Genomic DNA, 57,671 nt, shown 5'->3' with positions numbered 1-57,671 from the left:
TTTACGGTAGCATCATTGGCTACAACAATACACTGTTTACCGGACACATAACCCATTTTAACAACAACGCCACCTGAAGGGCAGCCTCCGTGCTCTTCGTACATTCCTTCGCCGGCAAAAGCACCGATTTCAATGGAATTTGATTTATCATCTAACAGGAAATCTATACGCTCGCGGGCAGTCATTTTTCCTTTGGCGTGATGTTTTGCAATGCGTTTTTCACCACCACCAAGTTTTACACGTTTAAGTTTATGGTTTAATGAAGAGACCAAAAGTTTATTATGGTCTTCATTTTTATTGAATTTTATATTCATATATTATGATTTATTAAGTCCTGAAATTAGAAATATCACTTAAATAGGTAGAATTTTTATCGAAATTTCAGGAAATTTTAAATTTAAAGCTGTCTTTTGGCTAAAATACAAAATAGAGTGAATTCTACTTATGGTTTGGGAATGTAAAATACCCGATATTTGTTTAAAACTCTAAATATGGGAATGAATAAAAATACCATTTTTGCCTGGGCATCTTTTGCTTTGTTTATAATTGGCGCCGCTATTATTTTATTGGGTGTTCTTAAATATCGGGAATACGCCATTGGCTTTTCGGTAGTTGGAATTGGTTTTTTTGCAGTTTCCTGGGCATTCAATGCGCTTAAAGGGAGGCTTTAAAATGAAGTAGTATGTCAGATTCAAAACAAAAAGAACAATTAGTAAAACATTTAAAAGGTGGCGAGGCTTTTATGCCCTTAGAGGATTTTATAGATATAATTTCTTTTGAAAAATTAGGGGAACGGCCGCATAATCTGCCGTATTCCTTTTATGAACTTTTTTATCATATTGTTTATGCCCAAAAAGATATTTTAGAATTTTCTGCTTCCCAAGATTATAAAAGATCTAAATGGCCGGATGATTACTGGCCGAATGAGCAGGCTCCTAGAACAGTGGAAGCCTGGGAAAAATTGAAGAAGGATTATTTTCAAGATCGGGAGCGTTTAAAGGATTTCATTTTAGATGCTGAAAACGATTTAAATCAACAGGTTAAAAATTCTGAAAATCAAACTTTGCTCCGCGAAATTCTATTGGTAATAGAACATACTGCTTATCACACGGGGCAAATGATAATCATCTTGCGCTTACTTGGGCTTTATAAATAATTGGCTCTAATTCTGACTTTATTTTCAGATATTTGCAATCTTAAAAAAGCATAAAAATTCAATATATGGCAGACGATAAAAAAGTGATTTTTTCAATGTCTGGGGTGACCAAGACTTTTAAAAATGCGAATACCCCGGTTTTGAAAAATATATACCTTAGTTTTTTCTACGGTGCAAAAATCGGGATCCTCGGTTTAAATGGTTCAGGTAAATCTACTTTACTTAGAATTATTGCCGGCGAAGATAAAAACTACCAGGGAGATGTGGTTTTCTCCCCGGGTTATACCATTGGATACCTTGAACAGGAACCAAAGGTAGATGAAGATAAAACCGTTCTTGAAGTGGTAAAAGAAGGAGTTGCTGAAACAGTGGCTATTCTTGACGAATACAATAAAATAAACGACCAGTTTGGGTTGCCCGAAGTTTATGAAGATGCCGATAAGATGCAAAAGCTTATGGATAAGCAAGCTGCACTTCAGGATAAAATAGATGCCTCTAATGCCTGGGAACTTGATACCAAACTGGAAATCGCGATGGATGCTTTACGAACTCCTGATGCCGATAAAAAGATTTCGGTACTTTCAGGAGGGGAAAGAAGAAGAGTGGCGCTTTGTCGCTTGTTGCTTCAGGAACCGGATATTTTGCTTTTAGATGAGCCCACCAACCACCTTGATGCCGAATCGGTACATTGGTTAGAACATCATTTGGCGCAGTATAAAGGAACGGTGATCGCGGTAACGCACGACCGTTATTTCCTTGATAATGTTGCCGGCTGGATTTTAGAACTGGACAGGGGAGAAGGTATCCCGTGGAAAGGAAACTATTCTTCCTGGTTAGACCAGAAGTCTAAACGTATGGCACAGGAACAAAAACAAGCCAGTAAGAGACAAAAGACATTAGAACGAGAACTGGAATGGTCTAAAATGAATCCGAAAGGACGACAGGCCAAACAGAAAGCACGTTTAAATAATTATGATAAGTTGCTGAGCCAGGATCAAAAGAAGATGGACGAGCAACTGGAAATCTATATTCCAAACGGGCCAAGACTTGGTACCAATGTAATTGAAGCCAATGGTGTTAGTAAAGCTTTTGATGATAAACTGCTTTATGAAGACTTGAATTTTAAACTTCCGCAAGCAGGAATTGTTGGGGTTATTGGGCCAAACGGTGCAGGTAAAACCACCATCTTTAAAATGATTATGGGTGAAGAACAACCCGATAAAGGAAGTTTTGAGGTTGGGGAAACTGCAAAGATCGCTTATGTAGATCAGGCGCATTCTAATATTAATCCTGAAAAAACCATCTGGCAGAACTTTAGCGACGAGCAGGAATTGATTATGATGGGTGGTCGCCAGGTAAATTCAAGAGCTTATTTAAGCAGATTTAACTTTAGTGGAAGCGAGCAAAACAAGAAAGTGAATGTGCTTTCGGGTGGTGAAAGAAACCGACTTCATTTAGCGATGACCTTAAAGGAAGAAGGAAACGTGTTGCTGCTTGATGAGCCTACCAACGATTTGGATGTAAACACTCTTAGAGCGCTAGAAGAAGGTTTGGAAAATTTTGCAGGTTGTGCTGTAGTTATTTCCCACGACCGTTGGTTCCTGGATAGAATTTGTACACATATTCTTGCTTTTGAGGGAGATTCTCAAGTGTATTTCTTTGAAGGAAGTTTTTCAGATTATGAAGAAAATAAGAAAAAGCGTTTGGGTGGAGATATTATGCCGAAACGTATTAAGTATAAGAAGTTAGTGAGATAGTTTTATTAATCGTACATAAGGAAACGTCATTCTGAATTTATTTCAGAATCTAAGATGATTAATTTTCATTAAAGTTAGAACCTGAGACAAGTTCAGGTTGACCTAAATCAAAACCTCACGGATTAAATCTGTGAGGTTTTTGCTTTTTACTAATTAATCTTTCTGAGGTTTCTTTTCCTTCTTGGGTGGCATTGGGCCCCGAAGGTGAATTACGAGTCCGTTAAGGAAATTCCGAAGAAATTGATCCCCACATTCTACATATTTAGGGTGATCTTCTGCCCTGAAAATAGCACCAATTTCACTTTTGGTAACTTTAAAATCTACCAATGCGCAAATCTTTACAATATCGTCGTCCCGCAATTTGTGGGCGACCCTTAATTTTTTGAAAATATCGTTGTTTGTTAATCCCATAACGCAAATTTAGGTTTTTCCTGAGTTTTGCTTTTAACTTTTCAGTTTTAATTGTTTTTCAATAGCGTATATTTTTTGGATATCGGCTTCATTGGTTATCGCCGATTTAGCATCAGCAATGAGGTTTTTAGCTTCAATATCTAATACTTTATTATATTCTTCTTTAACCGATTTTTGAGATTTCAGGTAATGAAATAACATTCCCAGTTTCTGAACAATGATAATATCGTGCTTGCAGTAAGCGCGAATAGGAGCTAAAACCTGGTACAAAAGTTCTTCAAAATCTATACTTCGCATTTTAATTAGAACCTTATCATCAATTTTTAAAAATTGCTTGTCCTGCTTTTGCATTCTTAAAGCAAAGAGTTCGGTTAAATAATCGAGCGCATTTAAGGCGGTTCCGGGATCGTTAATTCCGGGAGACATTGCTTTTACAATAATTTCGGTAATTTGTTTAAAAGCCAATACATAGTTGGTGGCAACCAACTCACCGCGGTCAAGACTAAAATTGACAAGTACTTTTTTTACAGTTTCTTCGTCTAATTTTTCTTTTGATTTAAAAAGTGGAATTCCTTTTAAAATAAAAATTCCTTTTACCGGTAAGATTTCCATTTGGGTTTCTTTTTCTTTACAGATATCCAAAAGATTATCTGCTGATAAATTCTGAAAATAGCCGCTTTTATCTGAATGATATTCATGCCACTCTTTCGTATCGGGAAAATCCTGCTCTTCATTTTCCTCATTTTTCAATAGAAAGGTTAAACGTGCTTTTGACTCGCGGAAAATGCGATCCAAAATATTATTAATTTGAATGCTCTGAGAAATATTATGAATAAAATAAATGAAAGCTCCAATACAAATTACTGTGGAAATAATTCCTAGTAGGACTGAAAAACCTGGTGTCTGATAAGATTCGCCATCGGGCTGGATAGAAACCGCCACAAAAATGCAGTATATGATCGTTGCTAAATAAGTCCCCAATATAACCTGGTGATTTTTATCAGAAATAAGCCCGGGCAGCAATCTTGGGGAATAATTACTGGCAGCCTGATTTAGTAGAACCATCACCATAGAAAAACTAAAAACCATCATAGAGATTAGTCCGGTAATGCAAACAGTTAAGATGCTGAGGGCGGTATCACCATTGTTTACTACCAGCATAGGGATATGAGCTAAGAGATATCTGGAAACACCCTGATTTTCGATATAAATAAGTAAAAAAGCTATTAGAAAGCCGAAAAAGGCAAAAACACTAGGGTAAAAGGCAATCTTACTTTGCAGGTTGGATATGAGAATGTAAATACGATTGAAAAAGTACTTCATTTAATTTTATTGGAAAGTTACTCAAATCTGTTTAAAAATAAGCTTCTTAAAAATAATTGACAAAATGGCGGTATAAATATGAATAAAAATGCCAAAAAGGCATAAATTCCTAATTGGAATTTAAATTGATAATATCTTTTCAGAAAACAATAAAGTATAACCTTAAAAAATAAAAGTTATGAGTTTAATTAAAAGAAATGAGGCCAATTGGCTGCCTTCGGTTTTCGACGATATGTTTAAAACCGATTGGTTAGGAGGAACTACAAATGTAAATAGCATTGGAACCAGTATTCCAGCGGTAAATATTCAGGAAACTGAGGATGATTTTAGTGTAGAAGTTGCCGCTCCCGGAATGGCTAAAGAAATGTTTAATATCGAGCTGGATAATGATGTGCTAACCATTTCTTCTGAAGATAAAAAGGAAAAAGAAACTACAGAAAATAACGGAAGATTTACCAGGAAAGAATTTAGCTATAGCAATTTTAAAAGAGCTTTTAGTTTGCCTGATTCGGTAAATAGCGAAAAAATTTCTGCTTCTTATAAGGATGGTGTACTTGTTATAGACCTTCCAAAGCGGGAAGAGGCTAAAGTACAGGCCAAACGAATGATTGAAATCTCATAAGTGGAGTATTTAGTTTAATTAGTTGAAAGCGTCTCTAATAGGGACGCTTTTTTATTTGGAATCGCTGCAGAAAGGAAGTAAAATTATAATTCCGAAGCGTTTATATACGTAATTGGATTTTTATGCGTTAAAAAGAAACAGGGAACTCTATGATTATTTTAGATTATTGATATATTTACCCGCGAAGAACAGACCTACTAAATCTATTTTTATGAACAGATATTTTCTACTGATTTTTATAAGCATTTTCTGCGTGTCTTTCACTCAGGCCCAGGAATACAGTTTCGGAGTAAAAGGAGGAGCTAATTACGCCACAACAGCAGGTACAATTACGGGGGAAAGTTCAGGAGCCGGTTTCTTTGATGGAACTGTAGAGGCCGAATCTAAAATTGGTTTTCATGCCGGTGTATTTTTTGAGCTCCGTTTCGGGAAATTCTTTGTACGTCCAGAAGTAATGTATAATTCTATCGAAACAGAGTTTGCATTTCCATCGCAACCTTCAATTTATGCAGTAGAAAAATTGAGCATTCCATTACTTTTTGGATACAACGTTTGGGGACCTATAGATGTTTATGCCGGACCTGCTTACCAAAACATTCTTAATGCCAGTCTCGAGGGAACAGAACCGGAAACAAAGACCATCGTAGTTCAAAATACTCCTTTGGCTGCTCAGGCCGGGATAAAAGCGAGCTTAGGTAGATTTGAGCTGGGAATAAGATATGATCGCTCTCTAGCTTCTGAAGAAGCTGATTCTTCTTTGGATATTAACAATGGACAATACGGTATTAACAGAGCTCCTTACAATGATCTAAGACTTCACCAGGTTTTAGTCAGTCTTAGCTTCAAAATTGGTGATAGTGAATCTAATACCGGGCGTAGAAGGGGTGGCGGTTGTTATTTTTAATTGAAAACCTATAAAATTATAGAGAGCCTTAATTGTTAAATTTTCAATTAGGGCTTTTTTTATGAGTAATTTCATAATATAAACGACTTAAAATCATTAAATTGATAGGTATAATTGTTTGGTTAAATTTTTTGAAATGAAAGACCTTTATTCCATAAAGCCTAAAAAACGCAAACGTCTTATCTTATTACTGAGTGCTTTTTTTGTGCTATTATTAATTACAGAATTTATTGAGAAAAGAAGTTTAAAAAGTATAGATCAGGATTTTTCTTCTCTTTATCAGGATCGCCTACTGCCTGCTTCCCAAATGTATGAGCTCTCTGAGTTATTACACGAAAAAAGGATGTTGTTTGAAAATATTAAAGATAATGGTGAGTTAAATTCATCATTCAATTTAAAAGAAATTAAGGCCTATAATTCTCAGATTGATCAAATAATACAAGATTATGGTCAGACTTATTTAGTAGCACGGGAAGAGATTTATTTTATAGATTTTAAAAAGCATTATGAAGAGTACCTGGTTTTAGAAAACACTATTCTTGAGAATTTAAAAGAGAAAGATTTTAGTACTGCTATCTTCCTTATCAATAAAAATGCTAACGATTATTTTAAAATCTTAAATCTCGATTTGCACAACATTGCCAGTATCCAACCGGAAGTTGGAGAACAATTAATGGCACATTATAAATCCAGTTCAGGGATTACTTCTTTACTCTACTATTTCAAAATAGCGCTTACCATTTTAATAGGCATCTTTGTACTGCGCCTCCTTGGTTTAGAGCAGTTATTACGCCATCCGAAACAACAATTTGAACTGAATTAATCTGTTATTTTGATGTTTTTTTTATAAAAAATAAACCCCATAATTTGATGATTATGGGGTTGAATTAATTTTCCTTGGATAACATTTTGAAATTAAGCGATATCAAAACGATCCAGGTTCATTACTTTATCCCAGGCTTTTACAAAGTCTTTTACAAATTTTTCCTGAGAATCATCACAACCATAAACTTCTGCTAAAGCTCGAAGTTCTGAGTTCGATCCAAAAATAAGGTCTACTCGTGTTCCGGTCCATTTAACTTCATTTGTAGTGCGATCACTGCCCTCAAATTCGGTTTGAGAATCTGAAGTTGCTTTCCACGTGGTGCGCATATCCAGAATATTCTTGAAATAGTCATTGGTTAACTGTCCTGGACGATCTGTGAACACACCGTGTTTTGAACCGTCAAAGTTTGTGTTAAGTACACGCATACCTCCAACTAATACCGTCATTTCCGGTGGTGTTAAGCTTAATAACTGAGCTTTATCTACCAGCATTTCTTCGGCTGAAGCAGAAATCTTATCCCTGTTTCTAGCGTAATTGCGGAAACCATCAGCATTTGGTTCTAGCGGTTCAAATGCCTCTACGTCCGTTTGTTCAGCTGTGGCATCAGTACGACCCGGAGTAAATGGAACACCAATATCAAAACCTGCATCTGCAGCAGCTTTCTTAATAGCTACGCAACCTCCTAGAACGATAAGATCTGCAAGGGAAACTTTTTTATTTCCCGACTGTGCATTATGAAATTCATTCTGAATGCTTTCCAGTTTTGTTATTACTTGCTGCAATTGAGGCGGATTGTTAACCTCCCAGTGTCTTTGTGGTTCAAGTCGAATACGTGCGCCGTTAGCCCCACCACGTTTATCGGAATTTCTAAAAGTAGAAGCCGATCCCCATGCAGTCGATACCAACTGTGAAACTGTTAATCCTGAATCAAGGATTTTTTTCTTAAGTTCAGCCACGTCTTTATCGTTGACTAATTCGTGATCTACTTTTGGTATCGGATCTTGCCAAATAAGTTCTTCTGAGGGAACTTCAGGGCCCAAATAGCGGGAAAGTGGTCCCATATCACGGTGCGTTAATTTATACCAGGCTTTTGAGAAAGCCTCAGCAAACTCCTCTGGATTTTCGTGAAAATGTTTAGATACCTTCAAATACTCCGGATCTTCTTTTAAGGCAAGATCGGTAGTAAGCATAAAAGGAGCGTGTTTCTTATCAGGGTCGTGAGCGTCGGGAACAGTTCCTGCACCAGCTCCATCTTTAGGCTTCCATTGAAAAGCTCCTCCTGGACCTTTATGACATTCCCAGTCAAAACCGAATAAGTTGTCAAAAAAACTATTGCTCCACTTTGTAGGTGTTTGAGTCCAGGCTCCTTCAATTCCACTGGTTATTGTATTTTCTGCATTTCCTTTTCCTAAGCTGTTTTTCCAACCAAGTCCCATTTCTTCAATAGAACTGCCTGCAGGTTCTGCACCTACATATTGCTCGGCGTCTCCGGCACCGTGGGTTTTTCCAAAAGTATGGCCACCGGCGATAAGTGCAACCGTTTCATAATCGTTCATTGCCATTCGGCCAAAAGTTTCACGAATATCCTTGGCTGCTGCAACAGGATCTGGATTACCGTTGGGGCCTTCCGGGTTTACGTAAATAAGTCCCATATGGGATGCTCCTAACGGACTTTCCAATTCGTTATCTTCAGAATATCTTTCTTTGTTTCCCAGCCATTCGCCTTCAGATCCCCAGTAGATATCCTCTTCCGGTTCCCAGATGTCTTCACGGCCACCGCCAAATCCAAAGGTTTCTAATCCCATAGATTCCAGTGCGCAATTTCCGGTAAGGATCATGAGATCTGCCCAGGAAATTTTTCTGCCATATTTTTGTTTAATTGGCCAAAGTAAGAGTCTTGCCTTATCCAGGTTGGCGTTGTCTGGCCAACTGTTTAATGGTGCAAATCTTTGTGAACCTGAGCTGGCACCGCCACGCCCATCGCCAATACGATAGGTTCCTGCACTGTGCCAGGCCATACGTATAAAGAATGGCCCGTAATGCCCATAATCGGCCGGCCACCATTCTTGCGAATCTTCCATAAGCTCAAAAATATCTTTTTTTACAGCTTTGAGATCGAGGCTTTTAAATTCTTTGGCGTAATTAAAATCTTTATCCATAGGGGTGGACAAATTTGAGTGTTGCCTTAAAATGGATAAGTTTAATTGGTTAGGCCACCAGTCGCGGTTTGAGGTTCCGCTCCCGGCAGTTTTATCAAGTGCTCCACCCATAAAAGGACAGCGGCTAGATTCGTTTACGTCCCATACCTTGTGGTTATCTGGGTTGTTTGATTGATTGTTTTTTTCCATTGTAGGAGAGTTTTAGAGATTAATACAATAAATTTACTATAATTATTTCTTATGAAAATTTATTCTCCATATTAAATAACTATAGTGGTTAGGTAGAAACTATAATATAATAAAAATGTTGAACCTAAATACCTCTGGTAATTCTTATAATTTATGGGAAATAAGTCTGGAATAAAGATAAAATTATGATAGAAGACGGGAATTCATTTGTTTAGGTTTGAAAATTAAATAAGGAGACATAGTTCGTACTAGGAAATGGAAATTGGAAATCCGATGTCGACTCCTTGTTAATTACCCAAACTTCCTCTGAACTATTTGTCATGCAGAAGTTTTGAAACTACTAATTCTTTAAATTACAGAGATCGGAAAAAACATAATAAGCCTATTTTTTGAGAATTTTATTTTCACCGCTGCACATCTAGTTATACTTTATTCAACTTTTTGTGTTAAAAAGCTAATATTAAGCAAAATAACAGTCGGTTAACAATTTTTACTTAGTAGAAGAGCTAATTTCGTTAGAAACCAAAAAACATATAAAAATGAAATCACTGAATAACAATTTTTACAAACCATTATTTGTAATGGCTCTTTTGCTATTTGCAAGTTGTGGAAGTATGCAAAATACGGAAGAAGATCTTAGAAGAGATGCTACTGATGCCAGAAATGAAATTAGAGAAAATCATTCTAATGCAGCTGAATTGCTTGAGAGTTCTGCTGGTTACGCTATTTTTCCAAATGTAGGAAAAGGAGCTTACGTTATAGGTGGAGCTTCCGGTAATGGGGTTGTTTATCAAAATAACACTATTATAGGATATTCAGATTTAAAACAGGTAGATGTAGGTTTGCAGGCAGGAGGAAAAGCTTTCATAGAAGTGCTTTTCTTTGAAACCGATGCCGATCTGGAAAGATTTAAAGAAGGCGATTACGAGCTTTCTGCAAACGCATCTGCAGTAATATTGGATAAAGGAGCTTCTCAAAGTATTGATTTTCAGGACGGAGTAGCCGTAGTAACCATTCCTAAAGGTGGTGCAATGGCAGGAGTTTCTGTTGGAGGTCAACGTTTTACCTTTCAACCAAGATAGAAATTCAATATTAGAAAATCTCAAAGCGGCTTTAAAGGCCGCTTTTTTTATTTTATTCCTGTTTAGATTCACTATTATTTTTGATTTTACAGATTGCTTCTATCCAAAAGTTGAAATTAGTATATCTCACCCTGATTAAATTACCTTAAGAAATCCCCTTATCTTTGCTTAAAGAAACCCTTTAAGATGGCACCGGAAAGTATTTCTATTGAAGAAAAGCTGCAAGAACGCATTAAAGAATTGTCCTGTCTTTACCAGGTTTCATCGGCTATTAGAGAGTTTGACGGTTCTTATGAAGCTACTTTAGAATCTATTGTGCAAATTCTTAAAAATGCCTGGCGTTTTCCGGAGTTAGCCACTGTAGAAATAAAGTGTGAATCATATCATTTAAGTTCTAACCCAATTCCTTCAGAAGGATATTCGCAGAAAAGTATAATCAAAATTTCTGAAAAGGAAATAGGTTTTATTAAAGTGCATTATCCGGCTTCAGATTTATCTAAAGCGCATTTTCTGGTTGAAGAACAACGACTTCTAGACAAAATCGCCGATGAGATCGCCCTGTTTTTTGAACGTCAAAATATTAAAGTACAGGAAGAGCTTTTAAAACAAACGGCTGAAAGAAACGATCGTCTGTCTATTTTAGGAGAAATTACCGCTGGAATAGCCCACGAGCTAAACACTCCGCTTGGGAATATTCTGGGTTTTGCCGAATTTATTGAAGAAAAGACCAAGGAATCTCAAACAAAACGCGACGCTCAAAAAATCCTTAATTCAGCGATTTATTCCAGGGAAGTGGTGAAAAAACTGATGTTTTTCTCCTGTGATATGCCACAGGACATTAAAAAGATTGAAGTAAAACCGGTAATTACCCAGGCACTTTCGCTTTTAAAACCTAATTTTAAGAAAGCGAATATTCGGTTTAAATTTAATATTCAGGATCCTGCTTTAAAAGCCCAGGTAGATTCCATTCAATTAACTCAGGTTTTTTTTAACCTGGTAATTAATGCGATTTATTATTCGCCGCAAAATTCACAAATTGTAATTTCAATTTTTAATGATGACACTCATTATACTATTGAAATTGCCGATGAAGGAAAAGGAATTAATCCTGAAGTAAAAGAAAAAATATTTGAACCTTTCTATACCACTAAACCGCTGGGAGAAGGCTCTGGTCTCGGTTTGAGTGTTGTGCACGGCATTATTAAAAGCCATAAAGGAGAAATTAGCATTGCCGATAACTTTCCGAAAGGAACTATCTTTAAAATTAAATTACCACTGAATTTCTAATATGTCTATACGGAAAGAAAACTTACTGATTGTTGATGACGATTACGATATGCTCGAGGTATTGGACCGTCATCTAAAACAGGAGAATTACCATACTTACAAAGCGGGTTCGGTGATGGAAGCGATAGATATTTTAAAGCACAGTAGCATAGATTTATTGATCACAGATTTACAAATGCCGGGAATGAATGGAATGGAATTAGTGAAATATGTAGACGATCATTATCCCGAAATCCCCAAATTGGTAATTACCGGCTATCCTTCTATAGATAATGCGCTAACAGCAATAAAATCTGGTGCTTTAGATTATTTGCCCAAACCATTTACAAAATCCGAATTACTTACTTCAGTTAAAAAATCTTTAATAAACCGTAATTCCGTTCAAAAATCAAGCACGTCTAATGAGTTAAGAAACAATTACGCCGGGATGGTTGGTTCCTCAGCAAAGTTTGAAGAGCTGGTTGATATTATAGAAAGGGTGAAAAATAATCGGGCGACTATTTTAATAAGAGGGGAAAGCGGGACCGGGAAAGAACTTGTTGCCCGTGCTATTCATTATAAAGGTTCTTTTGCCCAAAACCCGTTTATCGCTGTGAATTGTGGCGCGATTCCAGAAAATTTACTCGAATCAGAACTATTTGGGGCTACTAAAGGTGCTTATACCGGTGCTTCAGAAACTCGCGAGGGATACTTCCAGGCGGCAAATGGAGGTACTATCTTTTTAGACGAAATTGGTACGGCCTCCCTGGCTGTTCAGGTTAGACTTTTACGTGTACTTCAGGAAAAAGAAGTGAGAAAACTGGGTGCTAGAAATTCAGAAAAAATCAAGGTTCGGGTTATTGCCGCTACAAACAGTGATTTACGCGAAATGGTAGAAAAAGGGACTTTTAGGGAGGACCTTTATTACCGTTTAAATGTGGTAGATATTCTAACTCCACCTTTGCGGGAAAGAAAGGAAGATATTCTACCGCTAGCAAAAACTTTTCTCGATAAATACCAGCGAGATTATGGCAAGAACAATTTAAAATTATCCGATAAAACTGTTGAAATTTTAAACCGTTACAATTGGCCGGGGAATATTCGGGAATTAGAAAATGTAATTCAACGGGCTATAATTATGTGTGAAGATGAAATTCTTCCGCAGGATTTACCTGCTTCAGTAAAATACCAGGTTCCAATTGTAGATGAAGAATTAGTGGCATTAAAAGAGGTAGAAAAAAAGCATATTCTAAAAGTTCTTGCAGCAGTAGAACAAAATAAAACCAAAGCTGCAGAAATACTTCAAATAGACCGTAAAACCTTGCGGGAAAAGATTAAATAAACTCCGGGTAATTATCTCCCATTCGGGTAATTTCTTTTCAGTAGAAAAAATAACAAGAATTATATTTATCCGTCATTATTACTGATAATCAATTAGTTCTAATTGTGATGCCCGTTTTTTAATCTTTTGGGCACAGCTTTAGCATTAATGCTTTCCAAAATACAGATTCTATGAATATAGCTGAAATGGAAAGGCCGGCAGTTTTGGAAGAAAGCGAAAAAGAGCTGCAGCGTGCAGGGAGCGAACTTTTTAAAACGCTTTGTTTTAATTGCGATTTAAGGCACCAGTGCACCTGGAAAGACAACAGAAAAATGTATTGTGAACATTTTGAATAAAAAGTAAAAACATGATAGCGACAAAGACTACGCCCAAGCAGAGTATGTATGATACGGTTATTAAACAGTTTAATAAAACAGCCGACATCATCGATTTAAATCCGAATATTAAGAAGATCCTTGAGATAACTAATAACGAGATAGTAGTACATTTTCCTGTGAAAATGGATAATGGAAAAGTAGAGATTTTTACCGGTTATCGGGTTCAGCATAATAATGCCCTTGGACCTTATAAAGGTGGATTGCGTTACCACCCAACCGTAGATGTAGATGCTGCCAAAGCACTTGCTATGTGGATGACCTGGAAAACTTCGTTAGCCGGTTTACCTTATGGTGGGGCAAAAGGAGGGATCCAAATAGATCCCAGGAATTATTCTGATGCCGAACTGGAACGAATCACTCGTAGGTTTACTTATGCCTTAGGTGAAAATATAGGTCCGGAACATGATATTCCCGCGCCAGATGTGAACACCAATGCACAAACTATGGCCTGGATTGCAGATACCTATATGTCTACAATTTCAACTTCAGAGCGCTCTCAAAACCAACACGTAGTAACTGGGAAGCCGGTTGGCTCAGGAGGTTTGGAAGGCCGCGACCGGGCTACCGGTTTTGGAGTGTATTTAACCACGAAAGAACTTGTGAAATCTCGTGGAGAATCTTTAAAAGATAAAACATTTATCGTGCAGGGATTTGGAAATGTTGGCTATTGGGCTTCAAAATTTTTGATAGCCGATGGTGCCAAAATGATTGCCGTACAGGATGCGCACGCTACTTTATTTAATGAAGATGGGATTTCTGTTGAAAGTTTATTTGAACATTCAAGTCCGAGGAAAGGGTCTATTCAGGGCTTTACTCAAGCAAACGAAATGAATCCTGAAGATTTCTTTGGCCTGGAATGCGATATTTTAATTCCGGCGGCCCTTGGTAACCAAATTACCGAAGATAATGCTTATAAAATAAAAGCATCAATAGTTGCTGAAGGTGCTAATGGACCTACAAATGAAGAAGGTGAAGCGATTCTTTTAGAAAAAGGAATCACTATTATTCCCGATATTTTGTGTAACTCCGGAGGAGTGATAGGTAGTTATTTTGAATGGCTACAGAACAGGAATGGTGAATTATGGGAACTTGATGAAGTGATGCAGAAATTGGAGAAAAAATTACTTCAGGTGTTTAAAAAGGTGGAAAAAGAAGTGGAAGAACGAAAAACCGACTGGCGTACGGCGGCTTATATTTTAGCTATTTCTAGAATTGAGACAGCCTATAACCAGCGAGGTATATTTCCTTAATTAATTGTTGTGAAGAAATGAAATATGATGTCATTATAATTGAAAAGGTAGAATATGAGCTTTTAAAACGAATAGTTTCAATGGCACAATATTATAAAGATAGTACCTATCGTGCGTCTATAGAAAAGCTAAAGAACGAACTTGATTTTGCTAAAATTGTGAGTGAAAAAAATATGCCCGAAGATGTAGTGCGATTTAATTCTAAAGTTGAAATCGCTACTCCTTTTGGTGTAAACAGAACATACCAGATTGTCACTCCAGATCATAGCAATATTAAAGAAAATAAGATTTCTATTCTTGCTCCAATGGGCCTGGCTTTATTTGGCTATGCACAGGGAGACAAGGTAGAATGGGAATTTCCTACCGGTAAAAATTCTATTAATATTATAAAAGTGGAACAAAAGGAAAGGGAAATGAAAATGCAAAAATAAAGTAAGATGATGGAAAAATTTCAGGAACATCATAATGATGAGGAAATACAAATTTTAAGTATCCAATCTGAATCAGAAGACTGGGAGGAGCACCTGATTTATATTAGTGAGGAAATTAATTTCTTCAGCAATATTTTAGGATCAGGCTTAAAAGAAACTATAAGTGTGGAGATAAATAAAGAAGATGCCTCTTACTTAAAAAAGCAACTTGAGTTATTAAACAAAGCCAATGAGTTTCATTTAAGTACCTTCTTTGATTACAAAAATAAACTTGAAGGATTAAAGGAATGTGACGATGTGCAGTGTGAAAATTTTTACTTGAAAGATCACCTGGTTTTTAAAAATACACTTCGAAAACATTTTAAAGACTTCAGACAGCTTAAAATTTTAATATTTAAATTCTTAAAAGTTAGTTTCAACTAGTTTTTAAATTTGACTGTGTTTGGTTGACTAATTTGGGGCGGTTTTTAACCGCCCTTTTTTTGTTTATAAAAACCAATGACCAGATATGCCCATCTTCAGAATAAGATTGATATAAATTATTTAGATTTTTCTTCAAAAATACATTAAAAATCTTCCTTTGGATTCCTTGTAAATATCGTTATATCAGATAATTAAGTGGATTTTTTTAATTAATAACCTTCCTTATGATTGGAGTCATAAAATAAGATTGACATGTAGGGTAATTTTACTCCTGAAATCAAAAACAATCAATATGAAATTAATTGTAAAAATAGGATTGGCTTTAGCCCTGGTTATTTCTTTCACGGCTTGTGGCAATTCAGAAAAGGACAAAGAAAAAGATCTTCGCTTAGATGATTATGGTTCGCAACCTAAAAAAGAAAAGGTTGAAACCGACAACACATCTCAGGATTCTGGTGATCCTTTAGCCAATAAAGGAATTGGACCTGTAAAATCTGTGGATTTACCCGAGAGTATTGATTCAGAAATGGCAAACCAAGGGGCGGTCATTTTTAAGAATATGTGCTCTGCCTGCCATAAGATGGATAAAAAATTTGTTGGTCCTCAATTAGCCGGCGTAACCGAAAGACGTTCTCCTGAATGGATTATGAACATGATACTTAATCCTGAACAAATGATCAAGGAAGATCCTATTGCTAAAAGACTCCTTATTGAGTCCAATATGGCAGTAATGGCTAACCAGGGAATTAAAGAAGATGAAGCTAGGGCGTTGGTAGAGTATTTTAGACAATATGATGAGCAAAACTGATGCTGCTCATATATTTACAAGCATTTCAATTATAAATTCGTAATTAATTAACTTTTTAATTGAATAAATATAATCAAACCGATAAATGATGAGATCAATTTCCTTTTTTATGATGACTTTTCTGCTAATAAGTTCTTCAGTACTTATTGGATGTAAGGATAACACCAATGAAAGCGAGACTCCTTCCGCACCTGCTGAAGCAGAAAACAATGCTAGTTCTAATAAAGGCCAGGCCTTTATTGATGACGACAGTGAAAATCCAAATGCCTTACGCTTAGCCATGGATTCTGAAGACCATACCACTCTGGTAGCTGCAGTTCAGGCAGCCGGGGTTGAAAACGCCCTGGTAAATGTAGGGCCACTTACCGTTTTTGCTCCTACAAATGCGGCATTCGATAAACTCCCTAATGGCACCGTTGAAGATCTTTTAAAACCTGAAAATAAGTCTAAACTGGCTTATATACTTAAAAATCATGTGGCGCCCAGCAATTATCCAATAGATATGCTTGAAAAAAATATCGAAAAAGGGCGTACCCTTTATATGGCTTCAGGAGAAAATGTTGAAGTAAGTAAAGAAGGAGAAGACATTGTTGTGGGAGGAGCTAAAATTATAGGTACCGTTAAAGTGAGTAATGGATGGGTACATGTGGTTGAAGATGTCATTTTACCAAAAGAATAATCAATCTAATTTCAAATAATAAATTAAAACCCGATCTAATGAAAAATATTTTTAAAATCGCGGTCCTGGGTGTTCTGGGACTATTTATCCAATCCTGCGGTAATGGTGGATCTTCTGATCAGAAATCTGGCGCCATTACAGGTAACGCTGCCGAACGTGTTTACGTTGCACCGGGAGAGCATGATGAATACTATGCATTCCTTTCTGGAGGATACAGTGGTAATCTTACTGTTTACGGCCTGCCTTCAGGAAGAATGCTTAAAGAGATCCCTGTTTTTTCACAATTCCCAACCAATGGTTATGGATATTCAGAGGAAACAGTACCAATGTTAAATACCTCCTTTGGATTCGTGCCATGGGGAGATGCTCACCATCCCGATATTTCTCAAACTAACGGAGAACTTGATGGACGTTGGGTTTTCATCAACGAGAACAATACTCCAAGGATTGCACGTATTAGCCTTGAGACCTTCGAGACGGAAGAGATTATCGAGATCCCTCACAGTGCAGGAAACCACTCTTCATCTTTTGTTACTGAAAATACAGAATATGTGGTAGCCGGAACCCGTTTTTCCGTACCTTATCCACAAAGGGATATGCCTATCGATGAAATGAAAGGCAACTTTAAGGGCCCTCTTACCTTTATCGCTGTTGGAGATGATGGAAGGATGAAAATCGATTTCCAGCTGAAAATGCCTGGATTTAACTACGATCTTTCACACCCTGGACGTGGAGATTCTCACGGATGGTTCTTTTTTACTACCTACAACACCGAAGAAGCTCATACTATGCAGGAAGTTAACGCTTCTCAGAATGATAAAGATTTCATTGCTGCTGTAAACTGGAAAAAGATCCAGGAATATGTACAAAATGGAGGCGGAGAAGAGATCGACGCTGAATATGCACATAATGTTTTTGATCACAGTACCCAGACTGCTACTTCGACAATGGAAAATAAGGTTCTTACTGTAGATCCAAGAGAAGTGGAAGGAGCTGTATTCTTTATGCCAACTCCAAAATCTCCTCACGGTTGCGATGTAGATCCTTCAGGAGAGTATATTGTGGGTAATGGTAAACTTTCTACCGACCTTACTATTCACTCTTTTTCAAAAATGATTACTGCTATTGAAAATGAAGATTATGAGGGTGATGCTTACGGAATTCCAATTCTTAACTTCGAGTCTACACTTGCAGGAACTGTTAAAGAAGGAGGTCTGGGACCATTGCATACTGAATTTGACGGAAAAGGAAATGCATATACTACATTCTTTATTTCGTCTGAAGTTGTTAAATGGAAATTAGGAACCTGGGAAGTACTGGACAGACAACCAAGTTATTATTCTGTGGGCCACAATATGATTCCAGGAGGTAACTCAAGAAAGCCTTTCGGGAAGTATATGATATCTATGAATAAGATCACTAAAGATCGTTACCTGCCAACAGGACCTGAGCTGGAACACTCAGCCCAGTTATATGATATTTCCGGAGAGAAAATGGAACTTCTTTTAGACTTCCCAACTCACGGAGAGCCTCACTATGCTGCCGGTATTCCTGCGGATAAGATCAAATCAAAGTCTCAAAAAATTTACAGATTGGATGAAAATGAGCACGAATATGCTGCGACTAGCGAATCTGAAACAAAAATGGTTCGTGATGGGAATGAAGTGCACGTATATATGACAACAGTGAGAAGTCACTTCTCACCAGATAACCTTGAAGGGATAAAAGTAGGAGATAAAGTATTCTTCCACGTTACTAACCTTGAGCAGGATTTTGATGTACCACACGGCTTTGCTATGATTGGTGCAAACACTTCTGAGCTCTTGATTATGCCCGGACAAACCAAAACAATTACCTGGGAACCCAAAAAAGAAGGGGTATGGCCATTCTATTGTACCGACTTCTGTTCAGCGCTTCACCAGGAAATGCAGGGATACGTGAGAGTATCCAGCCAGAATTCAAATGTACCATTGAAATGGACTTTGGATGATGAAGAGATTAATTAGTTTATTTAGTTGAAAACTAGTTCTTTTTAGATTGAGAAAGGCGGGTGGATGGAAAATTTACCCGCTTTCTTTTAAAAATCCCCTTAACAATGAAAAAATCAGGAATTTTAATGGTAATAGGTTCAGTCTTACTGCTCGGCCTGTTTATCTATCCACTCTGGAACATTCAACTGGAAGCGCCACAGTATCCAGATCCTCTGGGGATGAATATTTATATAAGTGGAATTCAGGGCGAAGAAGAATTTGATATACAGAACATAGATGGTATAAACCACTATATTGGGATGAAAAAGATCCCTAAGCCTGCAGAAATGTGGGAATTTAATGTCTTCCCTCTGGTAATAGGTGGGATGGCCGCTCTAGGCGTCCTTCTGGGAATCCTGGGCTTCTTTAAGGTTATAGGTCCAAACTGGTTCTTAGGTTGGCTCATACTAATGAGCGTTTTAGGCATTTTAGGAATGATGGATTTCAATAACTGGCTTACAGACTACGGAACTGATCTTGATCCTAAGGCGATTATGAAGTTAACCGACTCTGAAGGCGAGCCATTAAGCTACAAACCGCCCTTGCTGGGATCTCAGAAGATTCTGAATTTTACAGCACATTCTTATCCTAAAGCAGGTGCCTATTTAATGTTTACAGGAATGTTGCTAACTTTAGTTGCCTGGTGGATTGGGAAGAAAGCAAAAGCGACGGTGGCTAAATAAAAATTAAAGCTATGAAAAAGATAATTTACCTACTTATGCTCGTACTATTCATTGCTTGTAGTTATGAACCCCAACCAATAGATTACGGTAACGATAATTGTGATTTTTGCGAGATGACTATTGTGAGTAAAGCTTATGCTGCGCAGGCTGTAAGTGAAAAAGGAAAGCAATATAAATATGATGCTATAGAATGTATGGTCAGCGACCAGCTTCAGCATAATTACAATATATCAGTAAATTTGGTTGCCAATTTTGAGCAACCGGGCACTATGATAGATGTTAATAAGACCGGTTTTGTTATAAATGATAGTATTAAATCTCCTATGGGTGGTAACCTTGCTGCTTTTGAAAAAGGAAGTCCTGTGGTTATTGATGGATCTGAAGGAACATTTAGCTGGGAAGAATTAAAGGCCCATTTTCTTCAAAACGATTCAATAACTACAAGTTACCAATAACATGGGCAGATTTTATTTTCTTTTTTTATTTCTCGGTTTAACAACAAGCTTTCAGGCTCAGGAGATCGAGGTCTGTAAAAGTTGTGAGGTGAAGACCATTCAGGTTGCTGTTGACAGGGCTGAAAATGGTGATGTGATCAGGATAAAAAGCGGCGTTTATAAAGAACACGATATCACCATTATCGATAAATCCCTTACAATAATCGGGGAAGGCCTTCCGGTAATAGACGCCGAAATGGAAGGTACTGCAATAAGCATAAGAGCAGAAAAATTTTCTATAGAAGGGCTAAAGATTATCAATGTAGGGAGGAGCCATACCAATGACTTCGCGGGTATACTGATTTCAAACTCTAAAAATTTTGAGGTAAAGAACAACAGGCTGGACCAGGTTTTTTTTGGCATCCTGCTAGAAAATTCTTCTGATGGGATTATTTCCGGTAATAAAATCACCAGTAATGCTAAAAATCAGGCAACCTCGGGCAATGGTGTGCATTTATGGAAAGCGGAAAAAATAACCGTTAAGAATAATGAAATAATTGGTTTAAGGGATGGTATCTACCTGGAATTCGTGAATAACTCTGAAATCCTGAATAATTTATGCAAAGACAATCTAAGATATGGTCTGCATTTTATGTTTTCAGACCAAGATCTGTATAGAGGTAATATCTTTGAAAACAATGGAGCGGGAGTAGCCGTGATGTACTCTAAATTTATTGATATGCAGGATAACCAGTTCAGAAAAAATTGGGGCAGCGCCTCTTACGGACTTCTTCTAAAAGAGATAAACGACTCAGAGTTAAAAAATAATATTTTTGAGGATAATACTATAGCTATTAGTGCCGATAATACTAATCGTATAAATTATATCGAGAACGATTTTAAGAACAACGGCTATGCGATTAGGATTCGCGGTGCTGTTTACGACAATATTTTTGAGCGGAATAACTTCCTTTATAACTCTTTTGATGTAGCCTACACAGGAAGGCTTAACGAAAATAAATTCATCAATAATTACTGGAGTGGCTATTCTGGCTACGATCTGGACAAAGATGGGATAGGGGATGTGCCTTTCCGGCCGGTAACGCTTTTCTCTTACCTGGTAAACAAAACTCCGGAAGCAATCGTTCTGTTAAGAAGTATGTTTATAGATATGCTGGATTTTTCCGAGAAAGTTTCCCCTATTTTCACCCCGGCCGATCTTATCGATGAACAACCCCAAATGAAAAGAATCCAATGGTAAGTATTACAAATCTTCATAAAAAATTCGGTTCCCTGGTTGTCCTTAATGGACTGAACCTTCAAACTCCCGAAAGCGGGATTATAGCCGTATTAGGCCCAAACGGCTCGGGGAAAACGACGCTTATAAAAAGCATCCTGGGGATGGTAGTACCCCAGAAGGGTGAAATTGACGTGAATGGTCAAAAGGTAAAGAAACACTGGAATTACCGTAAAGATATAGATTATCTGCCGCAGATCGCTAATTTCCCCGGTAACCTAAGGGTTCAGGAACTTATTGATATGATAAAGGATCTGCGTGGAAAAGAAGCGCGGGACCGGGAACTTATTGATCTCTTTAAATTGGAACCTTTTCTGGATAAAAAGCTCAGTAACCTATCTGGTGGGAGCAAGCAGAAAGTGAATCTGGTATTATGTTTTATGTTTGATAGCCCACTAATTATTCTTGATGAACCCACATCTGGGCTGGATCCTGTTTCACTTATTCGCCTGCGAAAGCTTATTCAACAGGAAAAAGCAAAGGGAAAAACCATCCTCATCACCTCGCATATTATGAGTTTTGTTGAAGAAATATCAGATAGGATCGTATTTCTGCTAGAAGGCAAGATTTATTTTAACGGAACTGTGGAAGAACTAAAAACCTCTACAGGGGAGAAGGATTTTGAACACGCTATAGCCAACATTTTAACCGAGAACCATGCTTAAAATATTAAAATATAGTTTTTACGATCTTTCCCGTAGCCGCTGGAGCTATGTATACTTCTTTTTTTATCTGCTTTTAGGAGTGGTGCTGTTGTTTTTGAACAACGATCTCTCCAATGCGGTAATTACCTTAATGAATGTCATTATTATCCTGGTACCCCTTATCGGGACTATTTTTGGAGTGATGTACTTCTATAATTCGCGAGAATTCACAGAACTCCTCCTGGCTCAACCGGTAAGAAGAAGCTCAATATTTTTGGGGCAATATCTGGGTGTAGCGATATCTTTGTCTGCCAGCCTTATCCTCGGATTAGGTTTACCATTTATCATCTACGGCTTGTTCCAATCGGGCGCAATTTGGGATTTTGCCTCGCTTTTGATCTCCGGGGTTTTCCTCACCTTTATTTTTACCGCTATAGCCTTTAATATTGCTTTGTCTAATGAGAATAAGATAAAGGGTTTTGGTCTGGCAATCCTGGTTTGGCTTTTCCTGGCCGTGGTTTATGACGGCCTCTTTTTATTGTCCCTGGTATACTTCCAGGATTATCCACTGGATAAATTCTCGTTGGTGGCAAGTATGCTAAATCCTATTGATCTTTCCAGGATTCTAATCCTGTTAAAACTGGATATTTCGGCTTTGCTGGGTTATACCGGTGCAGTGTTCAAGCAGTTTTTCGGAACCGGTCTGGGTGCATTTACTTCTGTCTTCGTGCTTATTCTTTGGGTGGTATTTCCAGTTTGGAGAATAAAGAGGATCGCTTCAAAAAAAGATTTTTAGACTGAATTAACGATAAACTTTTCCGCTTTTAATTTTTAGTTCGCCTTTTTTCTCCAGGCCTTTCATAGCTCTAATCACGGTTTCTACACGTAATCCGGTTAGATCGGCTATTTGTTGACGGGTAAGGTTCACTTTAAATTTAAACTGCCCTTCAATTTGATGCACATAACGTTTCAGGTAATCCAGGATCCTGATGATTCTATGTTCAGGATCCTGACTCGAAATTTCAGAAACCATAATCGCTTTGTAGAAAAGGCGTTCGGCAAGGGTGCGGGTTAGTTTTAGATGTGTTTTAGGATGTTGGGTAAGTAATTCCAGGAAGTTTAGTTTTGGCAGTTTTAAAACTTCTGAAGTCTTTATAGCTTCAGCGTTGGCAGGATATTTTACATCGGCTAATAGCGGTGGTTCGCCAAAACTCTGTCCGTCTGTAAACATCCCCTGGATAAATTCCTTGCCATCAGCATTGTAATTATTCATCTTTATTTCCCCGGAAATAATCTGAAAGAAATTAAGGGCAATTTCCCCTTCCCTAAATAGCTGGTCACCTTTATGGTAGGTTTCTTTTGAAGCTCCAAATTCCAGTAAGATATTTTCCGAAATCATATTTTATATTTTAATCAAAACAAACTTATAAAAAACAAGGAGACCACATATGTGATCATAATGTCAAAGCTAAGTAATTCATCGCTTATCTCTTCAATAAATTGACTCCCAAGATCCATCCCACGGCAATTGGTATTAAGGCACTAGCTAAAACCAGTAACAGAAAATAATTTCCGAAAAATGGAAGTTCTAACCAAAGCACCAAACCTTTATAGAAAATAAGAGTTTCGGAAATTATAAATCCGCTGAGGTAAAGGTAAAAAGCCTTTTTCGGAATTCGTATCAAGTCTAACCAGTTAAGAAAAGCGAATAAAGCCAGGGAAACAAAACCCAGGAAAACCCAGTGCAAATAGCCAATTACAAAATCAAGGTTATTAAAAGCTAAATCTGCGAAATATGGTAAAGAACTTAGACTTTGCATTAAAATTTTACCGACTAACAATATCCCTGAAATCATTAAAATTCGATAATTAAACGAACTCAACCCCGATTTCAGAAGACTTTTATTCTGCATTATAAATGCGAAAAGTTGGTAGAAAGCCATCAAAAGTAGAATTACACCGAGTGCGCCCAGCAGGTATAAAACTACCGGCGGATTTGTCCAATAGGTAGAAAGAAAAAAGCTTAGAAGAACCCCTGAATTCAGCAGCAGAAAAAAACGCTTAAATTCCTTTGCGCCAAAGTCTAAATTTAATTTCTGAAAGAGATAAAATAATATTCCCAACAGTGCTACTAAAAACCAGGCATTATATTGAAAATGCAGATAAAAGTAAACAGAGAGTTTGTACCAAATTGAGGTATTGCCCAATGTGCTCATAATGCCTCCAAGCGCCCAGGGCCCAATGCTGGAAAACACCATATACCACAGCGCTGCTTTTATAAGTTTAAAGCTTTGGGTTTTACGGTACTCTTCGGGAGTATTTCTTAAAATAAAACCGGCAAAGAAATATGAGCAAAAAAGAAAAAGTGTGGAAAATATAATGGATATCACCGCGTAGCCTTGGAAAGGAAAGCTGAATAACATTCCCAATAGGCTAATGTTGGTAGCCAGGAAAATATAGAGGTACTTTTTAGAAAGTTTGGTTTTATGAAAAAACAAGCGGTAAATAATTCCGGTTAAAGCAAGATATACCCAACCCAATAAAGCAATGTGAGAGTGAGCGTGAAGAATGTATTTATAATTTGCGGAAACGGGAGTTACATAAAATAATCTCAGTAAAATTCCCAGCAGGGCTGCCAGGAAAAAATAGGCAATAGCAATCTTGTGATGAGCTTTTAAATCTAAACGCAGCATAGGTCGAAAGATACTAAAAAGAAAAGAAGTTAGTTTAAAAATTAAACCTTGAACGTCATTACGAACGAAGTGAATTAATCTGCATTGATTACCTAAAATCTACAGCTTGCTTCTCCCGATAAATATCGGGATCGCAATGACGATCTAGCGGTTTGATTATAAAACCACTATAAAATGTTAACCCCGTAACATTGCTGCTACGGGGTTCCTTGAACACAATTAAAAACATTTCTAAAATAAAAAACTAAATTTCACATAGGGGTTGGGGTTCCAAAGTAAAATTACCTTTAACTGTTTAAACTGCGTTCAAGCTCAATCGCCTTGGGGAAAAGTATGTTGTTTTCCAAATGTACGTGATGGTGCAAATCGGTTTCAAATTCTTCTAGTTTTGCATAAAACGCCCTGTAAGTATTGCAGGCCCATTCCGGATAAGTATAATTATCGCTTAATTCTGAAATTTCTTTAAAAATAGCCCCGGCATCATCGTGCTCGGTTTCCATCATTTTAATGGGATTATCAATTTTTCCGAATTGAGGTTGTGGTACCGGTGTTCCTTCTTCCTGGGCTCTCACCATTTTTTTTATAAACGGAAATAGAATAAGTTCTTCTTTCTTTAAATGGGCGCTTAGTTCCTGGGCTACCTCGGTAAATAATTGCTGAATTTTTATGAGTTCCGGTCTTTCGTGGGCGTGTACTTTGGCTACACGTGCTGCATACTGAATAAGTAACGGAATATTCTCTTCCACATAATGGTGATGAACATGTATTATATGGTCGGTTAAGAAATCCAGTTTCCAGTTTTTATAATCGTAACCCGGCGTGGTAACCGAAGCTGTAGCTTCTAATTCTTTTTCAAGTACCTCAAGGCTCACATTGGCTTTTGCCGCAGCCTGGGCTAAACTAACTCCACCACCGCAACAAAAATCGATCCCGTGTTTTTTAAACAGGTGCGCATTTTTAATATTTTCGGTAACATAGTCGGCTACGGTTTTCACAGTTCCTGTATTCATAATAATAGCTTTAAGTTGAACAATATTGCCTTACAAATATCTGCCTTGTCCTTCCGCTATTTTATGAGTCAGGTCATAATGGGAAAATTCGTAGATGTAACTTGAATTATTTTTAAAACAAAAACTATCAACGTCCTAAACGTTTTTCGCTATTTACAGCAGTCACCTATCATAAATGAGTAGCGAATTTTTTTTGATGTATATAAATCTCTTTTGTAAAGATCGTTTTTCTGGCCTATCAAAAATTTATCGTAAAATTTGAAGTGAAGATCCCGTAAAATTTTAGGCTGTTTGATCCCGATTTTTATCGGGAGAGTTCCTAAAATTTATGGATTGAACGATGAATTTAGATAAAGTTTTGTAAGCCTAGATTTTTTTGTTTCGTTTTTTCATCAATGGAAAAAATGAAAAATCAAATATTTAAAACGCTAATCACCCAAACCACTCTTCTGTTTCTCTTTCTTCCACTTCTTCAACCGGGTTAAGCTCCAATCTGGTCACATTCTTTTTAGTATTTAAATACTTATTTACAATCCTGTCGGCATAACTGGAATTTGTTTGCGGAACCAGGTAATCTTCAAATTGATCGGTATTAAAATCATCTGAATTTTCTACATAGCCGTAACCGGCATATCGGCCTTTTTTTAGGTAGATAAAAGCTTTTTCAGCCTTCGTTCTTCCTCTTTCAACCAGCAGGCAGGAATTTTCATATTGATTTATATAATCTACGGCTTTAGAAACCCGGTGGTTGTATTCGGCTTTATCAATTTCTCCTTTACACATCCCGCTGCAACTGGTAATTTTATAATGACTGCAATGCGAAACGCCGGTTTGTAAACCACAATACCTGGGGCATAACTCAAATTCCTGGCAAATATATTCCAGGAATTTAATGGCTTCTTCGCGGGTGTAAAACTTCATCCAGCTTACTGGAGAAACTTTATTTTTATGAATCACAAACTGCTCGATTCCTTTTTGATTGTGATAGGAGGTAAGGGTATAGGGCCTGCTCACCTTTTTCTGGGCTTTGTTAAATTCAGGAAAATATTTTAGGATTAGCGCCGACTCCCGTAAAAGTGCCAGCAATTCGCTCCCGGTAAGCTCGTAGTCTATGCTGTAAGTGGCTTGCATCAACTTATATTTCCGGTTTGATTTTTCCTGAAAATGAGATTTTATCCGGCTCTTAATATTTTTTGCCTTGCCAATATAAAGCGGAATTCCGTCTTTATCCTTAAAGAAATATACTCCGGTGGAAGTAGGCAATTTTTCGAAATCTGAATTTTTAAAATTGGGAGGAAGGTAAGAGGCCGCCGTTCTTTGATTCAGAAAAGCGGTGAAAACTTCATATTCGGGATCTAAATCCAGGCAACGCTGAAAAAGCGTAACCGTTGCTTCGCAATCACCACGAGCCCTGTGCCTGTCGGTATGTGGAATATTAATCGAGGTACAAATATTTCCCAGGCTGTAAGAAAAAAGTCCCGGAATAAGTTTCTTGGCCAATCTTACCGTACAAAGGCGTTTTCTTTGAAAGCTAAGATCCAGATTATTAAATTCTGCCTTAATAATGTTATAGTCGAAATTTACATTGTGAGCTACAAAGACACAATCTTTGGTGATGCGATCAATTTCAGAAGCTATTTCAGAGAATTTAGGCGCATCGGCCAGCATTTTATCATTGATGTTTGTAAGGGTTTCAATGTATAAAGGAATCTCGGTCCCGGGATTTACCAAAGAACTATATTCGTCTATAACTTCTCCATTTTGAACCACCAGCACGCAAACTTCGGTGATCTTATTTCCCTTGATCCCGCCGCCTGTAGTCTCAATATCGGTTATGGCAAATTTCACATCTTTCATACGGCCAAATTATAATTATTTCTGAAGTTTTAAAAGGAAAAAATACTAAATAATGGATATATTCCTATTCATCTTCCGTTAAGCTGAACTTGTTTCAGCTTCTAAGATGAAATAAACTAGACCTGATATGTCTGTTTCAGGTTTTTTTGAAGTCTTTATCCTGTCCCGAAGCTTCGGGATATTTCAGTTTTTTAAGTCGTCATCCTGAATTTATTTCAGGATCTAAGTTCTTCTATACACTTTATTTCAGTTAAAATAAATCTCAGCGAATTCCTACAAAATTTTAATCTTCTTCTTATATTGTTATAAAATTTAACAGCGATATATTTTATAAGATAATCTACTAAAACAGCCATCCCTAGAGGCTGTTTGTTGAATCGAAAATCTCATATTTCTAAATTTTTTTGGAATAAGCCTACTTATTCCGGAAGCTCTGAAGAGCAAATTTACTCAAGATACCTGGTAGTTGTTTTATGGAGAGAATTACTGTTAACGGAATAAGGGATTGATTATGTAAGAGGGGTGGTTGATGTGTTATACAAAGCCCTAATTAAAAAAGTATTGGTCCATTAATTAAAAAGAATTAAAATGAAATTAATTAAGAGAATTTTAGTTGCAACAGATTTGAGCAATGCTTCTGAAAATGTTGTGGAAAATGCCATAGATATGGCAAAAATTTTTGAATCTGAAATTGCCCTTGTGTATGTACTCCCAACTAACACAGGAAATAAAAAGACAGATGATTTATTGAAGAAATTTGCCGCAAAAGAATTGGGTGAAATGAATAAGCTCATAAAGGATAAAGGGATTACACCAATGGAGCCTTTTCTAGAGTATGGAGATTTTTCTGATAAAGTGATTGAAGTTTCAAAAAAAATAGAAGCGAACATAATATTTGCAGGAGCAGGTGAAAAATTAAAAGATAATGTTTTTCAGTTAGGTTCAAATGCAGGGAAAATTATCAAAAAAAGCAATAAGCCGGTTTTTATTGTAAAAAACCAGGAATCACTAAGCCTTAAAAGTATAGTATGTCCAATTGATTTTTCAGTTCAATCAAGACTTGCTTTAAAAAATGCAACTATGATGGCTCGTAGATTTGATGCCGAATTAGTAATTCTTAGTGTTTATGATGCATCTCACTTGTTTGCAATAAGGAATAAAATAAACATAGACGAACAAATTGAATCTTTAGATAAAGACTACCAGAGACAGTTTGATACCTTTTTAAAAGATTTCAATTTAAATGATCTAAAAATAACGAAGGAAATTAAGCAAGGAGAGCCAGCTAAAGAAATACTCAATACAATTAAACACTACGAGTCAGACCTACTCATAATGGGTACAACGGGCAAGTCTGGTATTAGTAAAATTTTAATGGGCAGTGTAACCGAAAAAGTAATACGAGAAGTACCTTGTTCCTTTATAACGCTTAAGAGTGAAGATGTAATTAAATTAGAATTAGAATCAAAGATCCGTGATATAGAGTTCCATTTTAATGTAGCTCAGCAACTGTTTAAAGATGGCTTGTATGAAGAAGCTATTGATGAGTACAATAAATGCCTTAGTATAAGTTTTATGCACGTGCCTTCATTAAAAAGTTTGGTTAAAGTTTATGAGAAGCTGGGAGACAGCACTAATGCAAAGAAGTACAAAACTATGATCACAGAAGTTCTGGATAAAATGTATAATGAAAAGATTGAATCAGAAGTGCGTAAGTTTAGAAATTAAGCCCTCCTAACAAAATAAACATTATACCTAAAACACCTATACGTAATGTGGGCAATGCATATTAAGTTTTTTAGCATTGATTAAAATTAGTGCTTGTAAATCAATAATTTTAAAATCCCACATTACGTATAGCTTAGCCAGAGCCTTAGCTGGATAATTTTTTTTGGTCTTATTGTGACGACTGCTAGAGACTTTTTTATGGCTAAATATTTTTCAGGGAATTCCTACAAAATTTTAACAGCGGTAGATTAATATGAAATAATCTACCACAACAGCCATCCCTACAGGCTGTTTGTTTTATCAAAATCTCATATTTCTGTATGTTTTCGTAACAGATACTTTATTCCAGAAGCTTTTTAAGAGGAAATTTCTGGGAGTTATCTAGCATTTGTTACTTCAGAAAAAAATAATTTCATACAAATAGAGGGTTAATATATAGGGCGTTATACACAATAATTTTTCACGTATCAAAAAAGATTAGAATTTTCGTCAATTTTGATTGAGGAAGAAAAGAAAGATGAAATTATTGCGCATCTTTCCGAAATTCAAAGAAAATTAAATTTAACAGAATTTAAATCATCCAGAATAAGAACAGAAAAATAAGCTTTAAGTTAAAAATAAATTGATAAGAAATCCGGAAATGAACAGAACTAACAAAATATTACATACTAATTTAAAAATCATATGGTGACTAAAAATTATCTAAGCCTTATTACCATTTTCTTTGCAATTAATCTGACATTTTCACAAAATTTAGACCTGAATAAAACACCAAAAGATGATCATTTAGACCAGGCCAAATCTATTGCTAAAAACTTTTTCGAAAATCTGGAAGAAGGAAAGCATAAAGAAAATGCCGAATATATAGTTAACAATGTTGGAGCCAGTTGGGATGAGTCAAAGAAAATCACCGAGAGAAATAGCTATCTAAGTAAATTTGAAATAATAAGTATGAAGCCGCCTAAGGGTTTATACGGAGATTTAAATGGTTATGATTTAATAGAAGAGGGGTTTCTAAAAGGTAGCGACAGGTATTTTAGGCATACCTATTTAGGCTATTTTGAAGATAGTTTTTTAATCTTCGAGTTTAGATTTTATGTAAAATCTGAGGAAAAAGTTTCCTTACACTATATTGGTTGGAGCGAAAATAATCCATTTGAGTATATGAGCACTGCAGATATGTTACTTCCAAGATATAACTAAGCAGAACCCAATGGTGCGGTAGTTAATCCTTCAGTCTATGTTAGAAATAAATATTTCCCCGAAATAACTTCTAAAATGAAGAACTATCTACAGGCACTAATTTTTCTAATTCCAATAATTAGCTTTTCTCAAGATGAATTGGAAGGAAGATACTATAAGCCCGATCTATCTGGCGATACCTATGAATATCTAGATTTTGATAAAGATGGAAACTTTGAATATGCCAAAGGTGGACACCTGGGGGAAGCCCAGCCGAGTAAAGGGAAGTACGAGCTTAGCGATCAATTACTAATTCTAAACTTTAATAATTCACAGTCAAAGAAGATAGGTTATCACCAGACCGAGATTTGGAGAAACAATAAAGATTCGATAAGTGTAAAAATTAAGGTGATGGATTATGATAAAAATCCCCTTGAACATGTTTTTATTTCGGGAATGAATAATAGCAAACGAAAGAGAACAAATAATAGGGGGGTTGCTGAATTAAAATTTTATAAAGAAAATAGCGCTCAAAACCTCATCATTACCTGGGTAGGTTTCGAACATTATGATCTGGAAATTGACAAAAATTACAATTATAATATCAAAGTCTATTTAACCCCCAATTTGCAACAAATTCCCATAAGAGATCAAATAGATACCCTTAGAATAAAGGAGTTTGAAAAGGTATATTTTAGAACAGAAAAGAATATTATCTGGGAAAAATGGGAATAAGAATATTAAGTTCGAAACAGGAGACAAATTAGGTTAAATGAATGGTTGTTTAAATTTGGAATTATTTGAAAGCTTAAGCTAACTAAATACTAACTAACACAGCTTATTTTCGTATAAATCAATCCAATCCTGAACGCTCATTTTTGAAACTAATTCTCCGATTAATTCGAAGGGAATTTTATCAGGATTTTTAAACCTGATACAGCTTTTTCCCATATCCAGTTTATTGATGGGTAATTTAGCGTACTCTTCTTTAAACCACTGTAGCAATTCAGCATAGGCATATAATCCCATATGATAAAGCGCGATAAAATTCTTTTGCGCTGCGATATTAATAAAAGGCAAAGGTAGTTTTGGGTTGGCATGGTATCCGCCGGGATAAATGCTGTGAGGAACTACATAGCCAATCATTCCGTAGTTTAAAGTTTCTGTAAAACCCTGCGGGATGTTTTTGCTAATTATTTCACGAACCCTGATGATGCCCGGTTTTTTATCTTCCGGCACATTCGCGATATAATCTTCAACAGAATCAGCTTTAAGGTTCATAAAAAGCTAAATTTATTCCAATTCCTTTAAAATCAATACAGGAACCTTTGGATTAAAATCAATTTCCTCTTTGAATCTTTGGGAGAAAAGTTTGCTGAAAAAGCCCTGCTTGCGTTTATAAAGTGCCAGGAAATTACTTTCCCTGCTTTCAATAAAAAGGTGAATTCCTGTAGTAACGGTAGTTTGGGTGAGTTTATGAAAACTGAAATCCACATCATAAAAATAAGTTTCCAGCATTTCTTTATTTTGTTCCTGTTCTTTAGTAAGCTGCCTTCCGTCGCTATCAATATATAAGATCCTGATGCTGGCTTTTAAATTCCCGGCCATATCTACTAATGCTGCCACCTCTTTATTTTTAAACGGAAATTTATAATTGGTAGGAAAAACAATTTCTCTCTTGGATGCCGGTAATTCCTGCATTTGTTCGGGAAGAATTAAAAAAGGACAGTCCTCAACTTTTTCGGTTACCTCAGAAATTTCATTCTCAAAAGCTGCATTTATGGAAACATTTTCGCCCCGGGAAACCATTAAAATTAAATCTATATTATGAGTATCTATTGCTTCCTGAATGGCTTCAACAAGATTCTCATTACGGGAAATTGTTTCAAACTTATGCTTCTGATTTTCCTTCCTGAAATTTAAACCCTGGAGAATCTTCTGCAGTCCTTTTTCAGATTCAGCCTTAGCCGCTTCCAGTTCTGCGCTGTGATTCCTTTTAAGTGAAATTCTCACAGGAACTTCATAGGCATTCAGAATATAAAAAGTACAGGGAATGTTTTTGTAAAGATTCAAAGCATACACCAGGGTATTCCAGGCGTGTTTGGTAAAGTTGGAAGGTATGAGTATTTTTTTCTCCATAGTTTAGAAAGCATTAGTAAGCTATCCCTGTAAATATACTAAATCTAATTCCCGGATATTTTGATTTTTTTCTGAAAGCAGTTTTAAAGAAAATGAGGTGGTTTGAAAAGTTCAGTTTCGTCAAGCTATCCTGAAAATAGACGTCATCCTGAATTTATTTCAGGATCTAACATGTTTTGATTCCTAAAAACCTAGATTCTGAATCAAGTTCAGAATGACGTGTGATTTCAAATCACCTCACTTGTACAATATTCATACAATGAATGAGCCGAGAAAGCAATTACTTCTGGCTCATCTCGGTGAAATATTTATAAAACCATGGGATGGTTTCTATGCCTTTTAAATAATTCCACACGCCAAAATGTTCGTTAGGGGAGTGGATGGCATCAGTATCAAAACCAAAGCCCATTAAAATGATCTTGCTTTTTAGTTCTTTTTCAAAAAGAGAAACTATGGGAATACTCCCACCACTACGCTGCGGAATTGGGGTTTTTCCAAAAGAAGCTTCATAAGCTTTACTCGCTGCCTGGTAGCCAATATTATCTATTGGAGTTACATAGCCCTGGCCGCCGTGATGAGGTTTTACTTCAACTTTAACCGCATCTGGAGCAATACTCTCAAAATGTTTTTTAAAGAGTTGGGTGATTTCTTTCCAATCCTGGTTGGGCACTAATCGCATTGAAATTTTAGCAAAAGCCTTTCCCGGAAGTACCGTTTTTGCACCTTCACCAATATACCCGCCCCAGATTCCGTTTACATCTAAAGTTGGGCGAATGGAAGCTCTTTCTAAAGTAGAATAACCTGCTTCCCCGTAAACATCTTTGATATCGAGTTTTTTCTTGTAGGCTTCTTCGCTATAAGGAGCTTCGGCCATTTTTGCCCGTTCTTCTTTGTTTAATTCTTCAACCTTATCGTAAAAGCCGGGAATAGTAATATAATTGTTTTCATCGGTTAGAGAAGCGATCATTTTACTTAAAATATTGATCGGGTTTGCCACTGCACCGCCATACAATCCAGAATGCAGGTCACGGTTTGGCCCGGTAACTTCAACTTCAATATAGGAGAGTCCGCGAAGACCCGTAGTGATAGACGGGGTGTCTTTGGCAATCATCCCGGTATCTGAAATTAAGATCACATCGTTGGCCAGTTTCTCTTTATTGTTTTCTATAAACCATCCCAAATGTTCACTTCCAACTTCTTCTTCACCTTCAATCATAAATTTCACGTTGCAGGGCAGCTGTTCGTTTTTGGTCATATATTCCAGCGCTTTTACGTGCATAAACATCTGGCCTTTATCGTCGCATGCGCCCCGGGCATAAATAGCGCCCTCGGGATGAATTTTGGTTTCCTTAATTACGGGTTCAAAAGGAGGGGAGTTCCAGAGGTCTAAAGGATCTGGGGGTTGCACATCGTAATGGCCATAAACCAAAACCGTAGGCAGGTTTTTATCTATTATTTTTTCTCCATAAACAACAGGATGACCCGGAGTTTCACAAATTTCGGCGGAATCACACCCGGCTTCCAATAAATTTTTTTTCACCGCTTCTGCGGTTTTTAGCATAGATTCTTTGTAATTAGAATCTGCACTTATGGATGGAATTTTCAGTAAATCAATAAGTTCGTTAAGGAATCTGTCTTTATGTTCCTCAACATATTTTTTAATATCTGTCATACTTGAAATTTTAACTCACTAAGTGAGATTAGAAATACTTCGATGCCTGTCCACAAACATTCAGGCGGGCTTTTGTCGAAGTGATTTTACTTTACTAATATCTTGTAGAATTGCTCTTCACTAATTTATTACGATAAAGGTAAAAAAAATATTTCCAGACTATTTGTGAATTGAAACATTTATGTATATTTGCATCCGCTTACAACAAGCAAACATATTGAAATGCGGGCGTGGTGGAATTGGTAGACACGCTAGACTTAGGATCTAGTGCCTTACGGTGTGAGAGTTCGAGTCTCTCCGCCCGCACAAAAAAAGCTTCTCAGAAATGAGGAGCTTTTTTTATTTATGAAAGTGCTGAAAAATATAGGGAGAGACGAGAAGTTTATCCCGATAAACATCGGGGAGTCTCTCCGACGACAGAAAAGCTCTTCAGGAATGAGGAGCTTTTTTTGTTCTAAGAGGGTAAATATTCCGAGGCTCGCCTCGATAGTAAATGTTGTAAAGTTTGAAAACGTGTTCTACTAAAATGTATCGTGGGCTTGCCCCGATGAAATTTACTTATAAAGATTAGAAAATAGTCAATTAGGAAAAAGTAAACTCTATCAGGACTTATGGGTAGGAGACAGTATTATTTAATGTTTCAGTTCGTCACTTGATTTTACTTCACAGGATCCCGATGCACAATTTCCCCCTGCACAGGCAAGTCCGAAAAGGCCCATAGCAGCCGGCCAGGCGCCAAGCGCAATACCAATCCATTCACCTTCCAAAGCACTTTGTACAATTACCCAGCTGCCTATTATGAAGTAGGCGGCCCGAATCCACGTCCAACCGGTAAAAATTCTTTCTTTCATAATTATTAGGAAATTCGGCTATTTAGCCTGGCCCAGCTTCCACCGTTATGAACGTTGGAGAACCCATTAGACTTTAATACACTTTTTCCTGAAGCACTTCGCATACCAGACGCACAACAGGTTATTATTGGCTTATCTTTATCTTTTAGTTTATTAAGATTTGCAGGTAGCGTTTGTAAAGGAATATTTTTAGATCCTTTAATGTGACCGCTTGAAAATTCTGCTTTAGTTCTCACATCTACGATAATTCCACCTTCTTTAAGGAGTTCTTTATAATTGGGAGCTGGTTTTATTCCTAAAAGCTCTTTAAGTTTTGCGATCATACTTATGCTGTTTCAGAGGTTAGATAATTAACTTCAAGCCAGGATCCGCCATTAAGACAATTTATGCCCTGCCCACTTAAAAAATTCTCTGCCTGCCCACTTCTGTTTCCAGAGGCGCAGCATAAGATCAATGGTGCTTTCATTTGTTTCAGTTCTTCTATTCGGTGCGGAACTTCATTAAGAGGAATATTAACTGCTCCGGAAACACTTCCGCTCATAAACTCGCTATGTGTACGTACATCTACTACTGTACCTTCGTTATTTCTAATTATTTCTTCTTTATTCATCTTTTAATTTTTTAATAAACTTATTTTAAAATCAGCGCAAATAACCTACTGATTTCCAGTCGCAAAAATAAATCTAAAGACTGCTACTCACAGTTACTTTTGTTACATAAACAATTAGAAAACAGGGTGAAACAAAATGGGATTCCGATAGTTTAAGCAAAAAATAAATCTTGTTGAGATTAAAAAAAATGGATAAGAGAGGAGGGGAAAAGAGCATATAAAAAAGTTCAGGATGACCTATTAGCCATCCTGAAATTAATATTTGAGAAGTTTCATATTAGAAATCTAAGAAAGCCTTTCGATCACAGTTTTTAGTTTAGAACGTACCTCTTGCGCAATGCCTCCAAGTTCTTCATTTTCTACTGTAGTCATAGAAGCTACAGGATCTACTGCAGCAACTTCAATTTTTCCATCTTCTGTTTCCTGTACAATTACGTTACAGGGCAACATTGTGCCAATCTTGCTTTCAGCAGAAATTGCCTGGTGGGCCATTTTCGGGTTACAGGCACCAAGAATTCTGTATTTTCTGAAATCTACGTCGAGTTTCTTTTTGAAGGTTTCTTTTACATCTATTTCAGTAAGAATACCAAAACCTTCTTCTTTCAATTCTTTAGTTACTTTATCTATTGCCTCCTCGAATGAATCATTGAGGACTTTTGAAAAATAATAGCTCATAATATAAGTTTTTTGATTACTCCTAAAGTTAATTGTTTTCTAGCGTGGTATGAAAAAGGAAATATTAATCTTATGTGAATTTTCGAACAATTTCTCTTCTCACTTATTTTAGAATATGGTCCTGAATCAGCCAGAAATCATCGTTAATTCTTATTTAAAAAATATGGGACTGATTCTTAGAATTTAGCTTTATATATTCCTAGCACTTCTGGCCGGGCCTTACCTCATCTGTCACTCCCAGTTTCTCTAGAATTTTATCCATTAGACACCAGTGAGTAAGGGATGATTGAAGTAGGTTTGCTCCCACAAAAGCGGTAAACCACAACCAGTTAATATTTACATAAACGGCTAAAAGAAGGCTTGCCAACACAAAAGTTCCTGCAATTCCGCGTACAACTCTGTTTTTCATTTTAAACTATTTTTTAGATTAGATATAATTTTCAATGTTCACCACTGCAACCCGTATCGGGTTATTGGTTTCCAGGTTTTTATTAAATTCTAAAACCAGTCCAAACAGTAAATCGATCTGTTCTTTTTCAGTGAAAGAGAAAAACATAAGAGATTCGTTTCCACCTTTTTCTCCCGGAAACCAGCTCATAGTGGCTATAACCGAATTCGAACTTTTATAGCCGTCTATTTCTGAACGACTAAAGGCTTCAATTTTTGCCTTTTTAAAGATGTTGAGAATTTCCTTCTGAAATTCGGCAACACTGGTAACAATTAGTAGTTTCATATTCTGAATTTTTTGAAGTCGGTAAAGAGCTAATGAGGTTTTATTCCTATTCAGCTCTTACCAACTTAATTTTATTTATGATTTTTATTTTCAATCATATAGTAAACCAATGGTACTACCAGTAGGGTTAGAATAGTAGAAACAATGGTTCCTCCCATCAGTGAGATTGCCAGTCCCTGGAAAATAGGGTCAAAGAGAATCACAAAAGCTCCTATTACAACTGTTCCTGCAGTCAACAAGATTGGAGTGGTACGTACAGCACCGGCTTCTATCACTGCTTGTTTCAACGGAATTCCGTCTTCCAGCCGTAGATTCACAAAATCGATAAGCAACACCGAATTTCTAACCATAATTCCTGCAAGGGCTATCATCCCGATAAAGGAAGTTGCGGTAAAGAAAGCTCCCATAATCCAGTGCCCCAGCACGATTCCTATTAGAGAAAGCGGGATAGCCACCATCATCACAATTGGTGCACGGTAATTCTGGAACCAGCCTACGATAAGAATGTAGATAATGAAAATTACTCCCAGAAAGGCTATTCCCAGGTCTCTAAAAACCTCGAGCGTTATCTGCCATTCTCCGTCCCATTTTACGGTATAATCATCTTCCAGTTCTGGTTGTTGCAGGTAAAGTTCATCAAGCTCATAACCGGGAGGAAGATCAATTTCTTTTAATTTCTCTTCCATTCCCAGAATGGCATAAACGGGGCTTTCCAGTTCTCCTGCCATATCGGCCAGCACATAAACCACGCGTTTCTGGTTCTTTCTGAAAATACTATTTTCTTTAACCTTTTCTTCGATTTGAACAAGATCGGCCACACTCACCATTTGTCCGGTTTGGGATACCATCTTGATCTGTGAAATATCTATTGGCGTAGATTTTTCCTTTTCCGCTAAAGCAAGAATGATTTCCACTCTTTGGGTAGCATTTTCATCATATAGGTGTGCAACTGCTCTTTCTCCCAGCGCAGCATTCATTGTATGTACAATTTGCTGCGGAGCAATTCCATAGCGCATTGCTTTTTCCTTGTCTATCTCGAAATGAAATTCAGTCTGATCTGCCTCTACCATCCAGTCTACATCCACCACATCGGGAGTTTCTTCCAGGATGCCCTGGACCTCATCTGCGATTTCTATTTGTTTGTCATAATTGGGTCCGTAAACTTCAGCTACAATGGTAGACATTACAGGAGGTCCCGGTGGCACTTCTACCATCTTGACATTGGCATTAAATTTTGCTGCGATTTTTTGAATATCTGGTCTCAGCAATTTTACAATTTCGTGGCTTTGCTCACTTCTTTCGCTCTTGTCTTTCAGGTTTACTTGAATATCTGCAGTGTTGCTTGCACCTCTCAGGTCGTAATGTCTTACGAGTCCGTTAAAGGTTATTGGAGCAGAAGTACCTACGTAGCTTTGGTAATTCACGACTTCCGGTCGTTGAGACAGGTACTGCCCAATTTCTCTCGAAACCGTTGCGGTTCTTTCCAATGTTGTGCCTTCCGGCATATCTATCACTACCTGAAACTCGTTCTTGTTGTCAAATGGTAACATTTTCACTGCAACCGATTTGGTAAAGAACAAGGCTACTGATCCTAACAACAATAACATAGTGGTACCAAGGAAGATCCAACGAGTTTTTTTATTGTCAATAAGCGGTCTTTCCAGCTTATTATAGATCTTGTAAATGCGGGTCTCCTCGATCTGTTCTGCTGATTCTTCTTCTTTACTATCCTTTCCTTTGCTTTTCTCTCTCAAAAAGATAAGTCCCAGGTAAGGAGTAATAGTAAGAGCCACGAACAAAGAGAGGATCATTGCAATAGAAGCGCCAATAGGCATTGGACTCATATATGGTCCCATTAATCCGCTCACAAAAGCCATTGGCAATACCGAAGCAATCACCGTGAAAGTTGCAAGGATAGTCGGGTTACCCACTTCGTTGATGGCATACAAAGCAGCCTGTTTAAACGGCAGCCGTTTCATCTTGAAATGCCGGTGCATATTTTCAGCTATGATAATAGAATCATCTACCACGATTCCTGTTACAAATACCAGTGCAAAAAGGGTAATTCGGTTAAGTGTATAATCGAGTAAATAATAGCTGAGCAGCGTAAGCGCAAAAGTTACAGGCACCGAAAGGAATACAACCAAACCTCCACGCCAGCCCATTGCAAGCATTACTACCAGGGTAACCGCAATGATAGCCCCTATCAAATGCAGCAGCAATTCTGCTACTTTGTGAGAAGCTGTTTCCCCATAGTTTCGGGTAACCTCTACGTGTACATCATCAGGAATAAGATTTGTCTTCAGGTGTTCTAGTTTATCAATAATCACATCGGCTATTTTCATAGCATCTGCACCTTTGATTTTAGCGACCGAAATGGTGACAGCGGGATATTCGGAAGAGAAATCACTTCCGGCTTCAGAGCCTTTTCCGTAGCCAAAAGAAACGTATTCCTTTGGTAATTCAGGTCCTTCGATCACTTCAGCTATCTGATACAGATAAACCGGCTGTTGCTGCTGAATGCCGATAATGAGGTTCTCTACTTCTTCAGCAGATTTCAGAAAACTTCCGGTGGTTACCAGGAATTCGGTGTCATTTTGGTTAAAGCTTCCTGCGGAAAGCTGCTGGTTACTGGCCTGGATCTTTTCAGAAACACCAAGGAAATCCACTTCACTTGCAGCCATTTTTTCCTTATCCAACACCACACGAAGCTGCTTGCTACGGCCGCCAATCTTGTTGGTAATGGAAACATCTGGTACTTTTTCAATCTCGTGCGTAAGCTCATTGGCAATCTGCCTAAGCTGGTAATCATCATAAGTTTCACTCCATAGCGTGAGGCCAAGAACTGGAACGTCGTCGATGGCACGGGTCTTCACCAGTGGCATAGTGGCACCCTGCGGCATCTGGTCCATATGCTTCATAAGTTCATTATAAAGCTTTACATAGGAGCGTTCAATATCTTCGCCCACCAGGAACTGCACGGTTACCATTCCCTGTTCCTTCATCGAAGTGGAATAGATATATTCTACCCCGGGAATATTAGACACCATTTTCTCAAGCGGTTGTATCACCCGCGATTCAAGTTCTGTGGGGCTTGCACCGGGATAACCAACAAAAATGTCGGCCATTGGCACATCTATTTGGGGTTCTTCTTCTCTGGGGATTAAAAACGAACTGTACACTCCAATGACCATAAAAACGATCATTAGAAGCACCGTAAGTTTAGAATCCATAAAACCTTTGGCAATTTTGCCTGCTAATCCTTCTTTCATTTCGTAGTAGTTTTATTGCTGAAGGCTTACTGAATTTCGAGCCTGGCCCCGTTATATAATTTTCCTTCGGCTGAGGTAATAAAAGACTCCCCAGCACTAAGGCCTGAAAGTACTTCCACCTCATCACCAATGGTTCTGCCAAGTCGCACCCATCTTAAAATGGCTGTGTTTTGCTGGCTTGGTGTATAAATTCCGTGTAGATCCCCGCGGGTTATGAGGGTAGAAGTAGGTATTAAAACTACCTCCCTATTCTCCTTTGCGGTAGTAGGGAATTGAACGCTCGCGTACATTCCCGAGTAGATTTCGGCATCAGTTTCGTTTAGTGCTACTTTTACAAGATACTGTCCTCCTGAATTACTGGCGGAAGTACTAATTTCTGAAACAGTTCCTTTTAAAGTTTCTCCGGATGATTTAACCAGTACATCTACTCCTGTCCCTTGTTCTACTGAAGCTATTTCAGATTCGGGAACACTTGCCTTTACTTCAAAGTTTCCCGGAACTTCAAGGCTAAGTAGTGGCATTCCCGGATTTGCCATATCACCAACTTCCACATTTCTTGCTGTAACCACTCCGCTAAAAGGAGCTACGATGTTGGAATATGCAAACTGTGCATTGATCTCGTTCTTTTGTTGCCTGGCGGCTTCAAGTCGGGCTTTTGCCATTTCATACCTCGCGGTGATGTCATCCATCTCTTTTTGGGTAGCGCTATTATCTTGAAATAAAGAATTGTAGCGCTCAAAATCCTTTTCAGCATTATTAAAAGCTGCTGTGGCTTCTGTGATCCCTGCATTTACTTGCGCCCGCTTTGCTTGTAGGTCGGCATTATTGATTTCGATAAGCAACTGACCTTTTTTTACTTCATCTCCAACATTAGCATTTACCCGGGTGACATAGCCCATATTTCTAGTGCTTAAAGTGGCATTTTCAACGGCTTCTATTTTTCCGCTAAAAGTGAGGAAAGATTGGTTGGATTTGGAAGGAGTTTCTACCGTAACCTCTAACGTATCAGGGTTTTCTACAGTATTTTGTTCAGGCGAGTCTCCGCAACTAAAGAATAGGCTAGTTGCTCCCAAAAGACTCAGGATATATAATTTAGTTTTCATAGAATGACTGTTATTTGATTAAAAAATCGAGTTGTGCCTGTGCGTAATTGTATTCAAAAATAGTTTGTGCGTATTCCAGTTTTTTCTGGGAAAATTGTGCTTCGGCCGTTAGTAGATCACTGGTTTTTTCAAGTCCCTGCTCAAACCTGTTGGAACGTATGCGTAGAGATTCTTCGGCTTGTTCCAATGCCAGACGGGTAAGGTTGAGTTTATTTTCAGCATCCTTTACAGCCCTGCTTGCCCTGTTTTTTTCCATTTTGCTCTTGGAAACATAAGAATCATATTCCAGCCTGGCTTTTTCATAAGTTGCCCGATTTTTCTGAAGTTTACCGAAGCGCTTATAACCTTCAAACACATCCCACTTTAGCTGGATTCCCGCAAGATATCCGTTCGCAGCACCGGCAAAAATTTCATCATCATAAAGCTCATAGCTTCCAAAAGCATTTAAACGGGGCAGGAAAGACATCTTATCTGCCTGCAGCATTTCTCGGTAAGCCTCAGCGGCCAGTTCCATCGCACGAATATCTGCCCGGTCTGGAGAAACAGTTTTAATATTTTCCTGAACAGAAATTGAAACTTCCAGAGGGTCTGTAGGTTCAAAAATAGTATTTACGGGTTCGTTTAAGAGGTACGCCAGGTAGTCGGATGCGTTGATCACATTGCTCTTAGCATACTGCAGCTGATTATTAACTTCAGAAACCCTAATTTCCACAGAAAGCACATCAGATCGTTGCAGGTATCCCTGTTTATAGCTATCGTTAGCCAATTTCTGGTTGGCAAGTGCTGCTTTTTGGGCACTTTCCAGAACAGTAACCGCCTGGTGCGCGAGTTGCAATTGCATATAGGCTTTCTCTACCTCCAGAACCATATGATCTATAGTTCGGTCGGTTTGTAAAGCAGTTGCATCCATCTTCTTTTTAGCCGCTTTTCGCTGGTAGATCCCATCTACATTAATAAGCGGTTGTTCTACTTCAATCTTGGTGGCAAAATTGTTGATCCTTTCGGGGTTGTTTAAGAAATCTGGATTAAAGTCACTCTGCGTAAGAATTTCCTGATTTAGTTTAGAACCAAAAGCCATCAACGGATTGGTAGTGGTGATTCCGGAATGGGATACTGCCACATTTGGCAAAAAGATTGAATTTGTTTGCCGGTAATTTCCACGAGATTCAAGGAATTCCTGTTGTGAAATTTTGATTTCCCTATTGTTTTCCTTTACCAGATGTATGGCTTCGCTTCGGGAAATTGACTTTGTTTCCTGGGCTTGTGTCCACAGACCCGGAAATAAAGCCAACATCATTATTATATATTTGACCTTCATCTTTCGTATATATTTTCCTGATTAAAAGTTTTTAAAGAACCAGAATTTTTCATCCCACCATTTAGAAAAATGTCCCCACTGGGCGGGAGTTTTCATTTTTACATTTTGTTCAGAAAACTTTCCGCCGGTTTCGCTGGCTTTTCCTTCGCCCGCTTCGATAAAATATTTTCCTTCAGGCATAAAAGTTTGATCCGGTTCCTGATTGGCCATTTTTTTGGCAATGTTATGAGCTACGACGGCTCCCTGTTGTCTTGCAAAAACTCCTATTTTTGGAAGTACTGCTCCGTTTTGAGTTATCACGTGTGTGATGTCCCCAATGGCGTAAACATTTTTAAAACTGGTTTCCAAAGTTTTATTATCAACATCCACCCAACCTGAAGTTCCGCTTAAATTGCTTTTTTCGATAACCGCAGGCAATTGATGTTTTGGAGTGTAGGCCAGGAGATCATAAGAATAACTTTCTCCGTTATTGAATTCTAGTGTATTTCCTGAAATAGTTTTCAGCTCGTGATTTGGATAATATTTGATCCCTTTCTTTTCCAGCAATTCTTTTAGTTCTTGTGAAGCTTCAGCTCCCGCGAACTCCATTGGATCCGCTTCAGGAGTATATAGGGAAATTGTGGTGTTTTTTGAGAGCTTGTTTTTCCTTACAAAATCTTCTATGAGCATGGCGGCTTCGTAAGGTGCCGCCGGACTTTTAAACGGCAGTGAAGAAACTAAAATGGCAATTTCGCCTCCGTCAAATTTCTTTAATTCAGAATGAAAATCCTGAGCTCCATTCAGCGTGAAAAAATTATGGCCAAATTGAGCCAGGTTATAAATATCGGCCTGTGCAACTCCCAGCGAAACCACCATATGATCTCCCTGATATTGCTTTCCTTTTACAGTTACTGAAATATTTTGAGGATCTATATTTTCTATTTCACCTTTAATAACCTCTAATCCTGAAGCGTCCAGCTTATCAGTCCGCTCGGTGATCTCTTCCTGTTTACTTTTTCCAACCATCACCCATGGAAGAGAAGGCGAATACACACTGGTTTCCTCTTTTTCAAAAACCAGGATCTTTACCAGGGTGATATCTTCTTCATTACCGCTGCGTTTACTCAATTCCCTGGCAGTTACTATTCCGCCTGTACCGGCTCCTAATACTAAGATCGTTTTCATGAGTGATGATTTTTAAGGTTGATATTGTGGATGCTTATCCTTATAGGTTTAAGTTTTACATGTGTTGGTTGCAGGGTAGAGCCCCAGGTTTCCAGAAACGCTGTAAAACCTTCTTTTAATTTGTATAGTAGCTTGTTCATCATTGAATATTTATATTGTTTGGAAAAATGCTTAAACAATTTTATTTCTGATTTGAGAACAAAATTAGGCAGTGAATGGGCTGTTGGAAGCTACTTTTGTTACAGAGAGAGGGCAATACAGGTGGGACATACAGGAAAATTTAATCTTATAAAATGATATAGATCAGGTTTTCTATTATCTAATTAAAAACATTAATTATTAAACAGGAATACAGAAGGATGGAAAGCTTTCGCCTCAAAAAGTCAATGGAACTCACAGATGTCAACTAAAAAAAACAAAAGTTAGATAATGATATTATTAAATTATTACGACAAAAGTTTGGAAATTATCGATAAAGTGATAGATTAGACAAATCTATTAACCTTTTATTAACCAAACATTTTATTTTTATGAATTTAAAAAATTTCAAATCACTCGCGGTAACAGTAGTAGCTACCGCTTTTTTTGTTTCATGCTCTCAGGACGAGGCGCGGGAACAGCCAATGGATGAAGAATTGGTAGCTCCTTCATCAGCAAATATTATTGAGGGTCAATATATTGTTGTGTTCAACAAGGATATTACTGGAAGTGCTTCTTCCAAATACCCGGAAAGTTATACCAAAGCTCAGGAGGAAGTAGCTAATACTACCAAAAGGGTTTTGAATGATGCTAATATCCCAGAGACCGAGTTAATAGCTGTTTACAGTAAAACTATTAATGGTGCAGCGCTAAAACTTACTCTTAAGCAAGTTGAAGCTTTAAGAGGTAAAAAAGAAATCGCTTTTATAGAAGAAGATCGAATCGTACAATTTGCTCCTCCTTGTGGAACACCAAACGGTGGACCATGTGATGGAGATCCTGGAGATGGTGATACTGGTGGAGGAGATTCTGCTCAGGATGTCCCATACGGAATTGTAAGGGTTAATGGTGTAGCTTCATACACGGGATCTAATGTAGCTTGGGTAATTGATAGTGGAATTGACACCGATCACCCTGATCTTAACGTAGATGCTTCCAGAGGCTTCAATGCTTTTACCTCCGGGAGAGATGGGAAATCTACCGATGATGGAAATGGTCACGGAACACACGTAGCTGGAACTATCGCTGCTTTAAACAACGATTTTGGAGTGGTAGGTGTAGCTCCGGGAGCTGTAGTTGTACCGGTAAAAGTTTTGGATAGTCGAGGTAGTGGTTCTTACTCTGGTGTTATTGCCGGTGTAGATCACGTAGCGGCTTATGGAAGTGCCGGTGATGTTGCCAATATGAGTCTTGGCGGACCAATTTCAGATGCTTTGGATAATGCAGTACTTTCTGCTTCAGAAAACGGAATTATTTTCGCTCTTGCAGCAGGAAATGAAAGTTCTGACGCTAATAACAGTTCTCCCGCTAGAGTGAATGGGCCAAACATTGTAACCATTTCTGCAATGGATGCTAACGATAACTGGGCTTCTTTCTCTAACTACGGAAACCCACCGGTAGATTATGCTGCTCCTGGAGTAGCTGTAAATTCTACCTGGAAAGATGGTGGTTATAATTCAATAAGTGGTACTTCTATGGCTTCACCACATGCTGCCGGAGTTTTATTATTAGGTAGTGCCTCTACAGACGGAACTGTAAATGGAGATCCAGATGGAACTGCAGATGCAATTATTGTTCATTAAAAAATAGCTTAAATATTATTTGTAAAAGCACCGCGAGAGCGGTGTTTTTTTATTCTAAGAGGGTAAATACCCCGAGGCTCGCCTCGTTAGTAAATGTTGTAAAGTTTGACAACGTGTTCTACTAAAATGCATCGTGGGCTTGCCCCCGATGAAATTTACTTAGTTATCATTCGTTTAGGAGTGAAATTGTTCGTTGATAGAAATTCAGAGAACATAATATTAAGTCTGAAGACTATTTGTAAGAATTGTAACTAAACAGTAAAGTTAATTAAATTCAGCGCAATCGACTGATGGCTTGTAAACGCCTGCTCCTTGTTGATAGACTAAAGTTGCGCCTAAATGTCCTACATACATAAGATATCCGGAGCCGATTGTTAATGCAAGAATGCAAAAAAAGGAAAGCAGCTTCTTTTGCTTAGTAATTGTTTGAAACTTTGAGAATTTTAAAAGATCTAAAAGAAGGGAGAAGGTAAAGAGCCAGGCCGTGATATACGCCATATTTTCGTGATCTTTAAGGGCGGTTGGGTCACAAATAGTACGGGAAACAATCCCGTCGGCAAGATCACCGGTATAGATTGCGATCCAAATTCCAATAGTTCCTAATATAAGCAAAACAGTTCCACCTTGTTTCCAAACTTCTTTGATAGAACCCAAGGCAATTAGCTTAAATAAAAAAGCAACGAGTAATAAGGCAATTGGAAAATGAACGGACAAAGGATGAAAAACCTCTGTCCGCCAAAAATCAGGTGACTGATCCATATTACTCCATAATTTTCACTGAAATAGGATCTAAACGTTTTCCTACTTTTTCAACTTCCACTTCAACTTTCTGTCCTTTCTCCAGTTCTGAAAACTCCACAGTATTACCACCTCTGGTTAATTCTGTATTATCTTTAAAATACAGTTCCAAAGTTTTATTGTCATCTGTTTTTACATAGATTTCATCTTTAGAAGGTTCTACTTCTTCTATTGTTCCCTGATAAGTTCCAGATTCAACTACATCTGTACTTTCCCCGCAGGAAACCATAAAAAGAAAAACACTTAAAAAAGCAACGGATTTTAAAATTTTACTAGTCATAAATTTCGTTTTAATTATATTAGTATGTTTATGATAACTTATAAAGTTAATACTAATTAGCATAGATTTCGGGAATCTGCTGTATAAATTAATGGCGTTTTGTTTACTGTACAGGATTTCCACCAAGGGCTTGCAGATATTCTGCCTGGGTTTTTAAATATTTAATCTGAAGATCTAATTGCTCCAGCCTGGCTTCAATAAACCTGGTTTCGCGGGTATTTATTAAAAATATTGAACTTTCTCCAAAATTAAATTTACGCACTTCGGCCTGAAGTAGGGCGTTAGAATCAACAACCATTTGCTCGGTCATCTCAATTTGTTCTAAAAAAGCCTGCAATTGTTGTTCTATAGCATTAATTTTTGCTTGTAACTGGTTGTCTTTTAGACTGAGTTCCAGTTTGGCGTCTTGTAGCTCATATTCGGCTATCTTGAGATCCCCGCGTTCTCTTCTCAGAAATAAAGGCATAGAAAACTTAACACCTGCTTTGTAGGCATTGGCATTAAAGGTTTCAAAATTATCGGGTTCTTCTGAAAGAAAATTATACTCTAAATCTATCTTTGGTAATAGCTGATTAATGCGATAACGCTTTTCTATTTGCAGCGCTTCTATTTTTCGTCTGTAAAATTCTAATTGCGGGTGGGTGTCAAAATTTGCCTCGGGAATTTCAGAAATCAGGGTACTAAAAACTTCATCGGTACCTACCGGCAATACCTGTTCTTGCAAAATAAGGGGTTGATCCTGGTCCCATAGATAAGTTGAAAGTTCCAGCCGTTTTTTTCTAAGTTCTACCGACGCCTGGTTGGCTTGCAACCTACGTTTTTGGATATTTAGACTCGCCTCCACTGTATCTATTCCTGCAATTTCCCCAATTTCGGCCCCGCGCCTAATTCCGCTGTAACGCTCGTTGGCGTTTTCTAAAAAATCTTCAAATATTTTTAATTTCTGGTGGGCTCTTACCCATTCAAAATAGACAAAAGAAGCATCGAGTAGTATATCGTTTATAATCAGTTGCTGTTCAGCTCTGCTTTGCTCCCTATATACCTGTGCTTTGCGTAAACCGGCCATTCGTGAATTAATCCAGAGTCCTTCTCCCAGGGATAAAATGACACCGGCCTGAAATAATCCGGCATCCGGCACCTTGTTTTGTGGATTAACATATGCGCCCTGACTTTGCTGAAAACCGCCTTTTAATTTCAATCCGTACCACATTGGGACTTGAAGTTGAGCATCAAGAAGATCGTAATATTCGGTGCCTTTATATTCCTTTTCTTTATAATCTACCTCAAACCTGGGATCGAAGGCACCTCTTGCCGATTGTACTTCGGCATCGCCTATATTTCTCACCAGTCCGGCCTGGCTAACTACAGGATGCTCACTAATTACTATATCTAAAAATTCGGTATAACTTAGGCTGTCTGTTTGGGCAAACGCCGAAGAACAAATAAAGAATAGAATAGAAAAATAGTGTACTAAGCGCATTTATTAGTCTACTTTTTATTATTACTTTTTGAGGTCTCAGTCTGAGCATTCTCACCCTGTTCATAATAATTAGGTGGGAATCCATTTAAATTTCGCCATAGCTCGTACCAAATAGGGACATTTTCTAAGAGGGCAATGGTTTGAGCACCACTTCCAATTCCTATTTGTTCGGGCCAGAGATTGTCTTCGGTGTCTGGAGCAAGTAAAACCCTGTACTTTCCGTTTTTCGAAATGTAATTTTCTACCGCTACTACTTCTGCACCATAAGTTCCATAAGAAAGGTTTGGCCAACCGCTAAAAATAATTGCAGGCCATCCATCAAATTGAATGCGCACATCTTCACCTACGTGTATTAGTGGCAGGTCTAATGGCCTTACATAGGTTTCTACCGCTATTTGATAGTTAGATGGCATAATGCCCACCAATTGTTCTCCTTGTGAGAATGTCTCGCCTAAACCGGCACGCAAAGCTTTATTTACATAACCATCCTGGGGTGCCAGAATATAATATAAACTGCTACGCTGTTCGTAATTTGAAAGCTGGATTTGAAGCTTGTCAACTTCAGCACGGGTGCCAAATTGGTTACTTTGTGTGGTGAAAATTTCCTGTTGGGTTTTGGAAATTTTATCAGCATATTCAGCTCTAATTCTATTGATCTCGATCTCAGCGTTAATTACCTGGTTTTTGCTTGATAAAAGGTCATTTCGCTGGGCGATGAGCTTTGCCTGGGCTTCCTGTAATTTTAAGCGTCTGGCCTCCAAATCGGTTTGGGAATATAAACCTTCTTCCTGCAAAGTTTGGAGTCTTTCAAATTGTGTTTTCGCAATTTCTACCTGTGTTTGTGCGGCTTCAAGCTTTATGCTGTCGCTTCTTACTTTTAAACGCGCTTGTTCTATCTTGTTAATGGCCTGACTTCGTTTTAATTTCCGTTCCTCTTGCTGTGCTTCTAATTGCTGCCGAAGAGCCCCAATCTTTTCGTCATAAGAGTTGGCCGATTGATTTTTCGCTTCTATCTGGCTGGAAGTTCTATTGATGAGTAAAGGATCAAAATAATCGCTGCTAACTTCAGAAATCCTTAAAATAGTATCTCCTTTATTTACAAAATCCCCTTCATCAATATACCATTGTTCAATACGTCCCGGGATGGGAGATTGAATTGTTTGAGGCCTATGTTCAGGGCTTAAGGTGGTGACATTTCCCGTAGCCCTAATATTCTGAGTCCAGGGTAGAAAGAGAATAATTATGAATAAGATAAATAATCCAATAAGTACATAATTAAAAATCGCATAGTGCTTTCTAAAAAATACGAATTTTCCAGATTTAGTTCCGGTAATATCTATACGCTCGTGTAATTTTTCTTCAGAAATATTCAGCATATCTACAGGGCTTTAACAATTTTACCGTCCTGTAATTCCAGGCGTTCATCACATACTTCTTTCCATAATTTGTCATTGCTGGCTATAATAAGGCTCCATTTATTTTCTGAATCGGTTAAAAACTTTAATAATCTTTTTCTTTCTGAAAGTTCAAATTTCTCAAAAGGTTCCTTTAAAATAAGAATAGAAGGTTTTTTTACAATAGCTCGTGCAATGATTATACGCTTTGATATAAGTGTAGAAAGGTACCTTCCTTCCGGATGAATTTGAGTAAATATTCCATTGGGTTGATCTTTTACATACTCCTTTAGGCCTGAATGTTCTAAAGCCCAATCTATATTCTGATCAGAAATAGAAGTGTCGCCAAAAGTTATGTTTTCCCACAGGGTTCCTTCAAAAGGAATTTCATCGGGTAAATAAGTGCCCAGGTGTTGCCTGTACTCATTTAAAACCAGGGTATGCCTGGCAGTATCGTTAATGTAAATCTTTCCCTGAGTAGGAGTGAAAATACCTGCTATTAATTTTAAAAGACTGGTTCTGCCATTTCCTGCAGGTCCTGTGATGGCTAAAATTTTTCCGGGTTCTAAGGTGACATTAATACCTTTTAAAACCGTGTGGCCTTCGGGTTCAAAAGCTACATCCTTTAGTTCTAGTTTAAGGCCATTTGAAGCATTTATAGTATTCTGATTTTCAAATTCTTCCAGAGGTTTGTCTACTACCTGGCCTAGTTTTTCCAGTGACGTTAAGGTGTCGTAAATATCTTCAAGCCCGCGGATTAATTTTTCTACAGAAGAAATTATCAATAAAATAATGATCTCTGCAGCCACAAATTGACCAATATTCATTTGTTGGTTTAAAACCAGAATACCTCCAATAGCCAATAAACCACCGGCGACAAGAACTTTAAAAATAATAAGCTTAATATATTGGGTCTTAAGCACCCCAAAATGATCTTCTCTTTCTTTTAAATACTTTGCAGTAAGCCTGTCGTTTTTGTCAAGCGCGAGTTTGCTGCGGCCTGAAATTTTAAAGCTTTTTAAATTTCGGGCTATTTCCTGAATCCAATAAGCAACTTCATATTTATGCTTCGATTCATCTAAACTGGTTTTTAAACCTTTTTCAGCGGTAAATTTAAAAACGATGTAAAGGAGTAGAACAAGTAATAATCCGTATAAAATAAAGAATGGGTGATAGAGAGATAATAAGATTACACCAAAGATAATTTGTACCGTAGCTGAAGGCAGATCTAATAAAATTTTACTTACCCCTTTTTGAACCGTTAAGGTGTCGAAAAAACGGTTTGCCAATTCAGGAGGATAAATATTTTGTAAGGCTTCGCTCTTAATTTTTGGAAACCGGTATGAAAATTCGAAGCTTGAACGGGTAAAAATCTTTTGCTGAATATTCTCTGCCAGCCTGAGCTGTAATAATTCAAAAACGCCAACTAAACCTACGGCGAGCGTTACTAAAATTACCAGAATAACCCAGCTGGTACTAACTTTGCCTCCCTGGATTAGATTAACAATAGCCTGGATTCCCAAAGGGACCGCTAAATTTATTAAACCCGCAAAAAGTGCATAGAAAAGTATGTGTTTTACATCGCGCTTATCTAGTTTGAGTAAGTTCCAAAGTCGTTTTACCGGGTTTCCAGGTTTAGTTTTGCTCATTAAGTAATACTATGCCGTTTAAAAGTGATTTTTCCATGATATGCAAAAATAAATCTCAAAAGAATTTTTCATCAGGATTTAATCAAATTTTAACGATTGTTGTCGCAAAATTCTTTGCCCACCGAGCCTGAATTATGTTATTAATTTGGTATGCAAATTTATTGTTTTTCCCGGATTAATGAAGTACTATTTTTTATTTAGATTAAGCCTTATGCCTTCTTTTTTTCCTGCTGTTTTAACGTGTAGTTCTCCGGGATCTTGATTTCCCTTTATTTCTAGTTCAAATTCTGAACGTGGCGCTAAAACAAAGGGTAGGCTTTTCTTATTTATAAGACTAAAGCCATCGCTAATGCTTATCTCGGTAATAATAATGGCCTGGTTGCCTCCTTTATGGGAAATTCTTACACTTTTTGTTTCTTCTTTTGGAAAATTAAGATTGTCGGCTGAAGCTTTTAGTGAGCCAGCTAGGATAGCTTCGGTGCTGAAATTAAGGGAATTATCTTTTGAGAAAACTTCAAAAGAATTTAGTTCAGGACCGCCACCGCGATTCCCACTACCGGCACCAATAATAATTTGTTTATTAATGGTGATAGCCTGGGTACCGTGCCTGCCTTGTTTTAAAGGTGGTAAACTGTCCCATTTTCCCTTGGCGAGATCATAAATTTCAGCTTCATTGTGCGCAGCTTCCTGGGTGTCACTTTCACCGCCCAAAATAACCGGATTATTATCTAAAAGTCCAATTGCAGTGCCGCCCCTGGGAGTAGGGATTTCAGTAATAGATTTCCATTTTTCAGCATCAAAATCATAGATATCGGTAGGTTTTACCGTGCCTGCAAATCCGTTGCCTTCAACACTTCCCGATTTTCTTCCACCGGCAACAAAAAGTATATTTTCAGTTATTACAGCCTGAAAGTGATCTCGTTCATTAGGCGAATCAGGAAGTTTTTTCCATTCATTTTTATAAACATCATATTCATCAAACCAGTTAACCCAACCTGAGGTATGGCCATTCCTAATTCCATTTATCAAATAGATTTTTTTATCCTTTACCGCAACCCCCGCGGCACCACGCCTTCTGTCTTCGGGAATTTCCGGGCCTTTAATCCAGAGATCTTCCAGCGGATCGTAGATATAAATATTGGGAATAGGATCTTCATCTGGCCAGCCGCCAGTAAAAGCACCTAAAACATAAACAAGTCCGTCGAGGCTAACCGCCTGGGTATGATGAATTTCAAGGGGAGGTTGAGCGCCTTTTTTCCAGATTTGGTTTTCGGTGTCATAGATATCAATGGGTTTATTACCACGACCTCCAATTAAAATAAAACGCTTTCCCGCCTGTACAAAGGCATTTTCGTGGCGCTCTTGTGCTTCTCCATTAGCTGGAAGCTTTTTCCAGGATTGAGAGTTAAGGTTAATTATCGAAAAACAAAAGATGCTTAGTAAAAGGTATTTTTTCATCATATTAATACTTTATCATAAATATAGGGCTTCTAACAAAACACTAAGGTAGGTTTAACCAAGCCTTAACTGCTTTAGATTCCCCTTTTTAATATGTTGCAGGGTCTAACCATAAAACCTAAATTATGAAACTGAAAGCTTTATTCTTGAATTGTACCTTAAAAAAATCTCCTAAAACCTCTAATACCGAAGCCTTTATTGAAGAAGCCGAAAAGGTTTTTAAAGATCTGGATGTTTCTACTGAGATTGTTCGTGTAGTAGATCATGAAGTTCATTTTGGAGTTACCTCTGATGAAAAAAATGGAGATGAATGGCCTGAGATTTTAAAGAAAGTTAAGGCCGCCGATATTTTAATAATTGCAACTCCAATTTGGCGGGGTGATCGCGGTGCAGTTGCCAAGATGGTTGCCGAGCGGTTTGACGGAATTATGGAAGAGGGAAGCGAAGAAAACGGCCAGTTCCCAACTTATAACAAAGTTGCCGGAGTAATGGTAGATGGTAATGAAGACGGTGCTAAAAAAGCGATTTCCAGTATGGTTTTTGACCTTTCGGAACATGGGTTTACCGTTCCTGTTAACGGATTCTGTTACTACGTGGGTGAAGCCGGTCCCGGCCCAAGTTATATTGAAGCAGAAGGGAATAAACACGAATTCACCAATAATATGATGTTGCTTATGGCGCACAACCTGGTACATTTAGCAAAGACCTTAAAAGAGAATCCGTATCCAACCGATGTTAAGAAGCTGGAAGAGAAGGCTAAGAAGATGAGTAAATAGGAAACAGTTTGGATAATTTATAGAAAGCTCTTAAGATTTTTCTTAAGGGCTTTTTCTAATCTAAAGAATTTCGGGTTACCCAGGATTTCCAGCCAATAATGGCCATTTGTACTTTACTGGCTTTTCTAAGATCCAGTTCTTTCTTAGTGTAATTGGGCAGAACTTTCTTATTAAGTTTAGAAAGTGCTTTAAAAATCTTCTTTTTCATTGTTGGTTGGTTTACTCGATAATCGAGATCTAAATGCTCGGAGGATAGACTCAAAATGAATATTATTTTCTTAGCGTAATTCGTGAGTATGCTCCAAGCCAATTACTTCAAAGATATTGAAAATCAAGCAAAAGAAAAAGGCAGGGAATGAGCCTGCCTTTTAATTCAAATTACAATGAAAAACGAAAATTATTCTTTGATTTCTTTTTTGGTAGTAATTTCTATAGCTCCATAATCGGCTTTATTGCCATACTTTTCAATTGCACCTTCACCTTTTAGAACATTTATTCTTTCAATATTCTGAGGATCAATTTCCTTTAGAGTAGTTTCATTTGCCTTTTTGCCATCAATAATTACTAACGGTCTATTTTTTTCCTCGTCGTTAAGGTAAAAATTGATTTTTTCGTCAGGTTCTTTATTCCATTGAAATGCATTGATATCTTCTCCCGTCTGGAAACTAAGTCCTCCCTTTATAATTTCATAATCGGTTTTCTTTTGAAATCTCTGAATTCCAATTGAATATCCTTTCCCTTTTTTAGTATCTTCTTTTTTAGATTTATCCAAAACCTTGGTAGTAATGATCACCGCACCGTCTTTTGCATCTTCGCCATACAGCGAAGTAGCGCTTTCTCCTTTTAATACGTTTACACTCTCAATCAGTTTTGGATCGATAAGGCCTATAATCTCTTTTTTACTTTTTTCACCATTTAAAATATAAATTGGATTTCCAGGGATCTCCTTAGGATCTGTGGAGGCTTGTACTAACTTTTTGTTTTTGGTTTTTTTCTTCTCCTTGAAATTAGTTTCCAGGGAAATTAAACTCGGTGATTTGCCATATTCTATTTGCAGAAATTCTCGTTTAGCTTCAGAATTTTCCTTATCAATTTTTTTAAATTCTTTCTGTAAATCATCTATAATCCTGGCACTCTTTGTAATAATAGCTCCATCCTGCGCTTCAGTTCCAAATTTTGTTTTTGCTTCTTCAGCCAGGAAAATACTGATTCCTCCATCGGAAATATCCAGATATTTCCCGTCTAATTCTTTAGAAGTATATTTTTTCCCATCTATAACATATAAGGGATGTTTACCAAGCTTGCCTAAAAGACTTCCGTTAGAAGAAATAGCTCCTTTTCCCATAAGGGTGTTGGCTTTTCTAAAACCGGTTTCTTTTTTATCTGTAAAGATTTCAAAAGATTCAACTCCTTCTGAATTACTGGCCGAGAAAACACCCGTTTCGTTGGTTTTTTTGTTTAAGAATGAAACTTTTATACTGGTAAGTATTTCACTGGAATATTCAAGTTCGGAAAACTCAAGTTCAATATCAAATTTCTCAAAAACCTTAGAAATTCTCTCTAAACTTTCTTGCTTAGAAAATTTTGTAATAACCGATGAAACCGATTTATTTACCTGAACACCTTCTACCGTATATTCAGATTTTTTTGTTTGCGCTTCAGTCTTTACATTAAAAGCGAGCATAAAAGCCAGGACTAAAGGAAAAACAAGGCTTATTTTCCATAGACTAGAGGTTTGAGATGATTTTTTATTCAGCATAAGAATTCGTTTTTTAATAAATGATTGATAAAAATGATTGGTAAGCGCTGGTTGTAAATTTGCGATAGAAACCTTTACCAGGGTTTGTTGATACGATTTTTTAGCTCCCGAAATAGCTACCGTTTCCCTGTCGGCGATATATTCCAGGTTTTGTTCCACGCTTTTTTTATACAACCAGCTTAAAGGGTTAAACCAGAGTAGGGCAGTGGTGAGGTTGGCGATTAGTATATCTACAGAATGCCATTGCGCTGCGTGTATTTTTTCGTGATGCAGAATCATTATCAGATCTTTTTCTGAATGGGCTGTAGGATTGTAAACGATGAATTTGAAGAAGGAAAACGGACTTACTGTAGCTTCGGTTTTGAGGAAGTTAAAACCTTCAGCTTTGTAAACAGTGCTTCGATTAATGAGTTTCTGAATTTTGAAAAGCTGAACAAAAATCCTAAATAAGAAAAATGCAGTAATAAGAAAATAAATAAACCCCAAAACTTCCCAAATCCCAAAGTTTGAAACTAAATCTTCTGAAGAAGCATTTGTATTTACAGGAATTTTGTTGAAAGAAAAGTTATTTGCTTCAACAATTACTTTTCGTGTAAAGTAAATTGCTGGTAAAAAGGCAGATGCAAAAATGCCGCTAAGTAAAAATTTGCGGTTTACCTGAAAATTAGTTTCATTCTTTAACAAGAAAATATAGACCAGGTAAAAAATACTCAATAAGCTGGCACCTTTAAGAAGATAGATTAGGAATGCTTCCATAGATTATTCCTTTTTATCCTTTTCTATAATCTCAAGGATTTCCCGAAGCTCATCGGCGCTAATTTTTTCCTCTTTAGCGAAAAAGGAAACCATACTTTTATATGAGTTATCAAAAAATCTTTTTGAGGTTAAACTCATAATATGCTTCCTGTATTTTTCTTTGGTAATTACAGGGTAATATTGATGGGTGTTCCCATAAGCCTCGTGAGCTACAAAACCTTTATCTTCTAAATGTCTTACAATAGTAGAAACCGTATTGTAATGCAATTTTTTGTCCTGGATATGTGGTATTATCTGCTTTACAAAGGCTTTCTCCAATTGCCAGAGAATGCGCATTACTTCCTCTTCTTTATTAGTTAATCGTTTCATTTTAATTTGTTTGGTTATTTCAAATATAACGTAAAAAATAGTTAGCGTACTAATTTAATAGTTTATTTTTGATTTATGATGCTTTTAAGTTTAGCTCATAGGATTATTTTATCTTCGCAAAAAAAAACTTTAGATGAGCATTGTTTTTATTCTTATTGGGCTTGTGTTACTAGTGGTAGGTGGGGAATTTTTAGTGCGAGCTTCAGTAGCTTTATCATTTAAATTCAATATTTCCCGAATGGTAATAGGGTTGACAGTGGTTTCTTTCGCTACTTCGGCTCCCGAACTTCTGGTGAGTTTACAAGCTGCATTAAGCGGTTTTTCTGATATTGCCTTAGGAAATGTAATAGGTTCTAACATTGCCAATTTAGGTTTGGTATTGGGAATTACTGCAATAATAACCTCTATTTCTGTAGACAGGGAGTTTTATAGGTTTAACTGGCCGGCCATGATGCTTTTCTCTATTGTACTTTATTATTTTTTAAGTACAGGTGGGAATATTTCTCGTTTAGAAGGACTCTTTTTGTTTATAGGTCTTATCGTTTTTCTAATTTTATTGATAAGAAGATCCCGTAGAAAAACTGAAATCGCAGTGGAAGGAATAGACGATTCTCTAAAGCAAACTTCTAATTTTAAAATGATTCTATGGTTAGTAATAGGAGGCGTGGCTCTTTGGGGAGGGTCGGAGTTGCTGGTAGATGGCGCCGTAGATCTTGCTACTATGTTAGGAGTGAGTGAAAGGGTAATCTCGGTTACTATGATCGCTATAGGCACGAGTGTACCGGAACTAGCAGCTTCGGTTATTGCAGCATTAAAAAAGGAAAAAGCACTTTCCCTTGGGAACCTTATAGGATCTAATATTTTTAATATCGCTTCGGTTTTAGGAATCACTGCGATGATTCAACCTATTTATATTCAGTCAGATCAGATACTCACAAATGACATTTTCTGGATGATTGGTATCGCTTTTGCCATTGCACCTTTAGCTTTTCTTCCAAAAAGGTTTCTTTTCAACAGATACAAAGGTGTGATTTTATTCGTGAGCTATGTTATTTTTACGGGTCTTGCATT

General features: G+C 37.3%; 57 protein-coding genes and 1 tRNA gene (2 of these 58 cut by a window edge). 28 read left to right on the top strand and 30 right to left on the bottom strand.

Annotation, left to right across the window (positions count from 1 at the left end; translation table 11 throughout):
- Positions 1-314, bottom strand: the 5' portion of a protein-coding gene (locus tag LB465_RS08580; RefSeq protein WP_224469300.1) for an acyl-CoA carboxylase subunit beta. It extends 1,315 nt beyond the left edge of the window; the window shows 314 of its 1,629 coding nt (coding positions 1-314); its start codon is at positions 312-314; its stop codon lies beyond the left edge, outside the window.
- 177 nt (positions 315-491) lie between these two features.
- Between LB465_RS08580 and LB465_RS08575 the strand changes: the two genes are divergently transcribed.
- From LB465_RS08575 to ettA, 3 genes are all read left to right on the top strand, one after another.
- Positions 492-671, top strand: a complete 180-nt coding sequence (locus tag LB465_RS08575; protein WP_224469298.1) for a CAL67264 family membrane protein — start codon at positions 492-494, stop codon at positions 669-671.
- Between the two features lie 11 nt (positions 672-682).
- Positions 683-1,156 carry a DinB family protein gene (locus tag LB465_RS08570; protein ID WP_224469296.1) on the top strand — a complete coding sequence of 158 codons (474 nt, stop codon included), beginning with the start codon at positions 683-685 and terminating at the stop codon, positions 1,154-1,156.
- 65 nt (positions 1,157-1,221) lie between these two features.
- Entirely contained in the window at positions 1,222-2,913 is a 1,692-nt protein-coding gene (ettA, locus tag LB465_RS08565; protein WP_224469294.1) for an energy-dependent translational throttle protein EttA, read from the top strand.
- A gap of 153 nt (positions 2,914-3,066) precedes the next feature.
- Here the strand turns inward: ettA and LB465_RS08560 are convergent, their stop codons facing one another.
- Positions 3,067-3,324, bottom strand: coding sequence for a DUF1456 family protein (locus LB465_RS08560; RefSeq protein ID WP_224469292.1), 258 nt, complete (start codon positions 3,322-3,324; stop codon positions 3,067-3,069).
- A 33-nt stretch (positions 3,325-3,357) separates the two neighbouring features.
- Positions 3,358-4,647 carry a DUF2254 domain-containing protein gene (locus LB465_RS08555; RefSeq protein WP_224469290.1) on the bottom strand — a complete coding sequence of 430 codons (1,290 nt, stop codon included), beginning with the start codon at positions 4,645-4,647 and terminating at the stop codon, positions 3,358-3,360.
- 178 nt (positions 4,648-4,825) lie between these two features.
- Here LB465_RS08555 and LB465_RS08550 point away from each other — a divergent pair, with 178 nt between their 5' ends.
- The 3 genes from LB465_RS08550 to LB465_RS08540 all read left to right on the top strand — a co-directional run bounded on the left by LB465_RS08550 (position 4,826) and on the right by LB465_RS08540 (position 6,996).
- The gene (locus tag LB465_RS08550) at positions 4,826-5,269 is read left to right on the top strand and encodes an Hsp20/alpha crystallin family protein (RefSeq protein ID WP_224469287.1); all 444 of its coding nucleotides are present in this window, start codon (positions 4,826-4,828) and stop codon (positions 5,267-5,269) included.
- A gap of 211 nt (positions 5,270-5,480) precedes the next feature.
- Positions 5,481-6,173, top strand: a complete 693-nt coding sequence (locus LB465_RS08545) for an outer membrane beta-barrel protein (RefSeq protein WP_224469285.1) — start codon at positions 5,481-5,483, stop codon at positions 6,171-6,173.
- 136 nt (positions 6,174-6,309) lie between these two features.
- The gene (locus LB465_RS08540; protein WP_224469283.1) at positions 6,310-6,996 is read left to right on the top strand and encodes an MCP four helix bundle domain-containing protein; all 687 of its coding nucleotides are present in this window, start codon (positions 6,310-6,312) and stop codon (positions 6,994-6,996) included.
- A 92-nt stretch (positions 6,997-7,088) separates the two neighbouring features.
- Here the strand turns inward: LB465_RS08540 and katG are convergent, their stop codons facing one another.
- Positions 7,089-9,347, bottom strand: coding sequence for a catalase/peroxidase HPI (gene katG / locus LB465_RS08535; protein ID WP_224469280.1), 2,259 nt, complete (start codon positions 9,345-9,347; stop codon positions 7,089-7,091).
- A 539-nt stretch (positions 9,348-9,886) separates the two neighbouring features.
- Here katG and LB465_RS08530 point away from each other — a divergent pair.
- From LB465_RS08530 to LB465_RS08460, 15 genes are all read left to right on the top strand, one after another.
- Positions 9,887-10,429, top strand: a complete 543-nt coding sequence (locus tag LB465_RS08530) for a lipid-binding SYLF domain-containing protein (protein ID WP_224469278.1) — start codon at positions 9,887-9,889, stop codon at positions 10,427-10,429.
- A 186-nt stretch (positions 10,430-10,615) separates the two neighbouring features.
- Entirely contained in the window at positions 10,616-11,716 is a 1,101-nt protein-coding gene (locus LB465_RS08525; RefSeq protein ID WP_224469276.1) for a sensor histidine kinase, read from the top strand.
- A gap of 1 nt (position 11,717) precedes the next feature.
- A complete protein-coding gene (locus LB465_RS08520; protein ID WP_224469274.1) occupies positions 11,718-13,037 on the top strand; it encodes a sigma-54-dependent transcriptional regulator in 1,320 nt (439 codons plus the stop codon).
- A 170-nt stretch (positions 13,038-13,207) separates the two neighbouring features.
- Positions 13,208-13,372: a hypothetical protein gene (locus LB465_RS08515; protein ID WP_224469272.1), complete on the top strand. Its 165-nt coding sequence runs from the start codon at positions 13,208-13,210 to the stop codon at positions 13,370-13,372.
- A gap of 11 nt (positions 13,373-13,383) precedes the next feature.
- Positions 13,384-14,664, top strand: a complete 1,281-nt coding sequence (locus LB465_RS08510) for a Glu/Leu/Phe/Val family dehydrogenase (protein WP_224469270.1) — start codon at positions 13,384-13,386, stop codon at positions 14,662-14,664.
- A 17-nt stretch (positions 14,665-14,681) separates the two neighbouring features.
- Positions 14,682-15,095: a GreA/GreB family elongation factor gene (locus LB465_RS08505; protein WP_224469267.1), complete on the top strand. Its 414-nt coding sequence runs from the start codon at positions 14,682-14,684 to the stop codon at positions 15,093-15,095.
- Between the two features lie 6 nt (positions 15,096-15,101).
- Positions 15,102-15,518 (top strand): hypothetical protein, encoded by a 417-nt coding sequence (locus LB465_RS08500; protein ID WP_224469264.1) that lies wholly within the window; start codon positions 15,102-15,104, stop codon positions 15,516-15,518.
- 292 nt (positions 15,519-15,810) lie between these two features.
- Positions 15,811-16,326, top strand: a complete 516-nt coding sequence (locus tag LB465_RS08495; protein WP_224469262.1) for a c-type cytochrome — start codon at positions 15,811-15,813, stop codon at positions 16,324-16,326.
- An 85-nt stretch (positions 16,327-16,411) separates the two neighbouring features.
- Positions 16,412-17,005 (top strand): fasciclin domain-containing protein, encoded by a 594-nt coding sequence (locus LB465_RS08490; protein WP_394370925.1) that lies wholly within the window; start codon positions 16,412-16,414, stop codon positions 17,003-17,005.
- 38 nt (positions 17,006-17,043) lie between these two features.
- Entirely contained in the window at positions 17,044-19,011 is a 1,968-nt protein-coding gene (nosZ, locus tag LB465_RS08485) for a Sec-dependent nitrous-oxide reductase (RefSeq protein WP_224469260.1), read from the top strand.
- Positions 19,012-19,100: 89 nt separating this feature from the next.
- Entirely contained in the window at positions 19,101-19,718 is a 618-nt protein-coding gene (locus LB465_RS08480) for a hypothetical protein (protein WP_224469258.1), read from the top strand.
- An 11-nt stretch (positions 19,719-19,729) separates the two neighbouring features.
- The gene (locus LB465_RS08475; RefSeq protein WP_224469256.1) at positions 19,730-20,173 is read left to right on the top strand and encodes a nitrous oxide reductase accessory protein NosL; all 444 of its coding nucleotides are present in this window, start codon (positions 19,730-19,732) and stop codon (positions 20,171-20,173) included.
- A gap of 88 nt (positions 20,174-20,261) precedes the next feature.
- Positions 20,262-21,413: a nitrous oxide reductase family maturation protein NosD gene (locus LB465_RS08470; RefSeq protein ID WP_317198427.1), complete on the top strand. Its 1,152-nt coding sequence runs from the start codon at positions 20,262-20,264 to the stop codon at positions 21,411-21,413.
- Positions 21,407-22,114 carry an ABC transporter ATP-binding protein gene (locus LB465_RS08465; RefSeq protein WP_224469251.1) on the top strand — a complete coding sequence of 236 codons (708 nt, stop codon included), beginning with the start codon at positions 21,407-21,409 and terminating at the stop codon, positions 22,112-22,114. Before LB465_RS08470 ends, LB465_RS08465 begins: the two co-directional genes overlap by 7 nt.
- Positions 22,107-22,889, top strand: coding sequence for an ABC transporter permease (locus LB465_RS08460; protein ID WP_224469248.1), 783 nt, complete (start codon positions 22,107-22,109; stop codon positions 22,887-22,889). Before LB465_RS08465 ends, LB465_RS08460 begins: the two co-directional genes overlap by 8 nt.
- A gap of 6 nt (positions 22,890-22,895) precedes the next feature.
- On the opposite strand, the gene LB465_RS08455 is transcribed toward LB465_RS08460, so the two are convergent.
- From LB465_RS08455 to LB465_RS08440, 4 genes are all read right to left on the bottom strand, one after another.
- The gene (locus tag LB465_RS08455; RefSeq protein ID WP_224469246.1) at positions 22,896-23,492 is read right to left on the bottom strand and encodes a Crp/Fnr family transcriptional regulator; all 597 of its coding nucleotides are present in this window, start codon (positions 23,490-23,492) and stop codon (positions 22,896-22,898) included.
- Positions 23,493-23,577: 85 nt separating this feature from the next.
- Positions 23,578-24,786: a hypothetical protein gene (locus tag LB465_RS08450; RefSeq protein ID WP_224469243.1), complete on the bottom strand. Its 1,209-nt coding sequence runs from the start codon at positions 24,784-24,786 to the stop codon at positions 23,578-23,580.
- Between the two features lie 287 nt (positions 24,787-25,073).
- Positions 25,074-25,796, bottom strand: a complete 723-nt coding sequence (ric, locus tag LB465_RS08445; protein ID WP_224469240.1) for an iron-sulfur cluster repair di-iron protein — start codon at positions 25,794-25,796, stop codon at positions 25,074-25,076.
- Between the two features lie 432 nt (positions 25,797-26,228).
- Positions 26,229-27,653 (bottom strand): exonuclease domain-containing protein, encoded by a 1,425-nt coding sequence (locus LB465_RS08440; RefSeq protein WP_224469238.1) that lies wholly within the window; start codon positions 27,651-27,653, stop codon positions 26,229-26,231.
- A gap of 588 nt (positions 27,654-28,241) precedes the next feature.
- Between LB465_RS08440 and LB465_RS08435 the strand changes: the two genes are divergently transcribed.
- The 3 genes from LB465_RS08435 to LB465_RS08425 all read left to right on the top strand — a co-directional run bounded on the left by LB465_RS08435 (position 28,242) and on the right by LB465_RS08425 (position 31,298).
- Entirely contained in the window at positions 28,242-29,381 is a 1,140-nt protein-coding gene (locus LB465_RS08435) for a universal stress protein (RefSeq protein WP_224469236.1), read from the top strand.
- Positions 29,382-30,065: 684 nt separating this feature from the next.
- On the top strand, positions 30,066-30,584 hold the full coding sequence (locus LB465_RS08430) for a hypothetical protein (protein ID WP_224469234.1): 519 nt from the start codon (positions 30,066-30,068) through the stop codon (positions 30,582-30,584).
- A 75-nt stretch (positions 30,585-30,659) separates the two neighbouring features.
- The gene (locus LB465_RS08425; protein ID WP_224469231.1) at positions 30,660-31,298 is read left to right on the top strand and encodes a hypothetical protein; all 639 of its coding nucleotides are present in this window, start codon (positions 30,660-30,662) and stop codon (positions 31,296-31,298) included.
- Positions 31,299-31,391: 93 nt separating this feature from the next.
- On the opposite strand, the gene LB465_RS08420 is transcribed toward LB465_RS08425, so the two are convergent.
- The 3 genes from LB465_RS08420 to LB465_RS08410 form a co-directional block, all read right to left on the bottom strand.
- On the bottom strand, positions 31,392-31,844 hold the full coding sequence (locus tag LB465_RS08420) for a DUF1801 domain-containing protein (RefSeq protein WP_224469229.1): 453 nt from the start codon (positions 31,842-31,844) through the stop codon (positions 31,392-31,394).
- A 12-nt stretch (positions 31,845-31,856) separates the two neighbouring features.
- A complete protein-coding gene (locus tag LB465_RS08415) occupies positions 31,857-32,702 on the bottom strand; it encodes a universal stress protein (RefSeq protein WP_224469226.1) in 846 nt (281 codons plus the stop codon).
- Positions 32,703-32,982: 280 nt separating this feature from the next.
- Positions 32,983-34,374, bottom strand: a complete 1,392-nt coding sequence (locus LB465_RS08410; protein WP_224469224.1) for a dipeptidase — start codon at positions 34,372-34,374, stop codon at positions 32,983-32,985.
- 224 nt (positions 34,375-34,598) lie between these two features.
- On the opposite strand from LB465_RS08410, the gene LB465_RS08405 reads away from it, so the two are divergent.
- Positions 34,599-34,680, top strand: a tRNA-Leu gene (locus LB465_RS08405).
- A 326-nt stretch (positions 34,681-35,006) separates the two neighbouring features.
- Here LB465_RS08405 and LB465_RS08400 read toward each other — a convergent pair.
- The 10 genes from LB465_RS08400 to LB465_RS08355 all read right to left on the bottom strand — a co-directional run bounded on the left by LB465_RS08400 (position 35,007) and on the right by LB465_RS08355 (position 44,100).
- On the bottom strand, positions 35,007-35,225 hold the full coding sequence (locus LB465_RS08400) for a hypothetical protein (RefSeq protein ID WP_224469222.1): 219 nt from the start codon (positions 35,223-35,225) through the stop codon (positions 35,007-35,009).
- A gap of 5 nt (positions 35,226-35,230) precedes the next feature.
- Entirely contained in the window at positions 35,231-35,548 is a 318-nt protein-coding gene (locus LB465_RS08395; RefSeq protein WP_224469219.1) for a rhodanese-like domain-containing protein, read from the bottom strand.
- 2 nt (positions 35,549-35,550) lie between these two features.
- Complete coding sequence (locus LB465_RS08390) at positions 35,551-35,835, bottom strand: rhodanese-like domain-containing protein (RefSeq protein WP_224469217.1); 285 nt, start codon at positions 35,833-35,835, stop codon at positions 35,551-35,553.
- Positions 35,836-36,120: 285 nt separating this feature from the next.
- Positions 36,121-36,510: a DUF302 domain-containing protein gene (locus LB465_RS08385; protein WP_224469214.1), complete on the bottom strand. Its 390-nt coding sequence runs from the start codon at positions 36,508-36,510 to the stop codon at positions 36,121-36,123.
- 199 nt (positions 36,511-36,709) lie between these two features.
- Entirely contained in the window at positions 36,710-36,919 is a 210-nt protein-coding gene (locus tag LB465_RS08380) for a YgaP family membrane protein (protein WP_224469212.1), read from the bottom strand.
- Positions 36,920-36,937: 18 nt separating this feature from the next.
- Positions 36,938-37,243, bottom strand: a complete 306-nt coding sequence (locus tag LB465_RS08375; protein WP_224469210.1) for a hypothetical protein — start codon at positions 37,241-37,243, stop codon at positions 36,938-36,940.
- Positions 37,244-37,314: 71 nt separating this feature from the next.
- Positions 37,315-40,515: an efflux RND transporter permease subunit gene (locus LB465_RS08370; protein WP_224469208.1), complete on the bottom strand. Its 3,201-nt coding sequence runs from the start codon at positions 40,513-40,515 to the stop codon at positions 37,315-37,317.
- Between the two features lie 26 nt (positions 40,516-40,541).
- On the bottom strand, positions 40,542-41,618 hold the full coding sequence (locus LB465_RS08365) for an efflux RND transporter periplasmic adaptor subunit (protein ID WP_224469206.1): 1,077 nt from the start codon (positions 41,616-41,618) through the stop codon (positions 40,542-40,544).
- Between the two features lie 10 nt (positions 41,619-41,628).
- Positions 41,629-42,936 (bottom strand): TolC family protein, encoded by a 1,308-nt coding sequence (locus LB465_RS08360; RefSeq protein ID WP_224469204.1) that lies wholly within the window; start codon positions 42,934-42,936, stop codon positions 41,629-41,631.
- Positions 42,937-42,957: 21 nt separating this feature from the next.
- Positions 42,958-44,100, bottom strand: coding sequence for an NAD(P)/FAD-dependent oxidoreductase (locus tag LB465_RS08355; RefSeq protein ID WP_224469202.1), 1,143 nt, complete (start codon positions 44,098-44,100; stop codon positions 42,958-42,960).
- A 530-nt stretch (positions 44,101-44,630) separates the two neighbouring features.
- Here LB465_RS08355 and LB465_RS08350 point away from each other — a divergent pair.
- The gene (locus LB465_RS08350) at positions 44,631-45,881 is read left to right on the top strand and encodes a S8 family serine peptidase (RefSeq protein ID WP_224469200.1); all 1,251 of its coding nucleotides are present in this window, start codon (positions 44,631-44,633) and stop codon (positions 45,879-45,881) included.
- 264 nt (positions 45,882-46,145) lie between these two features.
- On the opposite strand, the gene LB465_RS08345 is transcribed toward LB465_RS08350, so the two are convergent.
- The 6 genes from LB465_RS08345 to LB465_RS08320 form a co-directional block, all read right to left on the bottom strand.
- On the bottom strand, positions 46,146-46,640 hold the full coding sequence (locus LB465_RS08345; protein ID WP_224469198.1) for a DUF2231 domain-containing protein: 495 nt from the start codon (positions 46,638-46,640) through the stop codon (positions 46,146-46,148).
- 1 nt (position 46,641) lies between these two features.
- Positions 46,642-46,959 (bottom strand): hypothetical protein, encoded by a 318-nt coding sequence (locus tag LB465_RS08340; protein ID WP_224469196.1) that lies wholly within the window; start codon positions 46,957-46,959, stop codon positions 46,642-46,644.
- 103 nt (positions 46,960-47,062) lie between these two features.
- A complete protein-coding gene (locus LB465_RS08335; protein WP_224469194.1) occupies positions 47,063-48,439 on the bottom strand; it encodes a TolC family protein in 1,377 nt (458 codons plus the stop codon).
- Positions 48,440-48,447: 8 nt separating this feature from the next.
- Positions 48,448-49,815, bottom strand: coding sequence for an HlyD family secretion protein (locus tag LB465_RS08330; RefSeq protein WP_224469191.1), 1,368 nt, complete (start codon positions 49,813-49,815; stop codon positions 48,448-48,450).
- A 2-nt stretch (positions 49,816-49,817) separates the two neighbouring features.
- Entirely contained in the window at positions 49,818-51,482 is a 1,665-nt protein-coding gene (locus LB465_RS08325) for a peptidase domain-containing ABC transporter (protein WP_224469189.1), read from the bottom strand.
- A gap of 186 nt (positions 51,483-51,668) precedes the next feature.
- Entirely contained in the window at positions 51,669-52,943 is a 1,275-nt protein-coding gene (locus LB465_RS08320) for a Kelch repeat-containing protein (protein ID WP_224469187.1), read from the bottom strand.
- A 122-nt stretch (positions 52,944-53,065) separates the two neighbouring features.
- Between LB465_RS08320 and LB465_RS08315 the strand changes: the two genes are divergently transcribed.
- Positions 53,066-53,716 (top strand): flavodoxin family protein, encoded by a 651-nt coding sequence (locus LB465_RS08315; RefSeq protein WP_224469184.1) that lies wholly within the window; start codon positions 53,066-53,068, stop codon positions 53,714-53,716.
- A gap of 55 nt (positions 53,717-53,771) precedes the next feature.
- On the opposite strand, the gene LB465_RS08310 is transcribed toward LB465_RS08315, so the two are convergent.
- From LB465_RS08310 to LB465_RS08300, 3 genes are all read right to left on the bottom strand, one after another.
- Complete coding sequence (locus LB465_RS08310) at positions 53,772-53,924, bottom strand: SsrA-binding protein (protein WP_224469182.1); 153 nt, start codon at positions 53,922-53,924, stop codon at positions 53,772-53,774.
- A gap of 189 nt (positions 53,925-54,113) precedes the next feature.
- Entirely contained in the window at positions 54,114-56,231 is a 2,118-nt protein-coding gene (locus LB465_RS08305) for a M56 family metallopeptidase (RefSeq protein ID WP_224469180.1), read from the bottom strand.
- 3 nt (positions 56,232-56,234) lie between these two features.
- Positions 56,235-56,600, bottom strand: coding sequence for a BlaI/MecI/CopY family transcriptional regulator (locus LB465_RS08300; RefSeq protein WP_224469178.1), 366 nt, complete (start codon positions 56,598-56,600; stop codon positions 56,235-56,237).
- Between the two features lie 133 nt (positions 56,601-56,733).
- Here LB465_RS08300 and LB465_RS08295 point away from each other — a divergent pair, with 133 nt between their 5' ends.
- On the top strand, positions 56,734-57,671 hold the 5' portion of the coding sequence (locus LB465_RS08295; RefSeq protein WP_224469175.1) for a calcium/sodium antiporter. It continues 10 nt past the right edge of the window; only the first 938 of its 948 coding nucleotides appear in the window; the start codon lies at positions 56,734-56,736; its stop codon lies off the right edge, out of view.

This window comes from Salegentibacter lacus (assembly GCF_020164555.1).
Taxonomy (GTDB): Bacteria; Bacteroidota; Bacteroidia; order Flavobacteriales; family Flavobacteriaceae; genus Salegentibacter; species Salegentibacter lacus.
Note: the sequence above shows the minus strand (reverse complement) of the source record. Positions and strands in the feature narration are given on the sequence as shown.

What these genes read in the sequence shown, in the direction of transcription:
- LB465_RS08575 (WP_224469298.1), top strand. Translation starts at nt 492, where the DNA reads ATGGGAATGAATAAAAATACCATTTTTGCCTGGGCATCTTTTGCTTTG.
- LB465_RS08570 (WP_224469296.1), top strand. Translation starts at nt 683, where the DNA reads ATGTCAGATTCAAAACAAAAAGAACAATTAGTAAAACATTTAAAAGGT.
- ettA (WP_224469294.1), top strand. Translation starts at nt 1,222, where the DNA reads ATGGCAGACGATAAAAAAGTGATTTTTTCAATGTCTGGGGTGACCAAG.
- LB465_RS08560 (WP_224469292.1), bottom strand. Translation starts at nt 3,324, where the DNA reads ATGGGATTAACAAACAACGATATTTTCAAAAAATTAAGGGTCGCCCAC.
- LB465_RS08555 (WP_224469290.1), bottom strand. Translation starts at nt 4,647, where the DNA reads ATGAAGTACTTTTTCAATCGTATTTACATTCTCATATCCAACCTGCAA.
- LB465_RS08550 (WP_224469287.1), top strand. Translation starts at nt 4,826, where the DNA reads ATGAGTTTAATTAAAAGAAATGAGGCCAATTGGCTGCCTTCGGTTTTC.
- LB465_RS08545 (WP_224469285.1), top strand. Translation starts at nt 5,481, where the DNA reads ATGAACAGATATTTTCTACTGATTTTTATAAGCATTTTCTGCGTGTCT.
- LB465_RS08540 (WP_224469283.1), top strand. Translation starts at nt 6,310, where the DNA reads ATGAAAGACCTTTATTCCATAAAGCCTAAAAAACGCAAACGTCTTATC.
- katG (WP_224469280.1), bottom strand. Translation starts at nt 9,347, where the DNA reads ATGGAAAAAAACAATCAATCAAACAACCCAGATAACCACAAGGTATGG.
- LB465_RS08530 (WP_224469278.1), top strand. Translation starts at nt 9,887, where the DNA reads ATGAAATCACTGAATAACAATTTTTACAAACCATTATTTGTAATGGCT.
- LB465_RS08525 (WP_224469276.1), top strand. Translation starts at nt 10,616, where the DNA reads ATGGCACCGGAAAGTATTTCTATTGAAGAAAAGCTGCAAGAACGCATT.
- LB465_RS08520 (WP_224469274.1), top strand. Translation starts at nt 11,718, where the DNA reads ATGTCTATACGGAAAGAAAACTTACTGATTGTTGATGACGATTACGAT.
- LB465_RS08515 (WP_224469272.1), top strand. Translation starts at nt 13,208, where the DNA reads ATGAATATAGCTGAAATGGAAAGGCCGGCAGTTTTGGAAGAAAGCGAA.
- LB465_RS08510 (WP_224469270.1), top strand. Translation starts at nt 13,384, where the DNA reads ATGATAGCGACAAAGACTACGCCCAAGCAGAGTATGTATGATACGGTT.
- LB465_RS08505 (WP_224469267.1), top strand. Translation starts at nt 14,682, where the DNA reads ATGAAATATGATGTCATTATAATTGAAAAGGTAGAATATGAGCTTTTA.
- LB465_RS08500 (WP_224469264.1), top strand. Translation starts at nt 15,102, where the DNA reads ATGATGGAAAAATTTCAGGAACATCATAATGATGAGGAAATACAAATT.
- LB465_RS08495 (WP_224469262.1), top strand. Translation starts at nt 15,811, where the DNA reads ATGAAATTAATTGTAAAAATAGGATTGGCTTTAGCCCTGGTTATTTCT.
- LB465_RS08490 (WP_394370925.1), top strand. Translation starts at nt 16,412, where the DNA reads ATGATGAGATCAATTTCCTTTTTTATGATGACTTTTCTGCTAATAAGT.
- nosZ (WP_224469260.1), top strand. Translation starts at nt 17,044, where the DNA reads ATGAAAAATATTTTTAAAATCGCGGTCCTGGGTGTTCTGGGACTATTT.
- LB465_RS08480 (WP_224469258.1), top strand. Translation starts at nt 19,101, where the DNA reads ATGAAAAAATCAGGAATTTTAATGGTAATAGGTTCAGTCTTACTGCTC.
- LB465_RS08475 (WP_224469256.1), top strand. Translation starts at nt 19,730, where the DNA reads ATGAAAAAGATAATTTACCTACTTATGCTCGTACTATTCATTGCTTGT.
- LB465_RS08465 (WP_224469251.1), top strand. Translation starts at nt 21,407, where the DNA reads ATGGTAAGTATTACAAATCTTCATAAAAAATTCGGTTCCCTGGTTGTC.
- LB465_RS08460 (WP_224469248.1), top strand. Translation starts at nt 22,107, where the DNA reads ATGCTTAAAATATTAAAATATAGTTTTTACGATCTTTCCCGTAGCCGC.
- LB465_RS08455 (WP_224469246.1), bottom strand. Translation starts at nt 23,492, where the DNA reads ATGATTTCGGAAAATATCTTACTGGAATTTGGAGCTTCAAAAGAAACC.
- LB465_RS08450 (WP_224469243.1), bottom strand. Translation starts at nt 24,786, where the DNA reads ATGCTGCGTTTAGATTTAAAAGCTCATCACAAGATTGCTATTGCCTAT.
- ric (WP_224469240.1), bottom strand. Translation starts at nt 25,796, where the DNA reads ATGAATACAGGAACTGTGAAAACCGTAGCCGACTATGTTACCGAAAAT.
- LB465_RS08440 (WP_224469238.1), bottom strand. Translation starts at nt 27,653, where the DNA reads ATGAAAGATGTGAAATTTGCCATAACCGATATTGAGACTACAGGCGGC.
- LB465_RS08435 (WP_224469236.1), top strand. Translation starts at nt 28,242, where the DNA reads ATGAAATTAATTAAGAGAATTTTAGTTGCAACAGATTTGAGCAATGCT.
- LB465_RS08430 (WP_224469234.1), top strand. Translation starts at nt 30,066, where the DNA reads ATGGTGACTAAAAATTATCTAAGCCTTATTACCATTTTCTTTGCAATT.
- LB465_RS08425 (WP_224469231.1), top strand. Translation starts at nt 30,660, where the DNA reads ATGAAGAACTATCTACAGGCACTAATTTTTCTAATTCCAATAATTAGC.
- LB465_RS08420 (WP_224469229.1), bottom strand. Translation starts at nt 31,844, where the DNA reads ATGAACCTTAAAGCTGATTCTGTTGAAGATTATATCGCGAATGTGCCG.
- LB465_RS08415 (WP_224469226.1), bottom strand. Translation starts at nt 32,702, where the DNA reads ATGGAGAAAAAAATACTCATACCTTCCAACTTTACCAAACACGCCTGG.
- LB465_RS08410 (WP_224469224.1), bottom strand. Translation starts at nt 34,374, where the DNA reads ATGACAGATATTAAAAAATATGTTGAGGAACATAAAGACAGATTCCTT.
- LB465_RS08400 (WP_224469222.1), bottom strand. Translation starts at nt 35,225, where the DNA reads ATGAAAGAAAGAATTTTTACCGGTTGGACGTGGATTCGGGCCGCCTAC.
- LB465_RS08395 (WP_224469219.1), bottom strand. Translation starts at nt 35,548, where the DNA reads ATGATCGCAAAACTTAAAGAGCTTTTAGGAATAAAACCAGCTCCCAAT.
- LB465_RS08390 (WP_224469217.1), bottom strand. Translation starts at nt 35,835, where the DNA reads ATGAATAAAGAAGAAATAATTAGAAATAACGAAGGTACAGTAGTAGAT.
- LB465_RS08385 (WP_224469214.1), bottom strand. Translation starts at nt 36,510, where the DNA reads ATGAGCTATTATTTTTCAAAAGTCCTCAATGATTCATTCGAGGAGGCA.
- LB465_RS08380 (WP_224469212.1), bottom strand. Translation starts at nt 36,919, where the DNA reads ATGAAAAACAGAGTTGTACGCGGAATTGCAGGAACTTTTGTGTTGGCA.
- LB465_RS08375 (WP_224469210.1), bottom strand. Translation starts at nt 37,243, where the DNA reads ATGAAACTACTAATTGTTACCAGTGTTGCCGAATTTCAGAAGGAAATT.
- LB465_RS08370 (WP_224469208.1), bottom strand. Translation starts at nt 40,515, where the DNA reads ATGAAAGAAGGATTAGCAGGCAAAATTGCCAAAGGTTTTATGGATTCT.
- LB465_RS08365 (WP_224469206.1), bottom strand. Translation starts at nt 41,618, where the DNA reads ATGAAAACTAAATTATATATCCTGAGTCTTTTGGGAGCAACTAGCCTA.
- LB465_RS08360 (WP_224469204.1), bottom strand. Translation starts at nt 42,936, where the DNA reads ATGAAGGTCAAATATATAATAATGATGTTGGCTTTATTTCCGGGTCTG.
- LB465_RS08355 (WP_224469202.1), bottom strand. Translation starts at nt 44,100, where the DNA reads ATGAAAACGATCTTAGTATTAGGAGCCGGTACAGGCGGAATAGTAACT.
- LB465_RS08350 (WP_224469200.1), top strand. Translation starts at nt 44,631, where the DNA reads ATGAATTTAAAAAATTTCAAATCACTCGCGGTAACAGTAGTAGCTACC.
- LB465_RS08345 (WP_224469198.1), bottom strand. Translation starts at nt 46,640, where the DNA reads ATGGATCAGTCACCTGATTTTTGGCGGACAGAGGTTTTTCATCCTTTG.
- LB465_RS08340 (WP_224469196.1), bottom strand. Translation starts at nt 46,959, where the DNA reads ATGACTAGTAAAATTTTAAAATCCGTTGCTTTTTTAAGTGTTTTTCTT.
- LB465_RS08335 (WP_224469194.1), bottom strand. Translation starts at nt 48,439, where the DNA reads ATGCGCTTAGTACACTATTTTTCTATTCTATTCTTTATTTGTTCTTCG.
- LB465_RS08330 (WP_224469191.1), bottom strand. Translation starts at nt 49,815, where the DNA reads ATGCTGAATATTTCTGAAGAAAAATTACACGAGCGTATAGATATTACC.
- LB465_RS08325 (WP_224469189.1), bottom strand. Translation starts at nt 51,482, where the DNA reads ATGAGCAAAACTAAACCTGGAAACCCGGTAAAACGACTTTGGAACTTA.
- LB465_RS08320 (WP_224469187.1), bottom strand. Translation starts at nt 52,943, where the DNA reads ATGATGAAAAAATACCTTTTACTAAGCATCTTTTGTTTTTCGATAATT.
- LB465_RS08315 (WP_224469184.1), top strand. Translation starts at nt 53,066, where the DNA reads ATGAAACTGAAAGCTTTATTCTTGAATTGTACCTTAAAAAAATCTCCT.
- LB465_RS08310 (WP_224469182.1), bottom strand. Translation starts at nt 53,924, where the DNA reads ATGAAAAAGAAGATTTTTAAAGCACTTTCTAAACTTAATAAGAAAGTT.
- LB465_RS08305 (WP_224469180.1), bottom strand. Translation starts at nt 56,231, where the DNA reads ATGGAAGCATTCCTAATCTATCTTCTTAAAGGTGCCAGCTTATTGAGT.
- LB465_RS08300 (WP_224469178.1), bottom strand. Translation starts at nt 56,600, where the DNA reads ATGAAACGATTAACTAATAAAGAAGAGGAAGTAATGCGCATTCTCTGG.